The following is a 56,091-nucleotide window of genomic DNA, read 5'->3' on the forward strand; positions in this document are numbered from 1 at the left end:
CCGCCGTCAGTTCAGGGTTGAGCCCCATCGACGCCAGCTGGGCGCCGATCTCGGGCAGGTAGACCGGGTTCATCACGATCACGGTGTCGGGCGGCTCGGCGGCGAGGTCCTCGGGGGCAGATACCCGCAGCCCCGCACCGGGCAGGTACTTGCCCTGCTTGTAGGGGTTGATGTCCACCACGTGGCTCAGCATCGGGCCGAGCCCGTCGGTGGTGCAGAACGACACACCCTTCGAGCCGCCGCCCCAGATCGCAACCCGCTTTCCGGCGGCGTGGCGGGTCTCGACGAACTCCTTCCACTTCTTGCGGACAGTGTCGACGCGGACCGGGAAGTCGGCGGCGAGCTTGCGGAGACGTTCGAGATCGTCTTCCTCGGGCAGGGACGGGGCCTCGCCGGGACGGGCGTACTGGATGATGTACTGGTCGTCGTAGGCGAGATAGGTCCGCGTCACGCCGAGCCCGTTGCGGCGGAACAGCCGCGCGTGGCTGCCGAGCGTGAAATAGGAGCAATGCTCGTAGTAGATGTCCCAGAACGCGCCCTCGTCGAGCACGCGGGCGACGTCGGGGGTCTCGAAGAAGATGCCCACGTCGTCGCGCCCGTCGATCACCTTTGAGATGTCGCCGATGAAGGGGCCGACGTCGGGGATGTGCTCGAGCGTGTGGCGGCAGACCACGTAATCCGGGGTGTCGGCGATGGTCTGCGGGTCGAAATACTCGCGCTGGAAGCGGATCTCGGTGCCGTTGGCGCCGGGCAGGCGCTCGGGGATGAAGCCGGGATCCACCCCGAGCCCCAGCGCCCCGGTGCGCTGCACCAGTTCCTGCAGGAAATCGCCCTTGCCGCAGCCGATCTCGAGGACCTTGCGGCCCCCGAGCTCGTCGGTCTCGGCGATCTCTTCCACCAGCTCCTTGGCGAAGCGGTTGAAGGTCCCCGAGAAGTGCTGACTCTCCTCCGTGGTGGAGGCGTAGTCGACCATGGCGAGGTCGAAGAGCGCGTTGAACACCAGGCCGCAATCGTCGCAGAAATGCAGCTCGATGGGGCGTCGCGGAAAATCACGCGCCTCGGACGGGTCGTCGAGCAGGATGCAGGACTGCACCGGGATCGACTCGAGGCGGTAGATTTCCCCCGTCGCGTGAGACCCGCAGGCCGGACAGGAATATGCGGTCATGTCAGTTCTCGACGATCTCGAGGCTGGGGATCGGCACGACGAACTTGCCGCCACCGGCGAGGAAGTCCTTCTGCTGCCGGACGATCTCGTCGCGGAAGTTCCACGGCAGGATCATCACGTATTCCGGCTTGTCGGTCTTGAGCTTCTCGGGATCGTAGATCCTCACCCGCACGCCGGGCATGTACTTGCCCTGCTTGTGGACGTTCTTGTCGACCGCGTACTCGATGCTCTGGCTGTCGAGCGACAGGTAGTTGAGCATGATCGTGCCCTTGGCGGCGGCACCGTAGGCCACGATGCGCTTGCCGTCGGCACGGATCTCGGAGACCAGCTTGCGGGCTTCCTCGCGGAAGGCGCGGACGCGGGCACCGAAGTCGGCGTAGTAGTCGTAACGGTCGAGCCCGAGCGCTTCCTCTTCCGCCAGCAGGGCGGTCACCGCCTCGGACGGGTTCGGGGTTTTCTCGAAGTAGAGCCGCAGCGAGCCGCCGTGGATCGCCACGCGGCGGGCATCGTTGAGGTAGAGCCCGTGGCGTTCGAACAGCGTCTTGGCCGAGCCCACCGAGAAGTAGCAGAGGTGCTCGTGGTAGATCGTGTCGAACTCGATGAAGTCGATGAGATCGCGGACGTAGGGGAATTCCACCACCACGACACCGTTATCGGCCAGCAGATGCGACATGCCCGCGACGAGGTCGTTCTGGTCGGCCACGTGGGCCACCACGTTGTTGGCGATGATCACGTCGGCCTCGCCCCGGATCTCGCGCACCTGCTCGGCGACGCGGGTGCCGAAGAAGTCGATGATCGTGTTGATGCCTTTCTCGCGCGCCGCCGAGGCGGGCTGGCTTGCCGGATCGACACCGAGGACGCCGACGCCCTGCTCCTTGAAGTTCTTGAGCATGTAGCCGTCGTTCGAGGCGATCTCGACCACGAGGCTGCCCTTGTCGAGCCCGCGCATGTCGATCAGCTCGAGCGCGTTCTTGCGCGAGTGCGCCAGCAGGTCCTCGGAGAAGGACGAGAAGTAGACGTAGTCGTCGCCGAACATCTCTTCCGGCGGACGGGTCTCGAGCAGCTGCACCAGCGAGCAGCCGGGGCAGTAGCCGAGCCGCAGCGGCACAAGGCTTTCCTGGTTCTTGAGCGAGCCCTCTTCGAGCAGACCGTCCGAACGCGGCATCGGCCCGAGGTCGAGGATCGGCTCCAGCCCAACGCAGCCGCAGGAGATGCACGAGACCTTGGCGGCGTCCTTGCGGAAGGTGGGGTCGATGCCGTTGTCGCGGCTCTCGAGATGGTGCAGCGAGGTGTCGATGACACCGTCGGCGATGAGCTTCTTGATGTGGCCGATGCGCTGGTAGCGCGGGCCTTCGAACTCTTCGAGCGTCAGGTCCACGGCCTTGTAGGCCTCGTAGAGCGACTGGGCGCCCTTGCGCGCGTCCCACTGCGGCTTGAAGTGCGGCATCACGCGCCGGATCTTGTCGCAGTTGACCCGGTACGAGCGCTTGTCGGGCCCGGCGTCGTCGGCGAAGGTCACCTCGCAGCCCGGCACGATCTCGGCGACGATCTCGGCCAGTTCCCTGATCTGGTAGTTGTGCTCGGTGACGCCCACGTTGAACGCCTCGTTGCGGATCTTCTCGACCGGCGTCTCGAGCGTGGCGACGAAGGCGCGGCTGATGTCCTCGATATGGGTGATCGGGCGCCACGGCGTGCCGTCGGACTTCATGTGGATGTTGCCGGTGGTGACCGCCCAGGCGACGAGGTTGTTGAGCACCAGGTCGAAGCGGATGCGCGGGCTCACGCCATAGGCGGTGGCCGAGCGCAGGAAGGTCGGGCAGAAATTGTCGTCGGCCAGCTCGGCCAGCGCCAGTTCCGACTTCACCTTGCTGACGCCATAGGGCGTGACCGGGTTGAAGGCGCCGGTCTCGTCGATGAAGTCCGCGCCGCCCGCGCCGTAGTTCGAGCACGACGACGAGAACACGAAGCGCGACACGCCCGCGGCCTTGGCCGCGCGGGCCACCCGCATGGTGCCTTGAAAGTTGATGTCCTCGGTGACCTCGGGGCGGAAATCGCCCAGCGGGTCGTTCGAGAGTGCGGCGAGATGCAGGACGGCGTCGACGCCTTCGAAGTCCGAGGGCTCGACGTCGCGGATGTCCTTCAGCAGGGTCGGCACCTCGGGCATCTCGCCACCCGGTGCAAAGGTGCACCGGCTGTAGAGGTCGCTGTCGATGCCTGTCACCTCATGTCCGGCTGCCTGAAGCATCGGAGTGAGGATGACGCCAATATATCCGCGGTTTCCGGTTACAAGAACTTTCATCTTCACTTTTCCCAAAGAGCCCAGGGGCGATTGCCCGTTTCCCAAGTTTTCTGCAGATTGTGCTTGTCGCGCAGCGTATCCATCGCCGACCAGAAGCCTTCGTGGCGGTAGGCCATGAGCTGCCCGTCTTTCGCGAGGTTCTCGAGCGGTGCGTGTTCGAACATGACCATGTCGCCCTCGATGTAGTCGAAGACCTCGGGCTCGAGCACGAAGAAGGCGCCGTTGATCCAGCCCTCTGCAGTCTGCGGTTTCTCCTCGAATGCGGTGACCTGGTCGCCGTCGAACCGCATGTGGCCGTAGCGCGCAGGCGGGCGCACCGCGGTGATCGTCGCGAGCTTGCCGTGCGAGCGGTGGAAGGCGATCAGATCGTTGATGTTCACGTCGGCGACGCCATCCCCCCAGGTGAGCATGAAGGTCTCGTTGCCGATGTAAGGTTTGAGGCGCTTGACCCGACCGCCGGTCAGGGTCTCCTCGCCGGTTTCGATCAGGTCGACGCACCACGGTGCGTGTTCGATGTCATGGCGCTGAACCGGGGTGTCCTGGCCGATGCGGACGGTAAGATTGCCCGAGAGCGAGCCGTATTCAGCAAAGTAGCGTTTGATGTAGTCGCCCTTGTAACCCAGAGCGACAGCGAAATCGTTGAACCCAAAATGCGAGTAGATCATCATGATGTGCCAGAGGATCGGTTTGCCGCCGATCTCAACCATCGGCTTGGGTCTGACGCTTGTCTCTTCGGCAAGGCGCGTGCCTTTGCCCCCTGCGAGAATCGCGGTCTTCATAGATAAAACTCCGAAAAAACAACTTGGTATTACGACTGGTATGAACGTGAGGGGGGAGAAAAATGCCCCCGAAATAAGGCAATTCGTGAATCAGCTGAGACACGTATGCCAGAATTCTTGGCGCCGCGCATGCAAAAATCAACCCCAATTCGCTCCATTTCGGGCCTCTCCGGCAAGGGTGATTGAAATCTCTGCACGAGGTTGTGTCGTCAGAGTCACGCCCCGATGCATCTGGCAGCGCTTCTTACAGGTGGTTTCGGCCGGGCCGTCATGACTCCGGCGCTTGCCGCGACCTCTTGGATACAGAACAGCTTTCACGTACGGCGAATCGCCTTAAGCGCGAGTCTGGCCGTCAGGCGCCGACGAGAGGGGTCGCCAAAGCGCTTGCAGGGCGCGGGTGCTGCCCATGAATGCGGCGCCGCAGCGTGAAAGCTCTTGACCCGCCTTGCAAAACTTCTGCCGACACAAACTTTCAAGGCAGCGGTCGCAAACTGCTTGGCGATATGCGCCGCGCCGCGTAACATATGCCGTATCTTATAGACTGCATTTTTTGCATTTTCTTTCGGAGTTATTTTATGAGCTCTTCCGACGATTTTTCTTCGTCTGTCCTCGATTCCGTGTGGGTGATCGAGGGACCATCGGGGATCGATTACGCGCTCGACGGCGACGGCACCGAGGCGTGGTTGGAACTGGTCACGCCTGACGGCAACTACGATGTCTGGGGATCCAACAACGGTGCGCGCGCGATGCAGGCGGTCGCCGATGACGACATGGTCATCGAGACCCGCTTCCTGTCGACGCCCACCGGCCAGTACCAGCTTCAGGGCCTGCTGTTCGAGGAGGACGCGGACAACTGGATCCGCTTCGACACCTATTCCGACGGCAGCAAACTGTACGCCTTTGCCGCAGTCACCATCGACGGGGTTTCTGCCGCCCGCTTCCAGGTCAGGATCAACGGCGGCAGCGCGCCTTATCTGCGCGTCGCGCGGGATGGCGACGTCTGGACGATGGAGTACTCCACCAACGGCACCGCCTGGGTGACCGCTGGCAGCTTCACGCAGTCACTCGACGTGAGCTCCGCAGGCGTCGTCGCCGGCAACACCGGCAATGCCACGGGCTTCACCGCGCAGGTGGACTATTTCGAGATCGACAGCGATCCGCTCGTTGTCGAGGACCCGGTGGCGATCGAGGGGAACACCGCCCCCGCTCCGCAGGACGATGCGCTGTCGACGCTCCCCGACACGCAGCTGGTGATCAGCACCGAGGACCTGCTGGGCAACGACGGGGACGCCAACGGCGACACGCTGAGCATCGTCAGCGTCGGTCCCGCCACCAATGGCACGCTCACCGACAACGGTGACGGCACGTGGACCTACCAGCCCAACACAGGCTACACCGGTGCGGACAGCTTCAGCTACACGGTGTCGGACGGCACCGACACCTCGGACGCCACGGTGACGGTCACCGTCGCCGTCGAAGCCGAGGCCATTTCGGACGATTTCTCTGCCGCCACGCTCGACTCCGTCTGGCGCATCGAAGGGCCCGCGGGCATCAGCCACGCGCTCAGCGCCGACGGCACCGATGCCTGGCTCGAGCTGATCACGCCCGACGGAAACTACGACGTCTGGGGGACCAACAACGGCGCCCGGGCGATGCAGGACGTCGCCGATGACGACATGGTCGTCGAGACCCGCTTCCTGACGACCCCCACCGGCCAGTATCAGCTGCAGGGCCTGCTGTTCGAAGAAGACAGCGACACCTGGATCCGCTTCGATACCTATTCCGACGGCAGCAAGCTCTATGCGTTTGCAGCGGTCACCATCGACGGCACCACGAGCAGCCGCTTCCAGGTCCGGATCAATGGCGGCAGTGCGCCCTTTCTGCGGGTGTCCCGCGACGGCGACGTCTGGGCCATGGAATATTCCACCAATGGCTCCACCTGGGTCACGGCGGGCAGCTTTACCCAGGCGATCGAGCTGACGGCGGCGGGCGTTGTGGCGGGCAACACCGGCAATGCCACCGGCTTCACCGCGCAGGTGGACTATTTCGAGATCGACAGCGACCCGCTGCTGACCGAGGACGATGGCATCGTGCCGCTCGACCCGGGAGACGACGCCTTCGTCACGGCGGCGGATGCGGCGCTCGTGGTCAGCACCGACGACCTGCTCGCGAACGATGGCAGCGGCCAGACCCTGACCGTGACTTCGGTCGGCACGCCGGGGCACGGGACCCTGACCGACAACGGCGACGGCACCTGGACGTACCAGCCGACAACCGGCTACCAGGGCTATGACAGCTTCAGCTACACGGTCTCGAACGGCCAGTCCGAAGCCTCCGCGACGGTGACCGTCACCGTCGGAACGCCGCCGACACCGGCCTTCGTATCGGACGATTTCAACACCGAGACGCTGGGCGACTCCTGGACCGTTATCGCGCCCTCGGGTTCGTCGCAGGGGCTAGAAACCGACGGGGCCGAGGCCTACCTGACGCTCACCACCGGCACCGGCAGCCACGACATCTGGAACACCAACAACGCCGTTCGCGCGATGCAGGAGGTGGCCGACGAGAATTTCATGCTCGAGGCGCGTTTCCTGTCGACGCCCATGGCGCAGTACCAGATGCAGGGCTTCGTCATCGAGGAGAGCGAGAGCACCTGGCTGCGCTTCGATACCTACTCGGACGGCACCAAGCTCTGGGCCTTCGGGGCGGTGACCGTGAACGGCGTGTCGAGCCAGGCTTTCAAGGTGCAGGTCGTTTCCGGCAGCGCCCCCTACCTGCGGCTTGAGCGGGATGGAGACTCCTTCCGGCTCTACCACTCGCAGGACGGCAGCAACTGGATCGCGGCAGGCATGCTGACCCGTGCCATGACCGTCACCGAGGCGGGCGTCTTTGCCGGCAGCGCCGGCAGTGCCGGCAGCTTCACCGCCGAGGTCGACTACGTGAGCATCGACAGCGATCCCATTGTCTTCGAGGACGGGGTCAGCGCCGCGCCGGTGGCGGGGGACGATGCGTTCTCGACCGACGCCGATACCGCGCTCATCGTCTCGGCCGACGACCTGCTGGCCAATGACAGCGACCCGGACGGCGATACGCTTGCCCTGGTCTCGGTCGGCTCCCCCGAGCACGGCAACCTGACCGACAACGGCGACGGGACCTGGACCTACCAGCCCGACATTGGCTACGAGGGCTACGACGGCTTCACCTATGTCGTCACGGATGGCGGCACCGAAGTGACCGGGACTGTGACGCTGACCGTGGGCACGCCGCCGATCCCGCGTTTTGCTTCGGACGATTTCAACGTCGAAAGCCTGCCGCTCGGCTGGACGCTGGTCGAACCCGCGGGCACCGACGTGGAACTCACCGGCAACACCGAGCACGCTTTGCTCGAGCTCTCTACCTCGAACGGCAACTATGACCTCTGGGGCACCACCCGCAACGCCGTGCGTGTCATGCAGGAGATCAGCGATGAGGACCTCGCGCTCGAGGTCGGATTCCTGGGAGCGCCGAGCGTGGGTCACCAGATGCAGGGCTTCCTGCTCGAGGAGGACTCGTCGAACTGGCTGCGCTACGATCTCTACAGCGACGGCCAGAGGGTCTATGCCTTCGCCGCAGTCACAGTGAATGGCGTCTCCTCTCAGGTGATGAAGGTCGCGGTCACTTCGGACGTGCGCTTCCTCCGCATTGAGCGGGTCGGCAACACCTTCACCTTCCTCTACTCGAGCGACGAGGATGGCTGGGTCACGGCAGGCAGTGTCCAGCACGCGATGGAGCTTACCCAGGCCGGACTGTTCGCCGGCAGCGTCGGCAGCTCTTCGGCGATCTCGGTCCTTGTCGACTACGTGCAGGCGGACACCGACCTGATCGGCGACGAGGATCTGGGCTACCTGCCGCCCCCGGCGCCGCCGGTCGCCGTCGATGACTACCTCTCGACCGATCCGGGAACGGCCCTTGCCTTCACCGCGGACGACCTGCTGGCCAACGACACCGATATCAACGAGGACACGCTGACGATCACGAGCATCTCGACGCCCGGGTCCGGCATCATCACCGATCTCGGCGGCGGCAACTACCTCTACACGCCGAACACGGGGTTCGAGGGGTTCGACAGCTTCACATATGTGGTCAGCGACGGCACCTACACGGATGAAGGCACCGTCTCTGTCCTTGTCGATACTTTCGACGCGGTGTCGGACGATTTCTCCGGCGGCAGCCTTGATCCTGCGTGGGAGTTCAGCGGCATCGCGGGGACGGCCTACCTCGCCTATGACGACGACGACGCGATGCTCGCCATCGTTTCTCCTGCCGGGGTACAGGTCAGCGCCTCGGACGTCATGACCACGCCGCGCATGTTGCAAGACGTGCCGGACATGGATTTCCAGATTTCGGCGGGCTTCCTGAGCGAGCCCGCGCAGCGCTACCAGGAGCACGGTCTGCTGGTGGTGCAGGATGACGAGAACTGGATCCGCTTCGACCTTGCCTACACCGGCGGCACGCTGACCCTGATCGTCGGCATGATCGTGGGTGGGCAAACCACCTATCCGTTGTTCCAGTCCATCGGATCCGGCGTTGTCGACGACCTCAGGATCACCCGCGAGGGCGATGCCTGGTCCTTCGAATACCGGGGCGGCGGCTCGGGCTGGGTCGAGGCCTTCACATATGATCGCGAGATGACGGTCTCGCAGGTCGGGCTTTTTGCGGGCAGCACCTCGTTCACCGGCGCCGTCCCCGGTTACACGGCATACGTCGATTATTTCGAGAACTCGTTGCAGCCGATCACCGACGAGGATGGAAGCTACGTGCCCTCGAGCCATGCGCCCGTGGCGGTGGATGACATGATCGGCCTGACCGACAGCGTGACCTTCGACGCCTCGGACCTGCTGGCCAACGACTACGATCCCAACCTCGACGACACGCTGACCGTCGTGGCGCTGGGCTCGGTGTCGCACGGCACGCTCACCGACAATGGTGACGGGACCTGGACCTACGAGGCGCCCGTCGGATACGAGGGCACCGATGCGCTGAGCTACACGATCTCGGACGGTAGCCAGACCGCAAGCGCGACCGTGACCTTCGAGGTCCGCCAGCCCATCGACGTCTGGTATGGTGATGTGCAGAGCTTCGGCACGCCGGGCGACGCGCAGACCGCGATTAACATTCTCGGAAGCGTCGAGTCCGACGTGGTGTCGCTGTCCTACAGCCTCAACGGCGGCGAATTGCGCGAGCTCTCAATCGGTGCCGATACCCGCCGTTTGCAGAACGACGGCGATTTCAACATCGACCTCGACTACGCCGAACTGGACGGCAGCTCGACCGACGACGTCATCACGATCTACGCCACGCTGACGAACGGCACGGTCTTCACCACGGACGTCACTGTCGAATACGAAGCCGGCAACAGCTGGGATGCAAACTATTCCATCGACTGGTCGGCCGTCACCAACCTGCAGGACGTGGTCCAGGTGGTCGACGGCACCTGGAGCTGGGATGCGGACGGCGCGCGGCCGGTGGATCTCGGGTACGACCGGCTGCTGGTGCTGGGGGATGACAGCTGGGACAACTACGAGCTCAGCACGACCATCACCGGGCACGATTTCGAGAACGTGGACCCACGCGGACGCGACGGCGGCGCCTTTGCCATCGGCATGCTCTGGGGGGGGCATACCGACGAGCCGATCAGTGGCTGGCAGCCCCGTTCGGGCTATGAGCCCGGCGCCGCGTTCTTCTACACCGACGAGCTCACCAGCCACAGCTATCATAGCTTCAGCCAGAAGCTCGGATCGCAGGCCCTGACCCTGTCCGAAGAGGTCGAGTACAACCTCACCGTCCGGGTCGAGCAGACCGGGCTCTATGACCGGATCTACAGCTTCAAGATCTGGGAGGCCGGCACCGCCGAGCCCACCGGCTGGACGCTGCAGACGCTCGAGACCTTCTCGATCGACGAAGCGCCGGCCACCGGGGGCATCTACCTCAACGCCCACTACTACGACGTCACCTTCGGCGACATCACCGTCACCGAGATCACCGGCAGTGACATCATCCAGGGCGACGACACCGCCGAGGTGCTGGTTGCGGTCGACACCGGCGCGGCGCTGCCCGGCGCGGGTGAGATCGACGTCTTCGTGGGGGCGGGCGGGGCCGATGTCTTCGTCTTCGGCGATGCGACGCGGGCCTATTACGACGACGGCATCGCCGCCAGCGACGGCACCGGTGACTACGGCTATGTCTGGGACTTCGAGGTCGGCACCGACACCGTGCAGCTCTTCGGCAGCGCCTCAGACTACCTGCTGGCCGAGGGCCGCGAGGACCTGCCTGACGGCACCTCGATCTGGCTGCTGGGCGAGGGCACCGACGAGGACGAGCTCATCGCGGTGCTCGGCGGCGTCTCCGGGCTGAGCCTCGAGGGCGACAGCTTCACCTACGTGGGGGCCATCGCCTGACCGGCGGCTGACCGCGAATCCCCAGGGGGCGGTGGACGTGCCGCCCCTTCCCATACCGGCCATGGGCGCCGTAGCGCCCGATGGACCACTGCCAAGGCCTCTCCGCCCGCGTCCGCGGGTGCGGGAGGCCTGTGCGCGGGTGCAAACCATCCTCTGAAATGCAGGTTTTACACGTCATTCCGGCGGGTTGGCGCCTTTTCGGACGCGGCCCGAAATTTCCTCTGGACTGTCCCGGCAAGCGATCAATCCACAGGAAGAACGTGCGCTATGTGCGTCAAAAACCACAATCCTTTCGCCGTCTGGATGCACCATTAAAACGTAATCTCGACTATTTCGGGCTGTTCGATACGGTGCACAGAGTATTTCAGCTCAGAGATGTTGCCGGTGGCGTAGATGCAGGTTTCGAAGATTTCAGATTCCCGCGTTGCGTCCCGTGTGTTCCGGACGCTTCGTCGGGTGGCGCTCGGCCTGGCACTGCCGCTCCTCGCGGCAGCCTGCGAGCCCTATTCCGAAATCAACACGAAATTCTGGGACTCGCTCGACCGCGCGCCCTTCATCCAGTTGCCGCTCTCCGATGCCTGGATCAGCCATCCCGACGTCTCGCTCGTGCTCGAGCGGCACCACGGCTCGGTCACCGAGCAGCGGCTGCTGCTGCCCAACCGGACCTCGATCCGCGGGGACAACTTCATGCTGATGGTGGCGCGCGAAGGCCCGCTGTCGCGCATCGGGCGCTTCCGCCCGGCGGGGATGGTCGAACGCAACGGCGGCCCGCCCGAGCCCTTCCTCGACTTCGATGGCCAGCCCATGACCTCGCTCGAGGACGATTTCGGCTGGCTGCACTGGTCCCAGTGGACCAACGGGACCGACCTGACCTGCGTGCTCGCCTTCCGGCGGCTCGACGCCAACGACCGGATCATGCCCTTCAAGACCTCGTCCATCGACATGATGCTGCGCAACTGCATGCGCGGCACCGCCGAAGAGGCGCTGGCGCCGATCTCGGATCTCTACACCGGCTACGCCGCGATCGCCGACACGCCGTCGGGCCACCAGCGCATGCTGTCGCCGCTCGCGGGGCCGCTGCCATGAGGCGTGAACGCAAGCGGCTCGGGGCGGGCATGGTCCTGCTGATCCTGCTGTGGCTGGCACTGCTGGCGGTGATCGTCGTGCTGGCCGCGACCCCCATCGCCACGCCGGTCGAGGCGCTCTTCGCGCTGGTCGGCGTATCGAGCATCTGGCTTCTGAAACGCTTCGCCTCGACCAACCGGCAGGCACGGTTCATCGTGCTCGCCATCGCCAGCGTCTTCGTCATGCGCTACTGGATCTGGCGCCTGGCCGAGACCCTGCCGTCCCAGGACGACCCGCTCTCGTTCGCCGCGGCCGTCGTGCTGTTCGGCGCCGAGACCTTTACCGTCGCGCTCTTCTTCCTCACCGCGCTGGTCACCGCCGACCCCATCGACCGCGACCCGCCGAAGCCGATGCGCCCGTCGCAGGTGCCGAGCGTCGACATCCTCGTGCCGTCCTACAACGAGCCGCCCGAGCTGCTCGCGGTGACGCTGGCGGCGGCCAAGCAGGTGATCTACCCCGAGGGCCGCAAGACCGTCGTGCTCTGCGACGACGGCGGTACCGACCAGCGCTGCAACCACCCCGATCCCGACATCTCGCGCGGGGCGCAGGAGCGGCGCAAGCTGCTGCAGGAGCTCTGCCGCGACATGGGCATCGTCTACTCGACCCGCGCCCGGAACGAGCACGCCAAGGCGGGCAACCTGAACGCGGCGCTGCAGCGGCTGTCCGGCGATCTCGTGCTGATCCTCGACGCCGACCACGTGCCAAGCCGTGACATCCTCGCCCGCACCGCCGGCTACTTCGTCGAGAACCCGCGTCTCTTCCTCGTGCAGACGCCGCACTTCTTCACCAACCGCGACCCGATCGAGCGCAACATCGGACTGCCCGAGACCTGCCCCTCGGAAAACGAGATGTTCTACAGCACGATCCACCGCGGGCTCGACCGGCTGGGCGGCGCCTTCTTCTGCGGCTCGGCGGCGCTGCTGCGGCGCAAGGCGCTGGACGAGGTCGGCGGCATCTCGGGTGTGACCATCACCGAGGACGCCGAGACCGCGCTCGACATCCACTCACGCGGCTGGGAGAGCATGTACCTCAACCGCGCCATGATCGCCGGGCTGCAGCCCGAGACCTTCGCCTCGTTCATCCAGCAGCGCGGCCGCTGGGCGACCGGGATGATGCAGATCCTCATCCTCAAGAACCCGCTGTTCCGGTCCGGGCTCTCGCTGGCGCAACGCTTCTGCTACCTGAACTCGATGAGCTACTGGCTCTTCCCCGTGGTGCGGATGACCTTCTTGCTCAGCCCGCTGTTCTACCTGTTCTTCGGCCTGCAGGTCTTCGTGGTGCAGCCCGACGAGGTGATGGCCTATATCCTGCCCTACCTGCTGGTCGCTTTCCTGGTCCAGAACGGCCTCTTCGCGCGGGTGCGATGGCCGTTGATATCGGAAGTCTACGAGATCGCGCAGACGCCATACCTGCTGATGGCGGTGTTCAAGACCATGCTTCGGCCGCACGCCGCCAAGTTCAACGTGACGGCCAAGGATGAATCGCTCGACAACGACTTCATCTCGCCGGTCATGAAGCCGCTCTTCATCACCACGCTGCTCATGTTCGGCGGGCTCGTCGCGGCCGGGATCCGCTGGTACATGTATCCCGGCGACCGGCTCATCGTGCAGATCGTCGGCGGCTGGGCGTTGTTCAACTTCATCCTGACCGTGCTGTCGCTGCGCTCGGTGTTCGAGCGCCAGCGCCGCCTGCGCAAGCCGCGGACCGAGATCATGGTCCCCGCCGCGGTCTGGTCCGAGTCCAAGACCGACGGGGCAGGGGTCTCGGCGGTGCTGCGCATGAGCTCGGGCCGCACCATGCAGTTCACGCTCAACGACGATGACGAGGCCCGCGAGGGGCTGGGCATGATCCGCTCCGGCGACCGGCTGGTGCTGTGTCCCGTAATCCCCGCGGCGCCCGACCTTGAGCACCACCTGCGCCTGCATGTGACCCGGGTCTCGCACGACGAACAGGCCGGGCGCGGCACCGCCGTCACCGTCGAGGTCGAGGATGGCCAGCTGATCCCCGCGAGCGAGATCACCGCCTACCTCGTCTACGGCAACAGCGAGAAATGGGTGGCCGCCCGCGAGGCGCTGCCGCAGGCCCGCGGTCTGATCTCGGGCATCGTCTTCGTGCTGCGCCTCAGCGTCGGCTCGATTGTCCCCTCGGTGCTGGCGCTGGTGACGCACCGCGCGGCGCCGCAGCACAGTCGCAAGGACGAGGACCGCAACACCGTCGAGAAGACCGCGATCGAGCACTACCTCGCCGACCGCGGCGCGCTTCCGGCGCCGGCGACCGAGTTCCTCGTGCCCGAGGAAACCGGGGGCGCGACATGACGATGCGGCTGCGCACCCTTCCCGCCCTGCTGGCCTGCTGCGCCTTCATGGCGGCCGCTCCCGCCGGGGCCCAGATCATCCAGTTCGAAGAGCTGCCCGACGCCGATCCTGCCCAGACCGAGACGTTCGACGGCTACGATCCCGGCCTCGTCACCGAGCGTCAGCCGCAGTACGGCGCCGCCGAGCCGGCCGCGACCTCTCCGCAGGCGCCCGCCGAGGTGTTGCTGCCGCTGCGCGCCATGCATCCCGAGATCGGCGACCAGACCCGCTACACGCTCCGCGGCGTGGTGGACGAGGCGGATTTCGTGATGTTCCTGCCCGCGGCACCCGGGGCGACCACGCTGATGCTCTCGACGCTGAGCACCATCAACGTGCTGCCCGAGCGGTCGCGACTCGACGTGCTGGTGAACGGCAAGCTGGTGGGCACCGCCAGCCCCGAGAATTTCGACGCCTTCCGCCGTGCCGATATCCCGCTGCCCGAAGGGGCCCTGCACGCCGGACGCAACCTCGTGACCCTGCGTGCCGAGCACACCCACCGGGTGTTCTGCGGCCCCGACGCGGATTTCGGCCTCTGGACCAGCGTCGCGCTCGACCGCAGCGGCATCATGCTCGACGAGGGAGAGTTCGACACCGACGCGCTCGGGTTCCTGTCCGCCGTGGCCGCCGGTGCCGCGCGCGCGCAGCCGATCTCGGTCCACGGCAGCGGCGACAGCCAGCTGCTCGAGTTCGCCATGCCGATCATCGCGCGCATCGAGGATTCCTTCGGTGGCGTGCCGCCCGAGATCCGGTTCGATGGCTACTACTCCACCTCGACGGGCCTGCCCGAGCTTGCCCGCGTGACGACCCTGCCCGAAGGCATCTCGCTCGACGGCGGCTACCAGATCCGCCGCGGCGGCGACGGTGCGATCGTGCTGCTTGTCGAACATGACGGCTACGAGGCCGCGGGCGAGTCCCTGCTGGCCGCGATCCCCGAGGGCAGCATCGAGCAGGCGCCGCCCCACCTCACCCCCGGCAAGCAGGTGTCCTTCGAGTCCATGGGAGTCGAGAACATCCGCGGCGAGGGGCGCTACATCCGGCGCGGCGTGACCTTCCGGCTGCCCCCGGACTGGCTGCTGCTGGCCTCGCAGAAGGCACGGATGCGTCTGCTGTACCGCTACGACACCGGCCTGCCCGAAGGCTCGCTGATGCTGGTCAAGGTCAACGGCACCACGGTCCGCCTGCTGCCGCTCGACCTGCCGGAGGTGGCGGGGCAGGTGCTTCCCGTCCTGCCGGTCGACTTCGGCGCGGCGCTGCTGAACCCGGGCCTCAACCGCATCGACTTCGAGGCGCTCATCCCCGGCGATCCGCCGGACAGCGCCTGCGAGCCGCGCAGCAACCCGGCCTTCGAGATCTCGAACCGCACCACGGTCTACGTCCCGGACTCGCCCGCCATGAGCCTGCCCGGGATCGAGCGCGTGATGGCCAATCTCGAGCCGTCGGGCATCACCATGACCGACACCGCGCGCGCCCGCCTGCCCGAGGGGCTGCTGCCGCAGATCGCAGCGCTCTACGACCGCGAGGGCAGCGACGAGGACAACGACGCCGTGCGCCCGGGCTTCGGCCTGACCATCGCCACGCCGCGCGACATCTCGCTGCTCGAGGGCACGCTCGCCAACGACCAGCTGGCGGCGATGCGCATCGTGCTGACCGCCCCCGCCGCCACCGCGCCGGTGGAGGAGGAAGAGCCCGACGCCTGGGAGCAGGTCGAGGCCAACGGCTGGCTCAAGGCGGTGCTGAACCCCGACCGCCTGTTGCGGCTCCCGCGCGAGATCGGCACCGGGGTCGAGGCGCTCTGGCGGGGCGAGGCGCCGCCGCTCGAGGAATGGCTCGCCAAGCGCGAGGGCGAGGCGGTGCTGCTGCAGCCCGATCCCGACGCTCCCGCGCAGGCGTGGCTGATCCTCGGCGCGCAGGCCGACCCGCAGCGCATCGTCGAGACCCTGGCCAAGGCGCGCTGGTCGATCGACGGCCCGCGCGGGCAAGTGTCTCTCTATTCTCAGGAGCTTGGCTGGCAGAACTGGATTTCTCCGCAGCGTCGGCTAGTCTTGCATGAGAAGCTTTCATTGAAAAACCTGAGGGCGGTGGCAGGGAACTTCGCAAGCTCTCAACCGTGGTCTTTCATTGCGATCATTATGGCATTCACCCTGTGTTCAGCAATCGTCGGCATGATTATTGCCGTGCTGGCTCGACGGAGAAACTGATGAAACGAAGGGCCATATTGGCCGGGCTCGGCACCCTGGCCGGGCTTTCGATGGCCACAGCACCCGGCGCCTGGGCGCTCGGACAGGTAGATCCCGTGCAGCTCAAATCTGTCTGGACGGCATGGCGGGACGCCAATCTCGATGTCACCGGGCGCGTCGTCGACCAGCTTCAGCGCAATGCCAGCCACTCCGAGGGGCAGGGCTACGGCATGCTGCTCGCGGCGCTCGCGGGCGATGCCCGCGCCTTTGCCGAGATGGAGAACTGGAGCCGCATCAACCTCGCGATCCGGCCTGACAACCTGATGGCCTGGCGCTGGATGGCGGACCAGCCCGAGCGGGTGCCGGACACCAACAACGCCAGCGACGGCGACCTCTTCCGCGCCTGGGCGCTGCTCAAGGGGGCGGAACGCTTCGGCAATGCCGAGTACCGCACCCGCGCGGGCCAGATCACCCGCGATCTCGTCGCCAATTGCGTGACGGCGCACCCGGGCACCGGTCAACCCCTGCTGCTGCCGGCGGTGCACGGGTTCCAGACCCCGCAGGGCCTCATCTACAACCCGTCCTACGCGATGCCGCTGGCGATGACCGAACTGGCCGAGGCTTTCTCGGAACCCGATCTTTCCGCCGCCGCGTCGAGCGGGCTCGCGGTGGCCGAACAGCTCGCCTACGGCGGCGTGGTGCCCGACTGGGTCGAGATCACCGCCTCGGGCGTGCGCTCGGCGCAGGGCTTCTCGTTCGACGCGGGCTACGAGGCGATGCGGGTGCCGCTGTTCCTGGTCTGGTCGGGCCATGGCTCGCACCTCGCGGTGAGGCGCTATGCCGAGGCGCAGCGTGGCGCCCCGCGGGGCGAGGTCGCGACGATCATCAGCCGCGACGACGGCTCGATCCAGACCACCAGCCACAACGCCGGCTACGCGGCGGTCGCCGCGCTCGCCGACTGCGCGACGCAGGCCACCGTGGGCTCGGGCATCCCGCCCTACGTGCCGTCCGATCCCTATTACCCCGCCACGCTGCACCTCTTCTCCATGATCGCGCAGATGGAGGCCGAACCGCGATGCCTTCCGATATGACCTTCCGCACCCTTCTCCGCCCCGCAGCGCTCGTGATGGCGCTGGCGCTCTGTCCGCTGGTCGCCGCCGCGCAGGAGCCGGACGAGCGCGACCTGCAGGCCCTGCGCTTCTACATGAACGAGAACAACGAGCAGGCGATCCAGTCCGAGCTGCGGCGCCTGCAGATCCAGTTCCCGGCCTGGACGCCGCCCGCCGACCTCGATGCGCTCGACGAGACGGTGCCCTCCGAGGCGATCGAACGGATCTACAGCCTCATCGCCGACGAGGATTACGCCGGCGCCCGCGAGGCCATCGCCGACACCGGGCGAGAGTACCCCGACTGGTCGCCGTCCTCCGACCTGCTGACCGCCCTGTCGCTGGCCGAGTCGCAGTCCGAGTTCAATCAGGCGGTGCTGGCGGGCAACCGCCAGGCGGCGATCCGCATCGCCCGCTCGACCCCCGCGCTGCTGAGCTGCGAGCGGGTCAACAACGCCTGGCAGCTGGCCGAGCAATACGAGGCGCTTGGCGATGCAGCCTCGGCGCTGGTCGTCTACCGCGGCATCGCGGGCAGCTGCACCGATGTCGACGTGCTGATCGCGACGCTCGAGAAATCCGCGGCCTCGGCCAACGCCACGCAGCTGGCCGAGCTCGCCGATACCATGCGGGTGCGGGTTCCCGATGCCGAGGGGCGGCTCTCGGTGGTCGAGAACCGCCTGCGCGCGGGCCTCGGGGCCGATCCGCGCGAACTGCCCGGCGTGCCGCTGAGCAACGCGCCGCTCACCGCGCTCGAGGTGCCGCTGGCGCCGACGCCCGAGGTGCGCCCCTCGGCGCGGCCTGCGAACCTCGGCGTGGTTCCGGTGCGCCGCAGCGCCCCGGCCTCCACGGGCTCGAGCAGCGGTAGCGGCAGCGGGGGAGGCGGCGGCGCGGTCTCGCCCAGCGTCGCGCGTGCCGCGCAGGCCGGCGACTGGCAGACCTGCCTCGCGCTCACCGCCAATGCCCGTGCGGCCGAGGATATCTCGCAGCGCGGCTGGTGCGCCTTCAACGCCGGTCGCCCGATGCAGGCGCTCCGCGACTTCCGCAGCGCCACCGCCAACGCCCGCAACGCCACGCTGCGCCGCGACTCGGCCTATGGCATGGCGCTGACCATGATGCGCCTGCGCATGGTCAACGAGGCCGCCGCCGTCGCCGCCAGCACCGATTTCACCTATGACCAGCGGCTCGAGGTCGAATCCGAGATCCTCGATGCCCGCGGTGTCGCGGCCTACAACCGCGGCGAATACCGCCGCGCCATCGGCTATTTCAACGAGTACGAGCGTCTGACCGGCCGGGTCCGTCGCGACCTCGCCATGCTGCGTGGTTACGCCTACCTGAACTCCGGTCAGAAGGCCAAGGCCGCGGCGGAATTCCAGCGCCTGCACGACCAGCTCGCCACGCCAGAAACCCGCGCGGCGCTGTCGACCGCGCTGCGCTAAGGGACCTCAGGCGGGGCCGTCCCGAAAGGCGGCCCGCCACGGCGCAGATCCGTGCCGCTGGCCGCGCGCTGGTCTCTATTTTCAGGAAATCCACGACCTTGCGGCCGGATTGGTGCGGGTGGAGGGACTTGAACCCCCACGCCTTGCGGCGCCAGAACCTAAATCTGGTGCGTCTACCAATTTCGCCACACCCGCATGATGCCGCGCAGATCTAGCAAAGCGCCGGGGCCATGGCGAGTGGAAAATGTTTCGTGGAAGAACGTGGGACGTTTACGGAATCTCCTCCGGTGCCGGCACACAACAGGGTGGCAGAAGGGATCAGGATTGCGCCCATGTCCCCCACGCCCGGACGGAACGACGCAGCCCTCACGAAACTCCCCGCGTCGGCGCCCGGCGTCAATGAGCTGGTCGCGGGCGCCATCGTCCTGACCACCGGCGGGGCGCTGCCGGAGCAGCATTTGGCTCCCGGCGATAGGGGCATCACCGAGGACAGCGGCGCCGCGGCGCTGCGCGGTCTGCGCCACCACGCCACGCGGGCCGAGCGCATCGCGACCTGCGCGGGGCGCTTGGTCATGCCCGCCCCGAGGCCGACGACCTGCTGCCCGCGACGCAGAAGATTCTGCTGCGCGACTTGCGGGAGCGGGTCCTCGTCGGGGCCGAAAGGGCGCTGATGCCGATCTCGCAACTCGTGGATGGCGAGGTCATTCGCAGTGTCGGGACGCATCACGCAACCTTTGGCGAACGGCTCTTCGACGCGCCGCACATCCTGTATGCCGACCGGCTGGAGCTCGCCGGGGCCCGTCCCCGCCTGAGTGCTCAGCCTTGCGGCGTCATGTTGGGCCGTGCCCGGACCCGCTTCAGGCCGAGGTAGCGCTCGCGCAGGACGATGGCGACGCCCGAGGCGATCACCACCGACGAGCCGAGTATCATCTGGACCGTCGGCACCTCGGCGAAGAATGCGTAGCCGATGAGGATCGCGAAGAGGATCGAGGCGTAGTCGAAGGGCGCCAGAAGCGTGGCTTCGGCGTGGCGGTAAGCCGAGGTCAGGCAGATCTGCGCGATCCCGCCGAACACCCCGGCGCCGACGAGGATCGCCGCTTCGGCCGGCGTCGGCACCACCCAGCCAAAGGGCAGGGTGAAGAGCGCCAGCACCGTCGAGGTGAGCGAGAAGTAGAAGACGATGGCCGAAGTCTGCTCGGTCCGCACCATGCGGCGGATGTGGATCTGCACCAGCGCGGTCAGCGTCGCCGAGGTCAGGATGAAGGCGACACCGACAAGCGCCGTGTCGTCCACCCTCGAGACGGTCAGCAGCGGCCAGAGCACCAGCCCGACGCCCAGAAGCCCGGTGCCCACGGCCGAGAGCCGGAACAGGCGCACCCGCTCCTTGAGCAGAACCGCGGCGAAGACCACGGTGAGCAGCGGGGCGGCGTAGCTGAGCGCTGTGACCTCGGGCAGCGGCAGCATGGTGAGCGCCGCGAAGTTGCAGCCCATGGCACCCACGCCGACCACGCCGCGCAGCACGTGCAGCTCGGGCCGGTTCGCCCGCAGCCCCGCGACCAGATCGCCGCGCCAGAGCAGCCAGACGATGATGACCGGAAGCGCGAAGAACGAGCGGAAGAACACCACTTCGCCCGTGGGGATCGCCGAGGCGGCCTTGACCAGCGAGGCCATGACGACAAAGAGAATGACGGCGGTGAGTTTCAGGGCGATGCCGCGCAGCGGGGACATGGGCTCTCCGGTATACCAACCGGGCCTTTGTGACCGCTCACGCGGGTGTGTGCAACTGCCGCTGGCAGGCCTTTGTCAGAGATCCCGCAAGGGGGGCCGCGGGGGCTCAGCCGGTCTCGCGGCAGTGGTTGCGGAAGGCGCGCTTCAGCATGTCGAGCTCGGCTCGCAGCAACGACATCTCGGCGCGGATGTCGTCGCCGAGCGCCTCGCCCGCGATCAGGGTGAAGCTGTCGAGCGTCTCGCCGCAGGACGCGTCCTGGATCAGGAAGGTCTGCACCCCGTCGCCCACCGCCTCGATCGGGATGGGGATCTCGACGACCCAGCGCCCCGGCTCGCCCGCCTGCGCCACCGTGACCCCGCGCACCGGCGCGCCGTTGAGGCTCACGGTGATCTCGGGCGGCGGCGCGTCCTTGCGGGAGGCCGTCAGAAGGCCCTCCCAGACGCCTTCGCGGAACCGGGTCTTGGTCAGGGCATAGACGCTCATGGGGGACACCGTCAAAGCTCGGCCCTCGGGCGGCGGCTGAAGGTGAGATCGCGCAGGATCACCTCGTTCATACCGGGGTTGTCGAAGATCAGGTCGAGCCACATGCGGTCCACGCGCTTCTCGTTGAGCTTGGTGTAGGCGAGGTCGAACTCGACGCGGACCTTGTCCTCGTGCAGCGGCAGCTCGCGCACGATCTGCTCGGTATTGGGGCCGTGGCGGATGTTGAGGCGGGCGAAGATCTCGAGCGGTTTCTCCATCTCGACGATGGTGTCGACGCGGATCAGTTGCTTGCGCCTGAGGCCGTGAGTCGCGCTCTCGGGCAGGTCGATGGCAAGCGACAGGTAGCTGCCATCGAAGCGGAACACCTCGAGCCGCAGCCCGTAGGCGGCGAGGTTGGCTTCGCGCTTGTTGCGGAGCTGGCGCAGGGCGATCTCGGACCGGGGGCAGTCGTGGAAGAGCGTCACCTCGCAGCCAAGCTTTTCCTTGCTGGGCACCGAGGAGATGCCGGGCAGGGGCAGCGGGCCGCACCAGAGCTCGGGGCGCCAGGCCCAGTCGCTGTCCGGCGGGCGCGGAAAGGTCTGGTTGCCGAGCACCGGCAGCGCGAGCCGCCCGTCGGCCACGTGGATGAGCCGGTCGAGATGCTGGCGGAGCCTGCGCGCCGCGGACCGCTGGCGCCGCAGCCGCGGCAGGTCCTCGGTTTCGGCGTTGCGCGCCGCGGCACCCCACCGCCGCAGCACCGCCGCCGATAGCGCGCGGCCGATCCACCCTTCGCCGATGCCTGCCATTGCCCTCGCCCGTGGCCCCGTGTCAGCGGCCGCCTTGTCGCTGGCGGTCCTTGCCAGTGTTATGACAAATCCCTGTGATGGAATAAACGGGCAAAGATCCCGCCCTGCGTCACTGGGTCAGGCCCGAGGGACTCAGGCGGCCGATCTGCTCGTGCACGGCGCGGAGCATCGCGGCCCCGTCGGGCCCGGCAAGGACGCTTCCCTGCGGCGCGTAGAGCGCCAGCCCCACCATATGGCCGTTCTGCACGAAGGCGCCGCGCCAGTAGCGCGGGTCGCCGCCTTCGAGCAGGTCGCTGCCGCCGCCGGCGAGCTGCGCCACCACGAGCCCGTTGCGGGTGTCGCCGCGCACGAGCGTCTGACCGGCCTCCCGCGCCAGCATGGCGGGGGCGGGCAGGGTCGGCGTCGGGTCGAGCGTGCCCACGGTCACGGTGATCATCACCGGCGCCACGACGCGGCCGGTGGTCCCGCCCGAGAGGATGTTGCACGACGCGATGACGGCGAAGTCGCGGTCCTTGCGGCGCGAGAGGGTGACCGGGTCGATGCAGTAGCCCTCGGCCCCGGCGACCACCACGGCACCGTCGGCAAGCGCGGTCCGCGCCAGCGGGGGCGGGCCGCCGGTCCCGCTTCCGGGCGGCATGCAGCCGGCGAGGCAAAACAGAAGGATCAGCCCCGGCAGGCACCTCTTGCGGGTCATTGCGTGCGGTCTCCGATCCATCCCTGGTCCGGTACCGGATACCGAAGCCATTGCATGCGAACAAGAAAAGAATGGGCGGAGCTCGGCGCACCGTGGCGCCACCGGCGGTTTCCCCGCTTGCGGCACGGCAGCTTGCCGCCTAGACCGGAGGCGCGCGCCGGGCCCCCGGTGCCCCCTTGCGAGCCCGGGAGCGCGTGATGCCCTATCGTCCCTTTGCCCTGATGACCGCCGCTGCCGGGCGCACCGAGCTCTGGCGGCTGGTGCTTGGCATCGTGCTGGTGCTGGTGGTGACCTTCGGGCTTCAGCAGGCCTTCATGGCGCTTTCGGCGGCGCTGCTGCCCGAGGATGCCTACTGGTCGATGGTGGCCCAGATGCGGGCGGGTGACACGCCGCTGGGCATGCTGGTGCTGCTGCTCAACATGGGCGCCATGGGCGTGGCGGCGCTGTTCGCGGCGCAGCTTATGCACCGGCGCCGGGCGGTGAGCCTGCTCGGGCCGTGGACGCTGTTCGTGCCGCAGTTTCTGCGTTGCCTCGTCGCGGTGGGGGCGGTGACGCTGGCGGCGCTCGCGATGCCGCCCTGGCCGATGGCCGGCGAGATGACGCTGGCCATGCCCGCCGGGCGCTGGCTGGCGCTGCTGCCGGTCACCCTGCTGGCGCTGCTGGTGCAGACCGGCAGCGAGGAGCTGCTGTTCCGGGGCTACCTGCAATCGCAGCTCGGCGCGCGGATGGCGCACCCGGCGGCGTGGCTGGTGCTGCCCTCGGCGCTCTTCGCGCTCGGCCACTGGTCGCCCGACATGTACGGCGAGAACGCCCTGCTGGTGGCGCTCTGGGCGTTCGGCTTCGGCGTCGCCGCAGCCGATCTCACCGCCCGCACCGGCACGCTCGGCCCGGCGCTGGCGATGCACCTCGTGAACAACGTCGTGGCGATCGCCCTGATGTCGCCGCAGGGGGTGATGTCGGGGCTGGCGCTCTACCTGCTGCCCTTCGGCCCCGGCGACGAGGCGGCGATGCGCGCGCTGCTGCCGCTGGACCTTGCCGGGATCCTTCTGAGCTGGCTTGCGGCCCGGCTCGCGCTCCGGGTCTGAGCCCGCGATTGCAATCCCCGGCTCGGGGGCATACATCACCGCCCAACACGAGGCCGTTAAGAGCGCAAGCGATGAACTGGATCACCAACTACGTCCGCCCCCGGATCAACTCGATCTTCTCGCGCCGCGAGTTGCCCGAGAACCTCTGGACGAAATGCGACGGCTGCGGGACGATGCTGTTCCACCGCGAGGTGACGGACAACCTCGGTGTTTGCACCAATTGCCGGCACCACATGAACATCACGCCGCGCGCGCGCTTCACGGCGCTGTTCGACGGCGGCATCTTCTCCGAGATCGATGTTCCCGAGCCGCTGGCCGACCCGCTGCATTTCCGCGATCAGAAGAAATACCCCGACCGCCTGCGGGCGGCCCAGAAGAACACCGGCGAACGCGAGGCGATGCTGGTCGCCACCGGCGAGATCGGCCGTACCCCGGTGGTCTGCGCCGCGCAGGACTTCTCGTTCATGGCCGGCTCCATGGGCATGTACGTCGGCAACGCCATCATCAAGGCGGCCGAAGAGGCGAAGAAGCTCAAGCGCCCGCTGATCCTGTTCTCGGCCGCCGGCGGTGCCCGCATGCAGGAAGGCATCCTGTCGCTGATGCAGATGCCGCGCACCACCGTCGCCGTGCAGATGCTGCGCGAGGCGGGGCTGCCCTACATCGTGGTGCTCACCCATCCGACCACCGGCGGCGTGACCGCCTCCTACGCGATGCTGGGCGACGTGCAGATCGCCGAGCCCAACGCGCTGATCTGCTTCGCCGGCCCGCGCGTCATCGAGCAGACCATCCGCGAGAAGCTGCCCGAGGGCTTCCAGCGCGCCGAGTACCTGCTCGAGCACGGCATGCTCGACCGGGTGACCGACCGACGCGAGATGCGCGGCGAGCTGGTGACCATCCTGCGGATGCTGATGGGCCTGCCGCCCGCCGTGCATGGCGACCTGCCTGCCCCCGAGGCCGACGCGGCGAAATGACGACGGAAGGGTCGGACGTCATCCTCGCGCGGATGATGTCGCTTCATCCCAAGATCATCGACCTCACGCTGGACCGGGTCTGGCGCCTGCTCGAGGCGCTGGACCACCCCGAGCGCAAGCTGCCCCCGGTGATCCACGCCGCGGGCACCAACGGCAAGGGCTCGACGCTGGCGATGATCCGCGCCGGCTACGAGGGCGCGGGCAAGGTCGTGCATGCCTATACCTCGCCGCATCTCGCGCGCTTCCACGAGCGCATCCGCGTGGCGGGTGAGCTGATCCCCGAGGCCGAGCTGAGCGCCGTGCTCGACGAGTGCTGGACCGCCAACGGCGGCGAGAGCATCACCTATTTCGAGATCACCACCTGCGCGGCCTTCCTCGCCTTCGCGCGCACGCCCGCGGACGTGACGCTGATGGAGACGGGCCTTGGCGGGCGGCTCGATGCCACCAACGTCTTCGAGCGCCCGGCGCTGACGGTGATCACCCCGATCTCGCTGGATCACCAGCAGTTCCTCGGCGAGACGCTGGCCGCGATCGCCGGCGAGAAGGCGGGTATCCTCAAGCGCGGCGTGCCCTGCGTCGTCGGCCCCCAGCCGTCTGAGGTGATGGACGTGATCGAGGCCCGCGCCGAACGGCTCGGCGCGCCGCTGCTGGCACATGGCCAGCACTGGCAGGTCTGGGAAGAGCGCGGCCGGCTGGTGTTCCAGGACGAGCACGGCCTCATGGATCTCCCGCTGCCGAACCTGCCCGGCGCGCATCAGATCGAGAACGCCGGCGCCGCGCTGGCGGCGCTGCGCCATCTCGGGCTCGGCGACGCGGCCTGCGAGGCGGCTGTGACCCGCGCCGAGTGGCCCGCCCGGATGCAGCGCCTGCGCCGCGGTCCGCTGGTCGAGTCCGCCCCGGGCGTCGAGCTCTGGCTGGACGGCGGTCACAACCCGGCGGCGGGCGAGGCGCTGGCGAAACACCTCGCCACCCTGCCGGAGCGCCCGACGCACCTGATCTGCGGCATGCTCAACACCAAGGACATCGCGGGCTACCTCCGGCCTCTGGCGGGCCACGCCGCGAGCCTGACCGCCGTCTCGATCCCGGGTGAGGCCAACACGCTTCCGGCGGACGAGACCGCGCGGGTTGCGGCCTCGGTCGGGCTGCGTGCGGGCGAGGCCGGGTCGGTGACCGGCGCGCTGGCCGAGATCGTGGCGCAGGAGCCCGAAGCACGGGTGCTGATCTGCGGCTCGCTCTACCTTGCCGGGAGCATCCTGCGCGAGAACGGCTGAGCCCGTGTAAGCACGCCTTTCAAAGAGGCGATTCTGGCGGCCTATGTCTTGCGGTTGTGAAAAGTGCAAGGCATAGGGCTGGCATGCATCACTAGATGTTGACGCTTTGCCACAGTTTGGCCTATCGTCATTTGCAAGACGCGCGTCGGACACAGGCACAAACAATCAACAGCGACGCGGGCCTTGGGGGACAGATGATGGCGACGGATACCGATCCAGCGCGCAGGGGTTCTGCGGGCCGGACCGGGGCAGGGTTCGACCCGCGCTGCCGCACGCTTTCTCCCGGACAATGGAATATCAGGATGGGCCTCGCCTCGATCTCGGGCAGGCTGGCCGTCACTCGCTACGACCATTCAATAAGCAGGCAACTGTAAACTCGAGCAGCCTGGAGGGTCCCACGGGACCCTCTTTTTTTGCCCCGTCGCCGGGGGCCTTCAGCACCTTTGCCGGAGGCGCATGGCCCTCAGGCGGGCGGGTGGCCCCAGCTCGCGTCCTGCATCTCGCGCAGGCGGCTGGCGGTGCGCTCGAACTCGAAGGCGCCGGAGCCCTCGATGTAGAGGCTCTCGGGTTCGTCCATGGCGCTGACGATCAGTTTCACCCTGGCCTCGTAGAGCGCGTCGATCAGGATCACGAAGCGCTTGGCCTCGTTGAAGTTGTTGCGCCCCAGCCGGGGGATGTTCTCGAGCACCAGCAGGCGCAGCGCGTCGGCGATGGCGAGGTAGTCGCCCGGCCCGAGCATCTGTCCGCAGAGGTCGTAGAACGACGCCCGCGCCACCCCGTTGTGGTAGCGCGGCAGCTCGAGCTTGCGGCCCTTGACGTGCAGCACCAGCGGTTCTTCGACACCGTGGGTGAGCTCTTGCCAGACCCGGTTGATCTCGGCCCGGGCGGTGTTGTCGATGGGGGTGAAATAGACCTTGGCCCCCTTCAGCCGGTCCTGCCGGTGGTCGCGTTCCGATGCCAGTTCGCGCACCACCAGCTTGTCCTTGATCAGCGCGATGAAGGGCAGGAAGAGCTGCCGGTTGAGCCCGTCCTTGTAGAGATCGTTGGGCACCCGGTTCGAGGTGGTCACCACCACGGTGCCCGCCTGGAACAGCTGTTCGAACAGCCGCCCGACCAGCATCGCGTCGGCGATGTCGGTGATCTGCATTTCGTCGAAGGCCAGCACCTTGACCGCGTCGCTGACGGCCTTGGCCATCGGCTTGACCGGATCCTCGACGCCTTCGCCGCGCAGCCGGTGCAGTTCGGCCTGCATCTCTTGCATGAAGGCGTGGAAGTGCACCCGGCGGACCGGCACGTTGAGGCTCTCGACGAAGAGATCCATGAGCATGGACTTGCCGCGCCCGACCCCGCCCCAGAGGTAGAGACCCTTGGGCGGCTCCGGCGCTTTGGGCTTGCGGAACAGTCCGGTGCGCTTTGCGGGCGGCTCGTTGGCGAGCGCCTCGCGGATGCGTTCGAACTCGGGCAGCGCCTCTTCCTGCGCGGGGTCGCGCTGGATGCGCCCTTCGGCGACGCGTTCGTCGTAAAGGTCCATGAGCGTGGTCATGAAACGCGCATAGCCCGAGCCGCGCGGAATGTGTAGAGGGCTTCGCGTCCGAGGCGCGTTCCGCGAGACGCCGCGCTGTCGGTCCCCTCAAGCGCTTGCGGGGCCTCTCGAAAGCACCGCGACGGCGCCGGACGCGGGCGTCGAGCCATCAGCGGAAGTGATTGTATCGGTAACATTATTGCGATTGACCCCTGCGGATCGGCGGGTATGGGTTTTTGTAAAGGAGCTTTGCCCATGCAGTCCACGCCGCGTCTGTTCACGCCCGTTCTGATCGTCGGATGCCTCATCATCCTCGTGTCCTTCGCCGTCCGTGCGAGCTTCGGCGTGTTCCAGATCCCGATCGCCGAGGAGTTCGGCTGGCCGCGGGCGGAGTTCTCGCTCGCCATCGCCATCCAGAACCTTTTCTGGGGCATCGGGCAGCCGATCTTCGGCGCGGTGGCCGAGCGCATCGGCGACCGCAAGGCGATCATCGTCGGCGCGATCGTCTACGCGGTTGGGCTGGTGCTGTCGGCCGGCGCGAACTCGCCGCTGGCGATGCAGAGCTACGAGGTGCTGGTGGGCTTCGGCATTGCGGGCACCGGCTTCGGGGTGATCCTTGCCGTGGTGGGCCGCGCCTCGTCGGACGAGAACCGCTCGATGTCGCTTGCCATCACCACCGCCGCCGGCAGCGCCGGGCAGGTGGTCGGCGCGCCGCTGGCGGAATACATGCTGGGCCTCTACACTTGGCAGACGGTCTTCATGATCTTCGCCGCACTGGTGCTGGCGATCCTCGCGCTGCTGCCGATGATGCGTGCGCCCGTGGCGCCGAAGTCCGAGCTCGAGGAGAGCATGGGCGCGATCCTCAAGCGCGCGGGGAGCGACCCGTCCTTCGCGATGATCTTCATCGGCTTCTTCTCCTGCGGCTACCAGCTGGCCTTCATCACCGCCCACTTCCCGGCCTTCGTCGAAGAGCTCTGCGGCCCGATCCAGCCCGGCGGGATGCTGCATTCCATCGGCATCACCACGACCTCGGCGCTCGGCGCATGGGCCATCGCGGTGATCGGGGTGTGCAACATCGGGGGCACGCTGATCGCAGGCTGGGCGGGCAAGCGCTGGCAGCGCAAGTACCTGCTGGCGCTGATCTACACCGGCAGGACCATCGCCTCGGCGGCCTTCATCATGCTGCCGATTACGCCGCTTTCGGTGATCGTGTTCTCGGCGGTGATGGGCTCGCTCTGGCTCGCCACGGTGCCGCTGACCTCGGGGCTCGTCGCGCATCTCTACGGGCTCCGCTACATGGGTACGCTCTACGGCATCGTCTTCTTCTCGCACCAGCTCGGCGGCTTTCTGGGCGTCTGGCTCGGCGGGCGGATGTACGACGCCTACGGCGACTACACGCTGGTGTGGTGGATCGGCGTGGGTGTGGGCGCGCTGTCGGCGATCATCCATCTGCCGGTGAAGGAAAGCCGCGCACCGGTGCCCGTCACCGCCTGAGCCGCGAAACGCGCCCGGCCTTCAGGTCGGGCGGCGCGCCATGCGGGAGGTCAGCAGGTCAGAAGGGTGGGCTCAGCGCCCGGTCCAGCAGGCGTGGATGTAGCGGCTGGTCATCAGGTCGAGATGCGCACCGCCGCCGTTCTTGAAGAGCGTGATCTCGTCGTCGCTGCCGCGCGTCATCGTCTCGGGCATGTAATAGTCCGCCAGCACGTCCTTGCGCGCGATGGCACCGGTCTCAAGCGGGATCTTCAGTTCGCCGATATGGCCGAGCGTGGTGTCGTAGCTGTCGACGAAGACCCGCGCCCGCTGCAGCGCGGTGTCGTCGGCTTCGCGCATGTCGGGACGGTAGGCGCCGATCAGGTCGAGGTGCTGGCCCGGCTTCAACCACTCACCGCGGATCACCGGGCTGGTGGACATGGTGGCACAGGTCACGATGTCGGCCTTCGCCACCGCCTGCTCGAGATCCGCCGCGACCTCGATCCCCAGTTCCTCTGCCATGGCCTCGGCCTTGGCGATGGTGCGGTTCCAGACCGAGAACCGGGCACCGGGGAACCCGGCGCTGTAGGCCTCGTAAAGCGAATGGCCGACGTGGCCGGCGCCGACGATGAGGATCTCGCGGCTGTCGGGGCGCGCCAGCGTCAGCGCCCCCAGCAGGCTGTCGCCCGCAGTCTTCCACTTGGTGACGAGGTGGAAATCCACCACCGCCTCGAGCAGCCCGTGCGCGTCGTCGTAGAGCGACACGCCGCCGTTCACCATGCCGACGCCCTGCGCGGGGTTACCGGGAAAGATCGTCGCGGATTTCACCGCCAGCCCCAGCCCGTCGATCCACGCGGCGCGGTTCAGCAGCGTGTCGTCGCGCCGGTAGAGGAAGTTGTCCGCGATCTCGGCCTTGGGCAGCCTGTGGCCGTCCCGGAAGGCGCGGGTGAGCCCCAGCCAGTCCATCTTTGCCTCGGCCTCGAAGGGGATGAATGCGGGCGTGGTCATGCGAGATCGTCTTTCTTCAGCAGGCCGTGCGAGACGAGGCACTCTGCCCAGCCCTCGGGCCCTTCGAACAGGTGGGTCTGCCAGCCGCGCGCGGCGGCGGTGGCGATGTTGTCGGCGCGGTCGTCGGCAAAGAGCAGCGCCCCGGGGGCGAGGCCGCAATCGGCTTCGACCATGGCGTAGATCTCGGGGGAGGGCTTCACCGCCCTCATCGCGCCTGAGATATAGCGCCGGTCGAACTCGGCCAGGAACGGATAGCGCGCCTCGGCCAGCGCCAGGGTGCCCTCGCCGATGTTGCTCAGCGCAAAGACCTGCACACCGGCGGCGCGCAGAGCCCGCAGGGCGCGGACCGAGCCGGGGATCTCGGGTGAGGCCAGCTCGACCCAGCGGTCGTGCCAGTGGCGGATGGGCTCGGCCCAGTCCGGGTGGGCGTCGGCGGTGCCGTAGACCACCTCGCGGAAATCCTCGCCCGCGTCGATGCGCTCGTTCATGCCGTGCAGGTCGATGGCGTGGAACATCGCGCGGCGGCGGTCCTCGCCCAGAAGCGCGTCGTAGTAGATCTCGGGCTGCCACCGGATCAGCACGTTGCCGATGTCGAAGACCACCGCCTCGATGCCCATGACCTACCCCTTCACCTGCCGCATTTCCCGCTCGAGCGCGTCGAGGAAACGGGAGCGGTCGGCCTTTGTAAACCCCTTGCCGCTCCCGCCCTGGTTCAGCGGGTTGGCGGCGCGCAGGTCTGCCATGAGGTCGCGCATGGCAAGCTGCTGGCCGATGTTCTCGGGCGTGAAGCGCTCGCCGTTGTGGCGCAGCACGCGGGCGCCCGCCGCGACGCATTTCGCCGCGAGGGGAATGTCGCCGGTCACCACCACGTCGCCGGGTCCGGCGCGGTCGGCGATCCACATGTCGGCCACGTCCGGGCCCTCGGGCACGATCACCGTCTCGACCAGCGGATTGGCCGAGGGGCGCAGCCCGCCGTTTGACACCACGAACAACCTGACGCCGTGGCGGGTGGCGACCCGCTCGGCCTCGGCCTTCACCGGGCAGGCATCGGCATCGATGTAGAGCGCCGTCATGAGGTCACCATCGCAATTACAAGGCTGACTGTCACGATGCTCGCGGCGGTCGAGAGCAGGATCGCGGCCGAGACCCGCTGCGGCGCGATGCCGTAGTGCTGCGCCAGCATGAAGACGTTGCCCGCCACCGGCAGCGCCGCGGTCGAGACCGCGACCGTGGCCTGGAACGGCGTGGTCGGGAAGAACAGGTAGACGCCGGCGGCCACGAAGAGCGGGTGCAGCACCAGCTTGGCAAAGCTGAGCCAGCCCGAGACCGCCAGCCGCTCGGCGGATTTCGACGCCAGCGAGGCGCCGATGGCAAAGAGCGCGCAGGGCGTGGCGGCGTTGCCGAGGATGCTCAGGAACTCCTCCGCCGGGCCGGGCAGGGGCAGCTTCAGCGCCGAGACCAGCAGGCCCAGCGAGATCGAGACGATCATCGGGTTCTTCACCAGCCCGATGGCCACCTGCCGGAAAATCCGGAACGAGATCCGCCCCTCGCGCGCGGCGGTCACGAGGATCACCAGCAGCGAGGCGAAAACGATGAGATCGATGGTCAGCATCAGGATGATCGGCGCCACCGCGGCCTGCCCCAGCAGCAGGGTCAGCATGGGCACGCCGAGAAAGCCCGTGTTGCCGATGCAGGCGGTCTGCGCCTCGATGGCGGCGGTCTGCATGTCCTGCCGGCGCAGGAAGGCCACGCCGGTGACCAGCACGTAGACCGCCATGGTGCCCCAGAGATAGGCCGAGGCGAGGCGGGCGTCGAAGATCTGCGAGATGGACAGCGTCGCGGCGAAGCGGAAGAGCATCGCCGAGAGCGCGAAGTAGAAGACGAACTTGGTCAGCGCCGCCGTGGCCTCTTCCGAGAAGAACCGGGTCCGTCCGGCACCGTACCCCAGCCCGATGAGAGCAAAGAACGGAAGGGTCTTCAGGAAGATGGCGAGCATGTCACCCTGTCAGCTGGTTGCCCGGGCGAACGGCCCTGCGGAGCGATGGGCTCAGGCCTTGCCTTCGAAATCGCGGTGCACGAAGCGGGCGTCGCAATAGGGGCATTCCACGACACCGGTCTCCAGCGGGATCGAGAGCCAGACCCGCGGGTGGCCCAGCGCGCCTTCGCCGCCGTCGCAGGCGATGCGGTGGCTGTCGACGATCCTGGTCTCCGGGGCTTCCGTGGTCATGGCTGCGGTTTCCTTTTGGTGACACCTGCACTACCTGCGTTATGAGCGAAGAAAAAGACAGGAGCAAGGCTCGGCATGACTGGTGACGCGATCCGGATCGAGGGGCTGCGCAAGACCTATGCAGGCGGCAAGGAAGCCCTCAAGGGCATCGATCTGGCGATCCCCACGGGGTCGATCTTCGGCCTGCTCGGTCCCAACGGCGCTGGCAAGTCGACGCTGATCAACATCCTCGCCGGCCTGGTGCTGAAGACCTCGGGTCACGTCACCATCTGGGGCTGGGACCAGGACCGCAACCCGCGCCAGTCGCGCGCGTCCATCGGGGTGATGCCGCAGGAGCTGAACCTCGATCCGTTCTTCAGCCCGCGCGACGCGCTCGAGGTGCAGGCCGGACTCTACGGCGTGCCGAAGAACCGCCGCCGCAGCGACGAGATCCTCGAGATGGTGGGGCTGACCGACAAGGCCGATGCCTATGCCCGCACCCTGTCGGGGGGCATGCGCCGCCGCCTGCTGCTGGGCAAGGCGCTGGTGCACCACCCGCACATCCTCGTGCTCGACGAACCCACCGCCGGCGTCGACATCGAATTGCGGCAGATGCTCTGGTCCAACGTCCGCAAGCTCAACCGCGAGCGCGGCATGACCATCATCCTGACCACACACTACCTCGAGGAAGCCGAGGAGATGTGCGACGAGATCGCCATCATCAACCAAGGCGCCGTGGTGGCACGCGACAGCACCCGCAACCTGCTGGGCCAGCTCGATGCCAAGACCATGGTGATCGAGCCGGTCTCGGCACCGGAGACGCTCCCGCAGGGGCCCGGCATCACCATCGAGCGCCGCGACGGCGGGCTCATCGCGCTCAGCTACCACGCCTCGCAGACCACGGCCGAGGATGTGCTGGAACTGGTGCGCGGCGCCGGAATCCGGATCCGCGACGTTCGGACGGAACAGGCGGACCTCGAGGATGTCTTCCTCGAACTCACCCGAAGCCGTCCCGCCGCCTGAGACCTCGCAAGGGGGCGCTGCCCCCTCTGGGCCTGCGGCCCATTCACCCCCGGAGTTTAGCGGGCAAGATGAAGCAGCAGGGCCGCGCCCGGTCTTCATCTTGCCGGATAAACTCCCGCCGGAGGCAGGCCGTCCCTGCATCACCGGCGCGGATCCCGTTCAGTGCGTCACCAATCCAACGGGTTCCGAGCCGACGCCCCGGAGGGCGGCGGCGAGACGGGATGTGCGGCCGGAAGGCCGCACCGTCAGGTCAAGGCGCAGAGGTTCAGGCCGGGGTCAGCATCCGGCCGAGGTTGCGGCCGCCGAGGATGTGCACGTGCAGGTGCGGCACCTCCTGGACGCCGTTGTGCCCGGCGTTCGAGATCATCCGGAAGCCCTCGGCCTCGACGCCCTTCATCTCGCAGACCTTGGCGATGGCGCGGGTGTAGTCAAGGATCTCCTCGTCCGAGGCGTTGGCGGCGAAATCGTCGTAGTTGACGTATTTCCCGCGCGGGATCACCAGCACGTGGATCGGCGCCTGCGGGCGGATGTCGTTGAAGGCGAGGCTGTGCTCGGTCTCGAACACGGTGTCGTTGGGGATCTCTCCCCGCAGGATCTTCGCGAAGATGTTCTCGTCATCGTAGCTGTAGGCCATGGTCTTCCTCAATCGGCGAACAAGTTGTCGGTTCTGGCCAGCTCCAGCGCCGTGTCCTCGGTCACCCCGAGGAAGGCGGCGATGGGCCGGGCGTTCTGGGCCGGGTTGTCGATCTCGCGCATCAGCAGGTGGTTCTCGAACTGCGCGTCCCGGATCCGGTCGCTTTCGTGCACCATGTCGTTGCGGATCGCCGGCAGCAAGCAGTTCAGCGTCTCGCGCGGCGTGTGGTCGCCCGCCAGCCCCACCCGCATGGCATGGCCGGTGAGATATGCGTCCGAGTACCGGCACTCGATCTCGAGCAGCCGCGACACCGAGCGGTCGCGGCAGAAATCCTCGAGCAGGTCGAGGTTCGACGGGTCGAGACAGACGACCAGCCGCTCGCTTTCGTAGTAGTCGAAGAGCATCCGCATCAGCGCCCGGCGGTGACGGTGGCGCTTGGCGACCGTGGACTGGATGCCGCCGAGATCGGGCAGGGCGCAGCTCTCGTCGTTGAAGAGGTACTCGATGCAGGGGATGTCGGTCACCTGCCGCATCCGCTGCACCAGCCGCCGCGCCACCTGCCACTTCCTGCACACCACGATCAGCAGTTCGCGATCGCGGCCGAGCGAGCTTTCCGTCTCCCAGAAGCGCGGCGCGAAGCGGCGGCCGATGCGGCCCTTCTCGGTCAGGAAGCGGTAGAGCGAGCGGCCCTCGTCGGAGATCCGGAACCGCGCCCCGTCCGAGGCGTAGAGCACCCCCAGCCGGCGCTTCAGCTCGCGCGCCTCGGGGCTGATCTTGCGGGCGAAGAGGAAGTCCTGGCTCAGCAGCAGGTCGTAGTGGTCGTTGTGGAACACCACCGGCATGCCGTAGTCGGTGAACATCAGGAAGGTGAGGGTGCGGCTTTCGATCTCCTGCGCGGGGACGAGGTGGCGGACGAGGGTCTGGAAGAAGGTCTCGTCCGGGATCCACGTGCCGCGGAAGAAGCGCATCACGTCCCGGCGCTGGCGGCAGAAGTCGAGGATCCACGCGACGGTGCGCCGGCGCAGGCACCACCATTGCGAGCCGATCATCACCTCGATGTCGCGCGGGATCTCGCGGGTGAGCCCCAGCCGCTTCTGCAGCTCGAACATGGCGTAGAAGCGTTTCTTCTGGGTGCGCTCGTTGAACCAGTGGCGGTAGACCAGCCGTTCTTCCTTCCAGCCGGTCTTGATCCAGTCGGATTTGAAGTAGTCGAAGCTCTCGATGTAATCGACCTCGCGCCGGTCGAGCAGGCCATGGGCGTATCGCGCCGACTTGATCGCCATGCAGTCGCCCGAGAGCATGTAGAAATGCGTGGCGCGGGGGAAGGCGTCGGTGGCGGCCCCGAGCGCGTTCAGCGTCGCCTGAACGAGGCTCCACGCCCCCCAGCCGCATTTCACCCGGCGCTTCGGGAAGGTCACGTTGGGATTGTCGGCCAGCGCCGCGCGGATCCGGTCGTAGTCGGCTTTCGGCGCACGCGCGTCGAAATGGATCGACATGTAGTCGCCCACGGCGGTCAGGCTCTGCGCCTGCTTGATGATGGCGTCAGGGTCCTTATGACACAGCAGGATGAAGGCAATCTTCGCCATTCAGGAAACGGTCTGCCCCGATTTTGCCTGTTTGATTATGTTGATAGAGGTGAACGGGCGTTGAAGAAACCGGGTTGTTCTGCTTTTTTCAGGGGTCAGCGCCCGGGGCAGAGCCAGCGGGCGGACCGGAGGCAGAGGGCGTATGGGGTTTCCTGGGACCTGGATGACCGAGAGCGAAAGCATGGTGTATCGGGTCGTCCCGAAATGCGCCTGCTCGACCATCGGCCAGATCATGTACTACTCGGATCACGGGGTGTTCTTCGACGGCGATATCCACGACGCCGGAACCGGCCTGCACAAATGGGCGCGCGAGGACAGCCAGGGGCCGATCCGGGCCAACGTGAAGACCCGCAGCGCCTATGCCTTCACCTGCGTGCGCAACCCCTACACGAGGATCCTGTCCAGCTTCTTCGACAAGATATGCGGCATTCAGCGCAACGGGCAGCGCTACCGGGGCAACCTCGTGCCGCTGCTGATCCAGAAATACGGCATCGAGGTGGGGGGCGACGATGGCAAGGGCGATTTCGACCAGATCCGCAGCTTCCGCAGCTTCCTGCTCTTCGTGCGCGACACCATCCGCTGGCGTCGCCCGATGGAGCCCGACATCCACTGGTCGGCGATCTCGGGCCATGTCTCGACCTTCATCGTGAACGGCGGGCGCTACGACCGGATCTTCTGGACCGAGAGGTTCGAGGAAGGCATGCAGGGTGTGCTCGACCGGGTCGAGACGCGGCACAGCGTCGACCTCGCGTCGATCCCGCGCTTCAACGAGTCCGAGGGCCACGGGCCGAAGCGCGCGCATCCGGTCGAGGACTATTTCGACGACCTGTCGATGCATCTGGTCTACGAGATCTACAAGCGCGACTTCGAGCTCTTCCGCTACGATTTCGAGAACCCGGCGAACAAGATGCCCACGGGCGAGATCGACCTCGACGAGGTGCACGCCAAGCTCGGCGACTGATGCCCCGCGTCAGTCGCGGTGGGCGAGCCCGAGATAGCCGAGGATCGCCGGCAGCAGCCGGCGCTCGATCTGCGCGAGGTCGGTCTCGCCTGCGAACAGCGCCGCGTGCACCATGCCGCGGCTCATGGCGGTGAGATCGCGGGCCACGACCTCGGGCGCCGGCAGCGCGTGCTCGGCCAGCAGCCCGATCAGCCCCGCGTGGACCTTGTCGGTGATCGCCGCGACCTCGTCGTCGAGTGGCAAGTCCTCCTCGATGCGCTCGAGTTCCCGCGACAGTTCCGGCGCGCGGGCGTGGTGGCGGATTGAGGCAGAGAGGATGATCTGCGCCGCCTCGCGCAGGCTCCTGCCCCGTGCCGCGACCAGCGCCCCGGTCAGGTCGTCGAGAAGCTGCGCCTTGATCCGGCGCACCAGCTCGGCCGCGATCGCCTCCTTGCCGGGGAAATACTGGTAGAGCGTGCCGACGCTCACCCCCGCGCGCTCGGCCACCGCGTTGGTGTTGAGTCCGGCCATCCCCTCGCGTTCAAGAATCTGAGCCGCGGCCGTCAGCACCGCCTCGTAGGACGCGCGCGAGCGGCTCTGGCGCGGTGTTTTCCTTGGGGAAAGCGGGGCGGCGTGGGACATCGGCGGAATGCGAGTATGAAAGCTGAGCCTTTGCTCACATTCTTGACCGAAAGAGCCTGCGGGACAAGGAGATTGACGATGGATCGCTACTGGAACGGACGCAAGGTGCTGCTGACCGGCGCGACCCGCGGCATCGGGCGCGAGATGGCGCGGCAGCTGACCGCGATGGGGGCAGAGGTGCTGGCGGTGGCGCGCAACCCTGCCGCGCTCGACGAGCTGCTGCGGCGGGGCGATTGCGTGGACGTGCTCGAGGCCGACCTCGCCGACGCCGAGATCCCGCGCGGCGTGGTCAACTGGGTGCGCGATGCCCACCCTGATTGCTCGGTGGTGATCAACAACGCCGCAGTGATGCGCTACCCGGTGCTGACCGACGGGACGCAGCACGGCGAGGGCGTGGCCGAGGAGGTGCAGGTCAACCTCGTGGCGCCGACGCTGATCGCGGTGGGGCTGCTGCCGGTGCTGGGCGCGCAGGCGGGCGCCCGGGTCGTCAACGTGACCTCGGGGCTCGCGGTGGCGCCCCAGGCCGATGCGCCGGTCTATTGCGCCACCAAGGCCGCGATGCGCAGCTTCACCCGGTCGCTGCGCTACCAGGTTGAGGACGCGGGGCTTGGCGTCGGCCTGTCCGAGGCGCTGCTGCCGGTGGTGGACACCACGCTGTCGCGCGGTGCGCCGCAGCGCAAGATGTCGCCTGCGGATGCGGCGACCGCCATCCTCGAGGGCGTGGCGCGGGGCAGGCGCGAGATCTGGATCGGCAAGGCGCGGCTCCTGCGCCGCCTGATGTGGCTGTCGCCGGCACTTGGCCACGGCATCATGCGGCGCATGCAGGCCTGACGGTCAGTCCGCGTCGGGCAGCGCGTCGGATTCGATCACCGGGAAGAACTGCCCCGAGGACCAGACGCCGAACCAGCTTTGCCCGTCCTGCTGGTGGTGCTCGCCGAGGTCCACCAGCCGGTAGAAGCTCTTGCGGTCGATCAGCGCCTCGAGGTTGCGGCGGATCAGCACGTAGGGCGCGGGCTCGCCGGTTTCGGGGTCGCGGGTGACCCGGATCGGGTGGTCGGCGCCAGCCGCCGCCTCGTCGCCCACGTGGGTGCGGAAGGTCAGCACCTGCGCTTCGCCATCGCCCGTTACCTCGAAATCGGTGGCGAGGAAGGGCGCGTCGTCGACCTGGATGCCGACCTTCTCGACCGGCGTCACGAGGAAGTATTCGTCGCCGTCGCGCCGCAGGATCGACGAAAACAGCTTCACCAGTTCGAACCGCCCGATCGGCGAGCCGAGGTAGAACCACGTGCCGTCGCGGGCGATCCGCATGTCGATATCGCCGCAGAACGGCGGGTTCCACTTCTCCACCGGCGGCAATCCACGCGATTTTATGGCGCGCGCTGAGGCAGCGAGGCCGTCTGCAGAGGGTGTAACGGAATTTTGTGTGTTCATTGGTTTTGTCATTCGCGAGCCCCGAGATAGACTTGAATCGTAAACAAGTGATTGCAAGGAGTCAGCCCATGGCCGAAGACCTGGTTGCCGAGATCGAGGCCCTCGAAGAGCGGCTGGCCGAAGCGAAGCGCGCGATCAACAGCCGCTTCATCGGGCAGGAGCGGGTGGTCGAGCTGACTCTCTCCGCGCTGCTGTGCGGCGGCCACGCGCTGCTGATCGGCCTTCCCGGGCTGGGCAAGACCCGGCTGGTCGAGACCCTGTCGACGGTGATGGGGCTGAACGGCAACCGCATCCAGTTCACCCCCGACCTGATGCCCGCCGACATCCTCGGTTCCGAGGTGCTCGAGACCGGCACAGACGGCAGCCGGGCGTTCAAGTTCATCCATGGTCCCATCTTCTGCCAGCTCCTCATGGCCGACGAGATCAACCGCGCCTCGCCCCGGACCCAGTCGGCGCTGCTGCAGGCGATGCAGGAAAAGGCGGTGACGGTTGCCGGCGAAACGCGCCAGCTCGAGCTTCCGTTCCACGTGCTCGCCACCCAGAACCCCATCGAACAGGAGGGCACCTACCCGCTGCCCGAGGCCCAGCTCGACCGCTTCCTCGTCCAGATCGACGTGGCCTATCCCGACCGCAAGACCGAGAAGGACATCCTGATCGCCACCACCGGCACTGAAGAGGCCCAGGCCCATCAGGTCTTCGATCCCGCGACGCTGATGGCGGCCCAGACCCTGCTGCGGCGGATGCCGGTGGGCGACGCGGTGGTCGAGATGATTCTCGACCTCGTGCGCGCCTTCCGCCCCTCCGAGCCCACCGCGCCCGAACGCGTGCGCGAGACCGTGGCCTGGGGGCCCGGCCCGCGTGCCGCGCAGGCGCTGATGATGACGGTGCGCGCCCGTGCGCTGCTTGAGGGCCGGCTGGCGCCGTCGCCCGCGGACGTCATCAACATGGCCCGCCCGGTGCTGGTGCACCGCATGGCGCTGACCTTCTCGGCACGCGCGCGGGGCGAGGACCTCGGTGCGCTTATCGACGATGTCGCCGCCGGGCTGTCGTCCTCCGAGGCCGCCGCTTGAGCGACCGCATCACCCTTCTTCGCCGCGATGCGCAGGAGGAGGCGTCCCGCTTCCCCGCGCTGCTGGCCCGCGCCGAGCATCTCGCGGGCACGGTGCTTCTGGGCGACCACGGACGCCGCCGCTCGGGCGTGGGCGACGACTTCTGGCAGTATCGCCCGCTGCGCGCCGGTGACAGCGTGCGCAGCATCGACTGGCGGCGCTCGGCCCGCGGTGACGACCAGTACGTGCGCGAGCGCGAGTGGCAGATCGCGCAGAGCGTGCTGCTCTGGGTCGATACCGGCGCCTCGATGCGGTTTTCCTCGGGCAAGGACCTGCCGTCCAAGGGCGACCGTGCCCGGCTCGTCGCGCTTGCCGCGGCGGTGCTGCTGATCCGGGGCGGCGAGCGGGTGGGCTTCACCGGCTGGTCGCTGCCGCCGCGGGGCGGCGACGTCCAGATCCTGCGGCTGGCCGAGGCGCTCGCCACCGACGGGGCCGAGGATTACTCCGAGCCAGAGGCGCGCGGCATGATCCCGCACGCGCGGGCGGTGTTCGTCTCGGATTTCCTCGGCAATCTCGACCCGGTCGAGGCGGCACTGACCAAGGCCGCCGACCGTGGCGTGCGCGGCGTGCTGGTGCAGGTCCTGGACCCGACGGAAGAGACTTTCCCCTTCAAGGGGCGTACCATCTTCGAAAGCGTCGGCGGCAGCGTCAGCCACGAGACTCTCAAGGCGGGCGACCTGCGCACCCGCTACCTTGAGCGGCTGGCAGAGCGCAAGGCGCGGCTGGCCCATTTGTCCCGGTTAACGGGTTGGCAATATCTGTGTCACCACACCAGTGACAGCGCGCAGAACGCGCTGCTCTGGCTCTACCGCGCGATGGATGGAGGCCACGGATGACGATTCTCGGGCCGCTCGGCTTTACCGCGCCCTGGTTGCTGCTGGGGCTGCTGGCGCTTCCGATCCTCTGGGTGATCCTGCGCGCCGTGCCGCCGGCTCCGATCCGGCGCATGTTCCCCGGGGTGGTGCTGCTGCTCGGCCTCAAGGACGAGGAGCAGGTGACCGACCGCACGCCGTGGTGGCTGCTGCTGATGCGGATGCTCGCCGTTGCCGCGGTGATCATCGGCCTCGCCGGACCAGTGCTGAACCCGCAGGACGACAGTGGCGAGCAGGCCGGAGCGGGCCCGCTGCTGGTGGTGATGGATGCCAGCTGGTCGAGCGCGTCCGACTGGACCGCCCGGCTCGAGGCGCTGGACGCGCTGCTCACCCGGGCCGAGCGCGAGGCCCGGCCGGTGGCGCTGATGCGGCTCACCAATCCCGAGGCGCCGCAGTTCCAGGCGGCAGGCGTGCTGCGCAGCCGCCTGACCGGCATCCTGCCCGAGCCGTGGCAGCCCGACGATGCCCGCGTTACCCGCGCGCTCGAACTGCTGCCGGACCAGGATTTCGACACCTACTGGATGTCCGACGGGCTCGCCCGCGACAGCCGCAAGCCGCTGCTGGAGTCGCTCGAGGGGCACGGGCGGGTCACCGTCTTCGAAAGCCCGCGCGCCCATTACGCGCTGACCCCGCCGCGCTTCGAGGACGGCCACGTGCTGCTCACCCTGCGCCGCCTGCGCCCCGGCCCCGAGACCGAGGTCTCGCTCGCCGGGCACGGGCTCGACCCGGCAGGCAACCCCGCCGTGCTGCTGCGCAACCCGGTGATCTTCGAGCAATCCGCCACCGAGGCCGAGCTCGAGCTCAACCTGCCCGCCGAGCTGCGGGCGCGGATCACCCGCTTCGAGATCGAGGGCGCACGCAGCGCCGGCGCCGTGTCGCTGCCCGATGACAGCCTGCGCCGCCGCGAGGTCGCGCTGATCGCGGGTAACGAGAACCGCGAGGGGCTCGAGCTGCTGTCGCCGCTGCACTTCCTGAACAAGGCGCTGGTGCCCACCGCCGACCTGCTCGACGGCACGCTGGAAGAGGTGCTGCCCGCCAATCCCGACGTGATCGTGCTGGCCGACGTGGCGACCCTGTCGCCGGGCGAGCAGTCCGGGATCACCGAGTGGCTCGAGAACGGCGGCACGCTGCTGCGCTTCGCCGGGCCGCGCCTTGCCGCCAGTGACGTGAGCCGCAGCGAAGAGGACCCGCTGATGCCGGTGCGTCTGCGCGCCGGCGGGCGCTCGGTCGGCGGTGCCATGAGCTGGGGCGAGCCCAAGTCGCTTGCCGCCTTCGCCGAGGACAGCCCCTTCTACGGGCTCGAGATCCCCGAGGACGTGACGATCAGCAGCCAGGTCATGGCGCAGCCCGACCCGACGCTGGCGTCGCGGGTGATCGCGCAGCTGACCGACGGCACGCCGCTGGTGACCCGCAAGAGCGTTGGGCAGGGGCAGGTGGTGCTTTTCCACGTGACCGCCAACGCCGAATGGTCGTCGCTGCCGCTGTCGGGCCTCTTCGTGCGCATGCTCGAGCGGCTGGCGGTGTCCTCGATGCCGGCCTCGCCCGATGCCGCCGATCTCGTCGGCACGGTCTGGCAGCCGCTGCGCGTGCTCGACGCCTTCGGGCGCATCGCCGACGCGGGCAACCTTCCGGGCGTCGCGGGCGAGGCGCTGCTGGATGCCCCGCTCGGCCCCGAGCTGCAGCCCGGCCTCTATCAGGGTGAGGACCGGAGCCTCGCGCGCAACGTGGTGACGGCCGACACCGTCCTGCAACCGGCCGTCTGGCCCGAGCGGATCTCGGTCGAGGGGCTGTCACGGGCGCAGGAAACGCCGCTTGCCGGCTGGCTTCTGGCCACCGCCATCGCGCTTCTGCTGGCCGACGTCATCGCCTCGCTGGGGCTCTCGGGACGGCTGGGCGGCGGGCGTGCCGGATCGGCCGCCGCCGCCATCCTCGCCGCCGCGCTGATGCTGCCGGGCATGGCCCGCGCGCAGGACGACCCGCCCACGGGCGATGACGCAGCTGCGATCCTCGCCGCCTCCGAGGTGACGCTCGCGCATGTGCTGACCGGCGACCGGCAGCTCGACGACATGGCGCAGGCGGGCCTGCGCGGCCTGTCCGAAATCCTGTTCTTCCGCACCTCGGTGGAACCGGCCGAGCCCATGGGCGTCGACCTCGAGCGCGACGAGCTGGCCTTTTTCCCGATGCTCTACTGGCCGGTGACACCGAGCCAGCCGGCGCCCTCGGAAGCCGCCTACGTCAAGCTCAACGAGTACCTGCGCTCGGGCGGCATGATCCTCTTCGACACCCGCGACGCGGACGTGGCGGGCTTCGGCGCCGCCTCGCCCGAGGGCCGCAAGCTGCAACAGCTTGCCGCGCCGCTCGACATCCCGCCGCTGGAGCAGGTGCCGCAGGACCACGTGCTCACCCGCACCTTCTACCTGCTGCAGGATTTTCCCGGTCGCTACACCAGCCGAGACGTCTGGGTCGAGGCCGCGCCGCCGGATGCCGAACTGATCGAGGGCATGCCCTTCCGCAACCTCAATGACAACGTCACCCCGGTGGTGATCGGCGGCAACGACTGGGCAGCGGCCTGGGCCATGGATGAGCGCGGCAACCCGCTGGTGCGCATCGGCTCGGGCTTCTCGGGCGAGCGCCAGCGCGAGATCGCCTACCGCTTCGGGGTCAACCTCGTGATGCATGTGCTCACCGGCAACTACAAGTCGGACCAGGTGCACGTGCCCGCGCTACTCGACAGGCTTGGCCAATGACCGGACAGATCGTCTTCGACCCGCTGCTGCCCTGGCCTGCGATCTGGGCGCTGGGCGCCGTCGCGCTGGCGGGCGCCGCGCTGGCGCTCTGGCGCGGGCTGCGCGGCTGGCCGCTGCGCTTCTTCGCGGGCTTCGTGCTGGTGGCGGCGCTGACCCAGCCCTCATTCCAGGAAGAAGACCGCGCCTCGCTCACCGACATCGTGCTGATGGTGGTGGACAAGAGCGCCTCGCAGCGCCTCGCCGACCGGCTTCAGGTCACCGAGGATGCCGCCGACACGCTTCAGGCCCGCATCGAGGCCCGGCCCAACACCGAGATCCGCCGGATCGAGGTCGGCGACGGCGAGGGCGACACCGGCACCCAACTGATGACCGCGCTCTCGACCGCCATGGCCGAAGAGCCGCGCGGCCGCATCGCCGGGGTCTTCCTCGTGTCCGACGGACGCCTGCACGATCTGGAGCGCGCGCCGGGGCTGCCCGCGCCGATGCACCTGCTGATGACCGGCCGCGAAGAGGACTGGGACCGTCGCCTCATCGTGCGCAACGCCCCGGCCTTCGCCATCCTCGGAGAACCGGTGACGCTGACGCTGCGGGTGCAGGACGACGGCGCGGCACCGGGGGCGCTGCAGACGACGCTCGACATCGAGGTCGACGGCGGCGATCCCCAGACCTTCACCGTGCCGGTGGGAGAGGACGTGGAACTGCCGATCGAGCTGCCGCACGGCGGGCTCAACGTCATCCGCTTCTCGACCCCCGAGGGCGCGGGCGAGCTCACCGACCGCAACAATGCCGCGCTGGTGCAGATCAACGGCGTGCGCGACCGGCTGCGCGTGCTGCTGGTCTCGGGCGAGCCCCATGCCGGCGGGCGCACGTGGCGCAACCTGCTGAAATCCGACAGCTCTGTCGACCTCGTGCATTTCACCATCCTGCGCCCGCCCGAGAAGCAGGACGGCGTGCCGGTGACCGAGCTTTCGCTCATCGCCTTCCCGACGCGCGAGCTGTTCCTCGAGAAGATCGAGGATTTCGACCTCATCATCTTCGACCGCTACAAGCGCCGGGGCATCCTGCCGGCGATCTACCTCGACAATGTGCGCAACTACGTCGAGCAGGGCGGCGCGGTGCTGGTGGCCGCGGGGCCGGACTTCGCCAGCGCGGATTCGATCTACCGCTCTCCGCTGGCCGAGATCATGCCCGCCGAGCCCACCGCGCGGGTCATCGACGAGGGTTACCGCCCGCATGTCACCGAGCTGGGCCAGCGCCACCCGGTGACCGCCGGCATGACCAGCGAGGACAGCTGGGGCCGCTGGCTGCGCCAGATCGAGGTCGAGCCGATTTCGGGCGACGTGGTGATGTCCGGCGTCGACGACAAGCCGCTGCTGATCCTCGACCGGGTCGGCGAGGGGCGCGTGGCGCTGCTGGCCTCGGACCAGGCTTGGCTGTGGTCGCGCGGCTTCGAGGGCGGCGGCCCGCAGCTCGACCTGCTGCGGCGGCTGGCGCACTGGATGATGAAGGAGCCCGAGCTCGAGGAAGAGGCGCTCTGGGCCGAGGCCACCGGCCAGTCGATGCGCATCATCCGCCGCACGCTGGAAGAGGGCGTGGGCCCGGTGACGGTGACACGCCCCGACGGCGAGACCGAAGAGGTCACGCTGGAAGAGGTCTCGCCCGGGCGTTTCGAGGCGATCTACGAGGGCCCGGAAATCGGGCTCTACCGGCTGGCGGAAGGCGAGCAGGAGGCGGTGATCGGCCTCGGCCCCGCCGCCCCGCGCGAGTTCGAGCAGACCATCGCCAGCGGCGAGGCGCTCGAACCGGTGATCGACAGCATGCGCGGCGGTGTCCTGCGGCTCGAGGAGGGCGTGCCCAGCATCCGCTCGGTGAGCGCAGGACGTCCCGCCGCCGGGCGCGGCTGGATCGGCATCACCCCGCGCGAGGCGTTCGAGACCATGGACGTGCGCCAGATCCCGCTGCTTCCGGCCTGGCTGACGCTGCTCCTGGCGACCGGTCTGATCATCGGAGCGTGGCTGCGTGAAGGGCGTCGCTAACGGCGTTCGAGGGGCACCAGCCCGGTGCCCCAGCCATCGACGAGGCAGCGCGCCCGCACGAAGAGTGGCACGCCCTCGGGCAGCGCGACCCCGGAGAGCGCGCGGGTAAAGGGCTGCTCCTGCTCGTGTGGGTGGACCAGCACGCGGGTGCCGAGCACGGTACCGTCGCCGGTCTCGATCCGCCAACCGTCCGCGTAGTGCTCCCACCCGGTGTCGGGGTGGCGCAGCGTGACCGAAACCCGCCAGCCGTCGCCCTGACGATCCGCAACGGCCGAGAGGATCTCGGGCGGGTCGGCCTGTGCGGCACCGGCGAGCGCCGTCGCCAGCAGGAGGGCAAGGGGGCGTGTCATGGGCGGAGTCTACACGGGCGGCGCCGGCCTGCGAAGCACCGGACGGGCGGCGGGCCTCAGCGGCGCGCGTGCCGGGTGACGGGGCCGCCGTCCTGCGCCTCGATCCGGGCGATGGCCTCGGTCAGGCCCTCGTAGGCGACCGCCATGTGATGCGCGTTGGCGTGCAGGATCGTCGCGGGGTCCGCCACCAGCGCCACGTGCCCCTTCCAGAACAGCAGGTCGCCGCGCTCCGGCGCGTTGTCCGGCGCCAGCGTTTCCCCGAAGCGTGCCTCTTGCAGGTCGCTGTCGCCGGGGCAGGGGATGCCGCAGGCGAGGAACCCGGCCTGCGCCAGCCCGGAACAGTCGATGCCCATGGCCGAGTTGCCGCCCCAGACATAGGGCGTCCCGATGAGCCGCGCCGCGACCTCGACCGGATCGGCTTCGGGCGTCCCAAGCGGGCGCAGATGCGTCGCGGGCAGGAACAGGCGCTGCCCGCCCGGCGCCGCGATCTCGAGCCAGCGCTCGGCGCCGGCGGTGACGCGGACGCGTGCGCCGAGCGACAGGGCCAGCGTCTCGCCCTCGCGCTTGAAGTCGGGCTGGGTGAGCGCCTGGCTCAGCCGTACCGCGACCACGTGCGTCGCGTCTCCGTCAGGGGCGCCCAGAGCGTCGCTCGCCACGTAGCCGACGTAGCCGTCGCGCGCGGCATAGCCGAAGGCGGTGCCGTCCACGTCCTCGAGCACGTGGAAAACCTCGCCGAACAGCATCTGCCGGTCGCGGGCGCCACCGGGGGCGCGGCGGATGTCGGCGGTCTCCCGCGTCACCACGCGGGCTGTGCCCTCGGCGAACCGCTCCGCCTCGACCGCGCCGCTGAGCGAGCTGTGGGCGACCCGCCCGTTGCTGCGGAGCAGCCTGCGGTCGGTCTCGGTCACAGCTCGAACACCTGAGACAGCGCGCCGAGGATCGCCCGCGGGCCCTGTCCGACGCCGCCTTTCGGGCGGGCGGGCGCAGGGGCGGGGTTCCAGGCGTAGATGTCGAAATGCACGTAGCGCGGGCTTTCGGTCACGAAGCGGCGCAGGAACAGCGCCGCGGTGATCGAGCCCGCCATGCCGCCCGCGGGAGCGTTGTCGAGATCGGCGATGCCGGGCTCGATCTTGGCCTCGTAGGGCTCCCAGAAGGGCATGCGCCAGAGCGGGTCGGCGGCGTCGGTGCCGGCCAGCGACAGCGCCGCAGCCAGCGGTTCGTCATCGGTGTAGAACGGCGCGAGGTCGGGGCCGACGGCGACCCGCGCGGCGCCGGTGAGCGTGGCCATCGAGACGATCAGCTCGGGCGTCTCCTCGTCGGCGAGCGCCAGCGCATCGGCCAGCACCAGCCGGCCCTCGGCGTCGGTGTTGTTGATCTCGACCGTCAGGCCCTTGCGCGAGGTCAGGATGTCCTGCGGGCGGAAGGCGTCGCCCGAGACGGCGTTCTCGACCGCCGGGATCAGCACGCGGAGCCGCATCTTCAGCCCCAGCGCCATGATCGCGCGGGCGAGGCCCAGCACGTTGGCCGCGCCGCCCATGTCCTTCTTCATCAGGCCCATCGAGCTGCCGGGCTTGATGTTGAGCCCCCCGGTGTCGAAGCAGACGCCCTTGCCGACCAGCGTGATCGCGGGCCCCTCGCTGCCCCAGCGCAGGTCGATGAGACGCGGCGCACGGGGGCTGGCGCGGCCGACCGCGTGGATCATCGGGAAGTTCTCTTTCAGAGCGGCGCCAGAGGTGACCTCTATGGCGGCGCCGAACTCGGTTGCAAGCGCACGGGCGGCCTCTTCGAGCTCTTGCGGGCCCATGTCGGAGGCGGGGGTGTTGACGAGGTCGCGGGTGAGCGCCTCGGCTTCGGCGAGGATCTCGATGCGCGCGGCGTCGACGCCCTCGGGCGCGATCAGCGCCGGCGCGGCTGCCTCGGACCCGGCGTAGCGGGTGAAGCGGTAGGTGGCGAGCAGCCAGCCGAGCGCCTCTTCCGCGGCGGCCTCGGGGGGCAGGCCCGAGGCGATGCGGTAGGTGCGCGCGCCGAGGCGGGGCGCAGCGGCGGCCAGCGCGAAGCGCGAGCGGCGGCGGGCCTTAAAGGTGCCGTAGCCCGCGAGCGCGGCGGAGGGCTTGCCGGCCTCGCCCGGCAGGATCAGCGCCTCGCCGATGGCGCCGGTGAAGCCGTTGGCCTCGACCCAGGCGCTGACGGTCTCGGGCTGCGTGGCGAGCCAGTCGGCCAGCGTGGCGCTGTCGACAAGATGCAGCGGCAGGGCATCGGCTTGGGGATCGGCGAAACGGAACGGCATGAAAGGGGCCTCTTGCTGCTGGACGGTCGGCTGGTCGGTCTGCCGGACCCTACCGCAGCCCGCGCTGCCTGCAAGTCCCGTCAGACCGGGATGTCCTGCAGGTCCCAGATCGCGTAGAGCGAGCGTTCCCCTACCCGCGCCATGCGCGCCAGCGTCGCTGCCAGCGCGACGGCGTCGCCGTCGTCGATGCAGGTCACCACGTCACCGGCGATGCGGCAGAGCCCGATCATGCCGATCTGTTCGGCGATCGCCGCCAGCGCCCGGGCGCAGGCGCGCATCTCGGCGAACTCGGATCTCTCGTAGAGCCTGTCCGCCTGTCCGAGCCGGTAGGCCAGCTCTTCCATGGCGCGGCAGACCGCGTTTTCCCCTTCGCGGGGGCCCAGACGGGCATACAGCCCCTCGAGGCGTTCCGGATCGAGCCCCACATCCTCGCGCGGGGCAAGCATTGCCACCTGTTCCACAGCTCTGTCGCAACCTCGCACACATCCCCACGGCACGGCTGAATAGACCTCCCAAGTTCCCAAAAGGTTAGACCGGGCGAGATTCTTTTCTCGAATTCCAGTCGAATCCCGCTTATCTGCTCTTGCGATATGACCTGAACAGGAGGACGCGATGCAGCACGCCAGACCGCTCCCGAATTATCTCGTACAGCGTTTCCAGGGCTGGAAGGCAACGAGCTATGCCGAGAACCACGCCTGGTTCCGCCGACTGGCGAGCGAGGGGCAGCATCCCCGCGCGATGATTATCTCGTGCTGCGACAGCCGCGTCCACGTCACCTCGATCTTCGGGGCCGACACCGGCGAGTTCTTCATCCACCGCAACATCGCCAACCTCGTGCCGCCCTACCAGCCGGACGGGCAGCAGCACGGCACCTCGGCCGCGTTGGAATACGCGGTGACGGCGCTCAAGGTCGCGCATGTGATCGTGATGGGCCACTCAAGCTGCGGCGGCGTGCAGGGCTGCCTCGACATGTGCTCGGGCAAGGCACCGGCGCTCGAGGAGAAGTCGAGCTTCGTGGGCCGCTGGATGGACATCCTGCGGCCGGGCTACGAGAAGGTGAAGGATCTCCCCGAGGAGGAGATCTCGAAGGCGCTCGAGCAGCAGGCCGTCCTGACCTCGCTCGAGAACCTGATGTCCTTCCCCTTCGTGCGCGCTGCGGTCGAAGCCGAGGACCTGACCCTGCACGGCCTCTGGCACGAGATCGGCAAGGGCGGGCTCGAGTGCTTCGACCCGAAGCTCGGCGGCTTCGTCGGGATCTGAGACTGCGCCTGAGCCCAGGGCTCAGGCGTCAAGCTCGGCCGTGCAGCCATCGCGATTGAGGCGGATGGCCGGCCGGCCGAGGCGCGCGGTGAGCGATGCCAGCGGCGCCCCCAGCATGTGCCCGGTGCCCAGCGCGGCGCCGGTCTCGGCGTCCACGATGACCATGCGGCCAAGCCTGAAGGTGATCTCGTAGCCCTTGCGGGCCAGCTCGCCCGCGAGGCTGCGCCAGTCGGGGGCGTTTTCCAGCACCGGCAGCAAGATCTGGCGCAGCAGCGCCGCGGTCTCGCAATCGGGCATTTCGGGAAGTGTGACGGGGCCGACCCAGCCGACCGCCGAGATAGGTGCGATTCGCATCGTTCTTCTCCTTGCCTGTACTGCCAGCATCCGCCTTCAGTTGGGCGCAATTTTGGCAACCAAAACGTTAAGCCCGCGAGTGCTGCATGCGTGCAACAGGCAACGCGCGGTGGGATCCGGGGGGGGGCTCCGGTGCCCCCTGCGGCACGCGCGGACGGTTCGCAACGTGCAGGCGCGGCTGCAGGGGGGCGGAGTGTGCGCCGGTGGTGCGGCGTCGCGGGCCAGGGAGAGAGCGAGAGAGAGAGGGCCGGGCGACGCGGCGGTGCAAGCGCCGGCGCCGTGCCGCCGTTCCGTGAGTGAATGGGCGGCCGGATGGAGGTGGTGTCAGAGGCCGAGGAAGCGCAGCACGCGGTCCAGGGTGCCGATCTCGGGACGCACGTGACGGTCGCAGAGCAGCAGATTGCGGGCGGTGAGCGCCTCGATGCGGCGGCCGCGGGCAAGGGCGAGGAAATCGGTCGAGGTGGTCATGGTGGCAGTGGTCATGGCGGGCTCCTGTATCTGTCCGGTGCCGTTCTGGCCATTGTGCGCTGGCTTCTGCCTGCGCCGTCGAGATCAATGTATCCCGTGGTGTGCCGTGGTGCCAGTTTTCCGAAGGGTAGCGCCCCTGTGGCAAAGGATGTGTCGCCGCCTATCCGGCCGAGTAGGTAGAATTTGCCGAAAATGAAAACGGGGCCCGTGGGCCCCGCTCGATTTGCGTCGAATTTGCAAGGCTGCGCGGTGTCAGCCTTTCTTCAGCGCCTTCTGGCCAAGCACCTCGGCGATCTGCACGGCGTTGAGCGCCGCGCCCTTGCGCAGGTTGTCCGAGACGCACCAGAAGTTCAGGCCGTTCTCGATGGTCGAGTCCTGACGGATGCGGCTGATGAAGGTGGCGAAATCGCCGACGCATTCCACCGGGGTCGCGTAGCCGCCGGGCTCGCGCTTGTCGATCACCATGATGCCGGGCGCCTCGCGCAGGATGTCGCGGGCCTCGTCCTCGTCGAGGAAGTCCTCGGTCTCGATGTTGATCGCCTCGGCGTGGCCGACGAAGACCGGCACGCGCACGCAGGTCGCGGTGACCTTGATGCTCGGATCCACGATCTTCTTGGTCTCGGCGACCATCTTCCACTCTTCCTTGGTCGAGCCGTCGTCCATGAAGACGTCGATTTGGGGAATGACGTTGAAGGCGATCTGCTTCTGGAACTTCTTCGGCGGCACTTCGGTCACCGGGTTGTAGACCGCCTTGGTCTGATCCCAGAGCTCGTCCATGCCTTCCTTGCCCGCGCCCGACACCGACTGGTAGGTCGACACGACGACGCGCTTGATCTTCGCACGGTCATGCAGCGGCTTCAGCGCAACGACCATCTGCGCGGTCGAGCAGTTCGGGTTCGCGATGATGTTCTTCTTGGTGTAGCCCATGACCGCGTCGGCGTTCACTTCCGGCACCACCAGCGGCACATCGGGGTCGTAGCGGTAGAGCGACGAGTTGTCGATCACCACGCAGCCCGCTGCCGCGGCCTTGGGGGCATATTTCTTGGTGGCATCCGAGCCCACGGCAAAGAGCGCGATGTCCCAGCCGGTGAAGTCGAACGTGTCGAGGTCCTGGGTCTTGAGTGTCTTGTCGCCAAAGCTCACTTCGGTGCCGAGCGACCGGCGCGACGCAAGCGCGGCGAGCTCGTCCACCGGAAACTCGCGCTCGGCGAGGATGTTCAGCATTTCCCGGCCCACGTTCCCCGTGGCGCCAGCGACAACGACCTTATAGCCCATCTGGCTCTCCTTCGGTTTTTCCGCCCGCGCGCACGCTTGTCTGCGGCGCGTAGGGCTGGCGCGCCTCATACCGTATGGCATGGCACAACGAAAGGGTCTTTACAGAGAAAGCGCGATGGGAGCGAATCACCGACGCAGCCCAGCGATGGCATGGCACCGATGCCATGTGACGTAAAGTTGAGCAAACGGTCGTTTTGTGCGCATATGGTGTGGATGCCCCTGTTCCGTCGGAAGAAACCCGCCAATTCTCGCAGGTGCAGAAATTCCAGACTTGTCTACGGATTGGGCATTCGCGTAGATGGAACCAACTTTTGATCACTGGTTGGGCAGATGAGTGACGTCATGCGCCGCGTAATCGTGGGCCGTTTCGCCGAAGGGTGCCGGACAATTTTCAGGAACTCGTTGAACGGACCGCGTTCGTGGAGGTCGAACTAAAATGCTCTACAGGCTCGTCACGTCTCTGACGCGGACGCAGAAGCAGTGGCTCTTCATGCTCATGGACGCAGGCGTCATCGCGATCGCGATGATCTCGGCCATGGCGCTGAACGCCGCCGTCAATCCCGACCTTCCGGGCACCGACCAGCTGATCCCGATGATCCTCGGACTGGTGGTCACGGGCAGCGCGCTGTCGTGGTGGTTCGGCCTGCCGCGCTTCACGCTCAACGCCTATGATACGCGCGGCATCGTCCGCACCGCCGGCTTCGCGCTGGTTTGCGGCGGCTTCGGCGGGCTCTTCAACGGCATGATCGTGCCGCCGCTGTCGCTTGCGGTCTACTTCAACTTCTCGCTGTTGCTGCTGGTGCTCGCCGCCTCGTGGCGGATCCTGCTGCGCTACGCCACCATCGAGGTCTACCGCCGCGGGATGAACCGCATGCGCGTGCTGATCTACGGTGCCGGCCAGACCGGCCAGCAGCTCGCCGCGGCGCTGCGCCACGACCACGCCATCGAGCCGGTGGCCTTCGTCGACGACAATCCGACCCTGCAGAGCCAGGTGATCGCGGGGCTGCGGGTGCACGCGCCCTCGGCCATCAAGGAACTGATCGCCCGCAAGGGCATCGAGCGCGTCGTGCTGGCGATGCCGTCGATCAGCCAGCCGCAGCTTGCCCGCATCGCCCACCGCCTGCGCCTGATCGGCTGCGAGGTCCACGCCCTGCCGTCTTTCGCCGAGCTGGTCGGCGAACGCGAGCTGAAGAAGCGGGTCTCGCCGGTGTCGCTCGACGACCTGCTGGGCCGCAACCGGCTCGAGGCCGAGCTGCCGGGCGTCAGCCACGCCTACAGCGGTCGTCGCATCCTCGTGACCGGGGCCGGTGGTTCGATCGGCTCCGAGCTCTGCCGCCAGCTCATCGCCTGCAAGCCCGACTGCGTGGTGCTCGTCGATCATTCGGAACTCGGGCTCTACAACATCGACAAGGAACTGCGCGACATCGCGCATGGCATGACCATCGTGCCGATCCTCGGCTCGGTGCTCAACGAGCAGCTGATGGCCGAGATCATGCAGGAGCACCGCATCGAGGTGGTCCTGCACGCTGCGGCCTACAAGCATCTGCCGCTGGTCGAATGCAACGTGCTCTCGGGGCTCAACAACAACGTCATCGGCACCAAGGTGCTGGCGGACATCGCCCGCGAGGCCGGGGTCGAGCGCTTCATCCTCGTCTCCTCGGACAAGGCGGTGCGGCCGACCAACGTCATGGGGGCCTCCAAGCGCCTCGCCGAGCTTGTGGTGCAGGATCTCGCAACCCGCAGTGCCGGCACCCGGTTCTCGATGGTGCGCTTCGGCAACGTGCTGGGCTCGTCGGGCTCGGTGATCCCGCTGTTCGAGGAACAGATCGCCCGCGGCGGCCCGGTCACCCTGACCGACCCCAAGGTGACGCGCTATTTCATGACCGTCTCGGAAGCGGCGCGGCTGGTGCTGCTGGCCGGCTCCTTCGCGCGCGGCGGCGACGTCTTCGTGCTCGACATGGGCGACCCGGTGCCGATCAAGAAGCTGGCGCGCCAGATGATCGAGGGCGCGGGCTACACCGTGCGCGATGCCAAGCACCCGGACGGCGATATCGAGATAGAGATCACCGGCCTGCGCCGGGGCGAGAAGCTGCACGAAGAGCTGCTGATCTCGCCGGACATGCTGACCACGCCGCACCACAAGATCCTGCGGGCGCAGGAAAGCTACCTCTCGGAGTTCGAGATCGCGACCGCGCTCAAGGACCTGCGCAGCGCCATCGCCGGGCTCGACGAGGACATGGCCCGCAGCGTGATCGCCCGCTGGGTCGAGCGTTGCAAGGATGCCGAGCAGACCGCCCAGGCCGACGAGAAGGCCCGCGTCTGAACGCATGAGCCCTTGCGGGGTGCCTGAGGCAGGCCGCGGGCAGGGGCACGGATTTCCGGAAAGTCAGAGACAGGCAGGAGGCGGCGTCGCCCCCTGCCTTTGTCATCTCGGGACTCAGCGCCCGGGAATGTCGTCGCGGGCGGGGGCGGGGCCCCATTCCTCGATCACGGCCGCGGCCTCTTCGGCGCTCTCCACGAAGCGGAACAGGTCGAGATCCTCGGGGCTGATGGTGCCCGCGTCCTCGAGTGCTTCCCAGTTGATGATCTTCTCCCAGAAGGCGCGGCCGAAAAGCAGGAACGGCACCCGCTCCATGCGGCCGGTCTGGATCAGCGTCAGCGCCTCGAACATCTCGTCGAGCGTACCGAAACCGCCGGGGAAGACGCAGATCGCCCGCGCGCGCATCAGGAAGTGCATCTTGCGGATCGCGAAGTAGTGGAAGTTGAAGCAGAGCTCCGGCGTCACGTAGGTGTTCGGCGCCTGCTCGTGCGGCAGCACGATGTTGAGCCCGATCGAGACGCCGCCCGCCTCTTCCGCGCCGCGGTTGCCCGCCTCCATCACGCCGGGGCCGCCGCCGGTGGTGATCACGAACTCGCGGTTGCCGCTGGCGATGGACTTCTCGGTCATGCGCCGGGCAAAGAGCCGCGCCTCCTCGTAGAAATGGGTCAGCTCGGCGAGGGTCTTGGTGCGGGCGGTGTGGCGCTCCTCGGGCGAGGGGATGCGCGCGCCGCCAAACAGCACCACGGTGGAGTCGATGTTGCGTTCGTCGAGGATCAGCTGGGGCTTCAGCAGCTCGAGCTGCAGCCGCACCGGGCGCAGTTCGTCGCGGCAGAGAAAGCCTTCGTCGGCGAAGGCGAGCCGGTAGGAGGGGGCGCGGGTCTGCGGGGTGTCGGGGATCTGCTCCGCGGTCTCGCGGTCCCGGCCGGCATCGCGGAAGACGGAGTGGCGTTCGTCGTTCATTCCTGGGGGTATCCTTGTCCTGCCCGTCTTCAGACTATAGCGTCCGCCCTCGTCGCGTCATCAGGGGAACGTCAGAATGGACTGGAAACACGCAATCAACGAGGCCGCAGCCCGGATCGAAGGCCACGCTCAGGTAACCCCGGTGATGACTAGCGACGCGCTCTGGGATCGCCCGGTGGAGCTGAAGCTCGAGCAGCTGCAGCATACCGGCAGTTTCAAGGCGCGCGGCGCGTTCAACACGCTGCTGGCCGGGCCGGTGCCCGAGGCGGGCGTGGTCGCGGCCTCAGGCGGCAACCACGGCGCGGCGGTGGCCCATGCGGCAACACGGCTGGGGTTCGGGGCGCAGATCTTCGTGCCCGAGATGGCGGGCCCTGCGAAGATCGCGCTGATCGAGCGCACCGGCGCTGCGCTGACCGTGGTGCCCGGGGAATACGCCAACGCGCTCGAGGCCGCGCGCGCCTACGAGGCCAGCACCGGCGCGATGCAGGTCCACGCCTATGACGCGCCCGCGACCGTGGCCGGGCAGGGCACCCTGACCCGCGAGTGGGAGCGGCAGGGGCTCGAGGCCGACACGCTGCTGATTGCCGTTGGCGGCGGCGGGCTGATTGCCGGTGCGCTGGCGTGGCTGCAGGGGGCGCGCAAGGTGGTGGCGGTGGAGCCCGAGACCTCCTGTGCGCTGTCGGCGGCGCTCGAGGCCGGCGAGGCGGTCGACGTCGAGGTCTCGGGCGTGGCGGCGAATGCGCTCGGCGCGCGCCGCATCGGCGGGATCTGCTTCGAGCTGGCGCAGGCCCATCTGGGCGAGAGCGTGCGGGTGACGGACGCGTCGATCAACGAGGCGCAGCGGGCGCTGTGGCAGACCCACCGACTGCTGGTCGAGCCCGCGGGAGCGACGGCGCTGGCGGCGCTGCGCTCGGGGGCCTACGTGCCGGCGCCGGGCGAGCGGGTCGCGGTGCTGCTCTGCGGCGGCAACATCGCGCCGGACCCGCTGGGCTGAGGCGTCAGAGCGCGGCGCTCAGCACCAGCCAGCCGGCGGTTTCGGCGCAGAGCTGTGTCGCGCCCAGCACGTCTCCGGTCTGGCCGCCGAGCGCAGCCCGCGCCTTGCGCGCCACGAGGGCGGCGGTGCCGAGCATCGCCGCCACTGCCAGCACCCCGGCCACGCCGGTGATCAGGCAGAGCAGCAGTGCGACGGAGAGCCCGGGCAGCCAGGCGCTGCGGTCGGGCCGCCCGGGTGTCGCCATGCGGCCCAACCCGTCGGCCCGTGCCGGCGGCAGCCCGTCGAGCACCAGCAGCATGGCAAACCGGCTGCCCACCCCCGCCAGCAACAGCGCGGCGGCGCTGCAGGGTGCCTCGGCCAGCGCGCCGAGCGACGCGGCGCCAAGCCCGACGGCAAGAATCAGCGCCAGCGCGCCGTAGCTGCCGACGCGGCTGTCGCGCATGATCTCAAGCCTCCGCGCCCTGTCGCGGCCGCCCAGCCCGTCAATGAAATCCGCCAGCCCGTCATGATGCAGCCCGCCGGTGGCCAGCGCCATCGCGATGAGCGCCAGGATGCCGGCGGCCAGCGATGCGAGCCCAAGCGCGCTGCCCCCCGCGAGCACCGCCCAGCCGATCAGCCCGAGCGGCAGCCCGGTGAGCGGAAAGGCCCAGCGGGCGGCGGTCATCGGCGGCGGCGGCATGGGGAAGCTGCCCGCCGGCAGG

General features: G+C 68.2%; 47 protein-coding genes and 1 tRNA gene (2 of these 48 only partly in view). 21 read left to right on the forward strand and 27 right to left on the reverse strand.

Annotated elements, in window-relative coordinates:
• The 3 genes in view from BLQ77_RS08525 to rfbF are tightly spaced (at most 2 nt apart) and all read right to left on the reverse strand, a layout consistent with a single transcriptional unit that may run on beyond the window.
• A protein-coding gene (locus tag BLQ77_RS08525; RefSeq protein WP_089957901.1) for a class I SAM-dependent methyltransferase crosses the window boundary here: on the reverse strand, nucleotides 1-1,165 show its 5' portion. The gene continues 5 nt to the left of window position 1, outside the view; the window shows 1,165 of its 1,170 coding nt (coding positions 1-1,165); its start codon is at nucleotides 1,163-1,165; its stop codon lies off the left edge, out of view.
• Between the two features lies 1 nt (nucleotide 1,166).
• Nucleotides 1,167-3,464, reverse strand: a complete 2,298-nt coding sequence (locus tag BLQ77_RS29030) for an NAD-dependent epimerase/dehydratase family protein (protein ID WP_207545827.1) — start codon at nucleotides 3,462-3,464, stop codon at nucleotides 1,167-1,169.
• Nucleotides 3,465-3,466: 2 nt separating this feature from the next.
• On the reverse strand, nucleotides 3,467-4,243 hold the full coding sequence (rfbF, locus tag BLQ77_RS08540; RefSeq protein WP_008887161.1) for a glucose-1-phosphate cytidylyltransferase: 777 nt from the start codon (nucleotides 4,241-4,243) through the stop codon (nucleotides 3,467-3,469).
• Between the two features lie 575 nt (nucleotides 4,244-4,818).
• Here rfbF and BLQ77_RS08545 point away from each other — a divergent pair.
• The 6 genes from BLQ77_RS08545 to BLQ77_RS08570 all read left to right on the forward strand — a co-directional run bounded on the left by BLQ77_RS08545 (nucleotide 4,819) and on the right by BLQ77_RS08570 (nucleotide 18,878).
• The gene (locus BLQ77_RS08545) at nucleotides 4,819-10,680 is read left to right on the forward strand and encodes a cadherin-like domain-containing protein (protein ID WP_165617060.1); all 5,862 of its coding nucleotides are present in this window, start codon (nucleotides 4,819-4,821) and stop codon (nucleotides 10,678-10,680) included.
• Nucleotides 10,681-11,136: 456 nt separating this feature from the next.
• Complete coding sequence (locus BLQ77_RS08550; RefSeq protein ID WP_089957906.1) at nucleotides 11,137-11,766, forward strand: hypothetical protein; 630 nt, start codon at nucleotides 11,137-11,139, stop codon at nucleotides 11,764-11,766.
• A complete protein-coding gene (gene bcsA, locus BLQ77_RS08555; RefSeq protein WP_242661664.1) occupies nucleotides 11,763-14,120 on the forward strand; it encodes a UDP-forming cellulose synthase catalytic subunit in 2,358 nt (785 codons plus the stop codon). The genes BLQ77_RS08550 and bcsA overlap by 4 nt, the downstream gene beginning before the upstream one ends.
• The gene (locus tag BLQ77_RS08560) at nucleotides 14,117-16,357 is read left to right on the forward strand and encodes a cellulose biosynthesis cyclic di-GMP-binding regulatory protein BcsB (RefSeq protein ID WP_089957912.1); all 2,241 of its coding nucleotides are present in this window, start codon (nucleotides 14,117-14,119) and stop codon (nucleotides 16,355-16,357) included. The genes bcsA and BLQ77_RS08560 overlap by 4 nt, the downstream gene beginning before the upstream one ends.
• Entirely contained in the window at nucleotides 16,357-17,427 is a 1,071-nt protein-coding gene (locus BLQ77_RS08565) for a family 8 glycosyl hydrolase (RefSeq protein ID WP_040384612.1), read from the forward strand. Before BLQ77_RS08560 ends, BLQ77_RS08565 begins: the two co-directional genes overlap by 1 nt.
• Entirely contained in the window at nucleotides 17,412-18,878 is a 1,467-nt protein-coding gene (locus BLQ77_RS08570) for a tetratricopeptide repeat protein (RefSeq protein WP_008886569.1), read from the forward strand. The genes BLQ77_RS08565 and BLQ77_RS08570 overlap by 16 nt, the downstream gene beginning before the upstream one ends.
• A gap of 110 nt (nucleotides 18,879-18,988) precedes the next feature.
• On the opposite strand, the gene BLQ77_RS08575 is transcribed toward BLQ77_RS08570, so the two are convergent.
• Nucleotides 18,989-19,073, reverse strand: a tRNA-Leu gene (locus BLQ77_RS08575).
• Between the two features lie 358 nt (nucleotides 19,074-19,431).
• Here BLQ77_RS08575 and BLQ77_RS29830 point away from each other — a divergent pair.
• On the forward strand, nucleotides 19,432-19,749 hold the full coding sequence (locus BLQ77_RS29830; protein WP_375360201.1) for a Hint domain-containing protein: 318 nt from the start codon (nucleotides 19,432-19,434) through the stop codon (nucleotides 19,747-19,749).
• Here BLQ77_RS29830 and BLQ77_RS08585 read toward each other — a convergent pair.
• From BLQ77_RS08585 to BLQ77_RS08600, 4 genes are all read right to left on the reverse strand, one after another.
• Entirely contained in the window at nucleotides 19,695-20,606 is a 912-nt protein-coding gene (locus tag BLQ77_RS08585; RefSeq protein WP_008887272.1) for a DMT family transporter, read from the reverse strand. The two genes, BLQ77_RS29830 and BLQ77_RS08585, sit on opposite strands and share 55 nt — an antisense overlap.
• A gap of 106 nt (nucleotides 20,607-20,712) precedes the next feature.
• Nucleotides 20,713-21,090 (reverse strand): hypothetical protein, encoded by a 378-nt coding sequence (locus BLQ77_RS08590; protein WP_089957920.1) that lies wholly within the window; start codon nucleotides 21,088-21,090, stop codon nucleotides 20,713-20,715.
• 11 nt (nucleotides 21,091-21,101) lie between these two features.
• Nucleotides 21,102-21,875 carry a DUF6478 family protein gene (locus tag BLQ77_RS08595; RefSeq protein ID WP_089957922.1) on the reverse strand — a complete coding sequence of 258 codons (774 nt, stop codon included), beginning with the start codon at nucleotides 21,873-21,875 and terminating at the stop codon, nucleotides 21,102-21,104.
• A 109-nt stretch (nucleotides 21,876-21,984) separates the two neighbouring features.
• Entirely contained in the window at nucleotides 21,985-22,569 is a 585-nt protein-coding gene (locus BLQ77_RS08600) for a hypothetical protein (RefSeq protein ID WP_008887076.1), read from the reverse strand.
• A 197-nt stretch (nucleotides 22,570-22,766) separates the two neighbouring features.
• Between BLQ77_RS08600 and BLQ77_RS08605 the strand changes: the two genes are divergently transcribed.
• The 3 genes from BLQ77_RS08605 to BLQ77_RS08615 all read left to right on the forward strand — a co-directional run bounded on the left by BLQ77_RS08605 (nucleotide 22,767) and on the right by BLQ77_RS08615 (nucleotide 25,896).
• Nucleotides 22,767-23,654 (forward strand): CPBP family intramembrane glutamic endopeptidase, encoded by an 888-nt coding sequence (locus tag BLQ77_RS08605; protein WP_089957925.1) that lies wholly within the window; start codon nucleotides 22,767-22,769, stop codon nucleotides 23,652-23,654.
• Between the two features lie 71 nt (nucleotides 23,655-23,725).
• A complete protein-coding gene (gene accD, locus BLQ77_RS08610; protein WP_008886643.1) occupies nucleotides 23,726-24,625 on the forward strand; it encodes an acetyl-CoA carboxylase, carboxyltransferase subunit beta in 900 nt (299 codons plus the stop codon).
• A complete protein-coding gene (locus BLQ77_RS08615; RefSeq protein WP_089957928.1) occupies nucleotides 24,622-25,896 on the forward strand; it encodes a bifunctional folylpolyglutamate synthase/dihydrofolate synthase in 1,275 nt (424 codons plus the stop codon). Before accD ends, BLQ77_RS08615 begins: the two co-directional genes overlap by 4 nt.
• A 463-nt stretch (nucleotides 25,897-26,359) precedes the next feature.
• Here the strand turns inward: BLQ77_RS08615 and zapE are convergent, their stop codons facing one another.
• Complete coding sequence (zapE, locus tag BLQ77_RS08620) at nucleotides 26,360-27,439, reverse strand: cell division protein ZapE (RefSeq protein ID WP_089957931.1); 1,080 nt, start codon at nucleotides 27,437-27,439, stop codon at nucleotides 26,360-26,362.
• A gap of 234 nt (nucleotides 27,440-27,673) precedes the next feature.
• Between zapE and BLQ77_RS08625 the strand changes: the two genes are divergently transcribed.
• Nucleotides 27,674-28,912, forward strand: coding sequence for an MFS transporter (locus BLQ77_RS08625; protein ID WP_089957934.1), 1,239 nt, complete (start codon nucleotides 27,674-27,676; stop codon nucleotides 28,910-28,912).
• A gap of 72 nt (nucleotides 28,913-28,984) precedes the next feature.
• Here the strand turns inward: BLQ77_RS08625 and BLQ77_RS08630 are convergent, their stop codons facing one another.
• The 5 genes from BLQ77_RS08630 to BLQ77_RS08650 are packed head-to-tail and all read right to left on the reverse strand — an operon-like array spanning nucleotide 28,985 to nucleotide 32,123.
• On the reverse strand, nucleotides 28,985-29,896 hold the full coding sequence (locus BLQ77_RS08630) for an ornithine cyclodeaminase family protein (RefSeq protein WP_089957936.1): 912 nt from the start codon (nucleotides 29,894-29,896) through the stop codon (nucleotides 28,985-28,987).
• On the reverse strand, nucleotides 29,893-30,513 hold the full coding sequence (locus tag BLQ77_RS08635; protein WP_089957939.1) for an HAD family hydrolase: 621 nt from the start codon (nucleotides 30,511-30,513) through the stop codon (nucleotides 29,893-29,895). Before BLQ77_RS08635 ends, BLQ77_RS08630 begins: the two co-directional genes overlap by 4 nt.
• 3 nt (nucleotides 30,514-30,516) lie before the next feature.
• Nucleotides 30,517-30,969, reverse strand: coding sequence for a YaiI/YqxD family protein (locus BLQ77_RS08640; RefSeq protein WP_089957940.1), 453 nt, complete (start codon nucleotides 30,967-30,969; stop codon nucleotides 30,517-30,519).
• Nucleotides 30,966-31,892, reverse strand: a complete 927-nt coding sequence (locus BLQ77_RS08645; RefSeq protein ID WP_008886810.1) for an AEC family transporter — start codon at nucleotides 31,890-31,892, stop codon at nucleotides 30,966-30,968. The genes BLQ77_RS08640 and BLQ77_RS08645 overlap by 4 nt, the downstream gene beginning before the upstream one ends.
• Nucleotides 31,893-31,943: 51 nt before the next feature.
• Complete coding sequence (locus BLQ77_RS08650) at nucleotides 31,944-32,123, reverse strand: zinc-finger domain-containing protein (protein WP_008886695.1); 180 nt, start codon at nucleotides 32,121-32,123, stop codon at nucleotides 31,944-31,946.
• Between the two features lie 75 nt (nucleotides 32,124-32,198).
• On the opposite strand from BLQ77_RS08650, the gene BLQ77_RS08655 reads away from it, so the two are divergent.
• Entirely contained in the window at nucleotides 32,199-33,125 is a 927-nt protein-coding gene (locus tag BLQ77_RS08655; RefSeq protein WP_089957943.1) for an ABC transporter ATP-binding protein, read from the forward strand.
• Between the two features lie 265 nt (nucleotides 33,126-33,390).
• On the opposite strand, the gene BLQ77_RS08660 is transcribed toward BLQ77_RS08655, so the two are convergent.
• Both BLQ77_RS08660 and BLQ77_RS08665 read right to left on the reverse strand, forming a co-directional pair.
• Nucleotides 33,391-33,759 (reverse strand): histidine triad nucleotide-binding protein, encoded by a 369-nt coding sequence (locus tag BLQ77_RS08660; protein ID WP_089957946.1) that lies wholly within the window; start codon nucleotides 33,757-33,759, stop codon nucleotides 33,391-33,393.
• An 8-nt stretch (nucleotides 33,760-33,767) separates the two neighbouring features.
• Nucleotides 33,768-35,345 (reverse strand): DUF5928 domain-containing protein, encoded by a 1,578-nt coding sequence (locus BLQ77_RS08665; protein ID WP_089957949.1) that lies wholly within the window; start codon nucleotides 35,343-35,345, stop codon nucleotides 33,768-33,770.
• Nucleotides 35,346-35,487: 142 nt separating this feature from the next.
• Here BLQ77_RS08665 and BLQ77_RS08670 point away from each other — a divergent pair, with 142 nt between their 5' ends.
• Nucleotides 35,488-36,306 (forward strand): sulfotransferase family protein, encoded by an 819-nt coding sequence (locus BLQ77_RS08670; protein ID WP_089957954.1) that lies wholly within the window; start codon nucleotides 35,488-35,490, stop codon nucleotides 36,304-36,306.
• Nucleotides 36,307-36,315: 9 nt separating this feature from the next.
• On the opposite strand, the gene BLQ77_RS08675 is transcribed toward BLQ77_RS08670, so the two are convergent.
• On the reverse strand, nucleotides 36,316-36,927 hold the full coding sequence (locus BLQ77_RS08675; RefSeq protein WP_089957956.1) for a TetR/AcrR family transcriptional regulator: 612 nt from the start codon (nucleotides 36,925-36,927) through the stop codon (nucleotides 36,316-36,318).
• A 78-nt stretch (nucleotides 36,928-37,005) separates the two neighbouring features.
• On the opposite strand from BLQ77_RS08675, the gene BLQ77_RS08680 reads away from it, so the two are divergent.
• A complete protein-coding gene (locus BLQ77_RS08680) occupies nucleotides 37,006-37,758 on the forward strand; it encodes an SDR family oxidoreductase (RefSeq protein ID WP_165617061.1) in 753 nt (250 codons plus the stop codon).
• A 3-nt stretch (nucleotides 37,759-37,761) separates the two neighbouring features.
• Here BLQ77_RS08680 and BLQ77_RS08685 read toward each other — a convergent pair whose 3' ends face one another.
• Nucleotides 37,762-38,358, reverse strand: coding sequence for a DUF1285 domain-containing protein (locus tag BLQ77_RS08685; protein ID WP_089957962.1), 597 nt, complete (start codon nucleotides 38,356-38,358; stop codon nucleotides 37,762-37,764).
• Nucleotides 38,359-38,426: 68 nt separating this feature from the next.
• On the opposite strand from BLQ77_RS08685, the gene BLQ77_RS08690 reads away from it, so the two are divergent.
• Genes BLQ77_RS08690 through BLQ77_RS08705 form a run of 4 tightly spaced genes read left to right on the forward strand, consistent with a single transcriptional unit; the run spans nucleotide 38,427 to nucleotide 45,122 of the window.
• Nucleotides 38,427-39,428, forward strand: a complete 1,002-nt coding sequence (locus BLQ77_RS08690; RefSeq protein ID WP_008887035.1) for an AAA family ATPase — start codon at nucleotides 38,427-38,429, stop codon at nucleotides 39,426-39,428.
• Nucleotides 39,425-40,303, forward strand: coding sequence for a DUF58 domain-containing protein (locus tag BLQ77_RS08695; RefSeq protein WP_008887226.1), 879 nt, complete (start codon nucleotides 39,425-39,427; stop codon nucleotides 40,301-40,303). The genes BLQ77_RS08690 and BLQ77_RS08695 overlap by 4 nt, the downstream gene beginning before the upstream one ends.
• Nucleotides 40,300-43,086, forward strand: a complete 2,787-nt coding sequence (locus BLQ77_RS08700) for a DUF4159 domain-containing protein (RefSeq protein WP_089957965.1) — start codon at nucleotides 40,300-40,302, stop codon at nucleotides 43,084-43,086. Before BLQ77_RS08695 ends, BLQ77_RS08700 begins: the two co-directional genes overlap by 4 nt.
• A complete protein-coding gene (locus BLQ77_RS08705) occupies nucleotides 43,083-45,122 on the forward strand; it encodes a glutamine amidotransferase (RefSeq protein ID WP_089957968.1) in 2,040 nt (679 codons plus the stop codon). The genes BLQ77_RS08700 and BLQ77_RS08705 overlap by 4 nt, the downstream gene beginning before the upstream one ends.
• Here BLQ77_RS08705 and BLQ77_RS08710 read toward each other — a convergent pair.
• The 4 genes from BLQ77_RS08710 to BLQ77_RS08725 form a co-directional block, all read right to left on the reverse strand.
• Complete coding sequence (locus BLQ77_RS08710; protein ID WP_089957971.1) at nucleotides 45,119-45,472, reverse strand: hypothetical protein; 354 nt, start codon at nucleotides 45,470-45,472, stop codon at nucleotides 45,119-45,121. The genes BLQ77_RS08705 and BLQ77_RS08710 overlap by 4 nt on opposite strands.
• Before the next feature lie 56 nt (nucleotides 45,473-45,528).
• Entirely contained in the window at nucleotides 45,529-46,380 is an 852-nt protein-coding gene (locus tag BLQ77_RS08715) for a C40 family peptidase (protein WP_089957973.1), read from the reverse strand.
• Complete coding sequence (locus BLQ77_RS08720) at nucleotides 46,377-47,759, reverse strand: leucyl aminopeptidase family protein (protein ID WP_089957976.1); 1,383 nt, start codon at nucleotides 47,757-47,759, stop codon at nucleotides 46,377-46,379. Before BLQ77_RS08720 ends, BLQ77_RS08715 begins: the two co-directional genes overlap by 4 nt.
• A gap of 80 nt (nucleotides 47,760-47,839) precedes the next feature.
• The gene (locus BLQ77_RS08725) at nucleotides 47,840-48,205 is read right to left on the reverse strand and encodes a hypothetical protein (RefSeq protein ID WP_089957979.1); all 366 of its coding nucleotides are present in this window, start codon (nucleotides 48,203-48,205) and stop codon (nucleotides 47,840-47,842) included.
• A gap of 166 nt (nucleotides 48,206-48,371) precedes the next feature.
• Between BLQ77_RS08725 and BLQ77_RS08730 the strand changes: the two genes are divergently transcribed.
• Nucleotides 48,372-49,019: a carbonic anhydrase gene (locus tag BLQ77_RS08730; protein WP_089957981.1), complete on the forward strand. Its 648-nt coding sequence runs from the start codon at nucleotides 48,372-48,374 to the stop codon at nucleotides 49,017-49,019.
• A 21-nt stretch (nucleotides 49,020-49,040) separates the two neighbouring features.
• Here BLQ77_RS08730 and BLQ77_RS08735 read toward each other — a convergent pair whose 3' ends face one another.
• From BLQ77_RS08735 to BLQ77_RS08740, 3 genes are all read right to left on the reverse strand, one after another.
• Entirely contained in the window at nucleotides 49,041-49,373 is a 333-nt protein-coding gene (locus BLQ77_RS08735) for a hypothetical protein (protein ID WP_089957984.1), read from the reverse strand.
• Nucleotides 49,374-49,697: 324 nt separating this feature from the next.
• A complete protein-coding gene (locus BLQ77_RS28715; RefSeq protein ID WP_008886977.1) occupies nucleotides 49,698-49,856 on the reverse strand; it encodes a hypothetical protein in 159 nt (52 codons plus the stop codon).
• 237 nt (nucleotides 49,857-50,093) lie between these two features.
• The gene (locus BLQ77_RS08740) at nucleotides 50,094-51,116 is read right to left on the reverse strand and encodes an aspartate-semialdehyde dehydrogenase (protein WP_008886759.1); all 1,023 of its coding nucleotides are present in this window, start codon (nucleotides 51,114-51,116) and stop codon (nucleotides 50,094-50,096) included.
• A 436-nt stretch (nucleotides 51,117-51,552) separates the two neighbouring features.
• Between BLQ77_RS08740 and BLQ77_RS08745 the strand changes: the two genes are divergently transcribed.
• On the forward strand, nucleotides 51,553-53,439 hold the full coding sequence (locus BLQ77_RS08745; RefSeq protein WP_089957987.1) for a polysaccharide biosynthesis protein: 1,887 nt from the start codon (nucleotides 51,553-51,555) through the stop codon (nucleotides 53,437-53,439).
• A 114-nt stretch (nucleotides 53,440-53,553) separates the two neighbouring features.
• On the opposite strand, the gene BLQ77_RS08750 is transcribed toward BLQ77_RS08745, so the two are convergent.
• Complete coding sequence (locus tag BLQ77_RS08750) at nucleotides 53,554-54,396, reverse strand: LOG family protein (RefSeq protein WP_008886567.1); 843 nt, start codon at nucleotides 54,394-54,396, stop codon at nucleotides 53,554-53,556.
• 76 nt (nucleotides 54,397-54,472) lie between these two features.
• Here BLQ77_RS08750 and BLQ77_RS08755 point away from each other — a divergent pair, with 76 nt between their 5' ends.
• Nucleotides 54,473-55,390, forward strand: coding sequence for a threonine/serine dehydratase (locus BLQ77_RS08755; protein WP_089957990.1), 918 nt, complete (start codon nucleotides 54,473-54,475; stop codon nucleotides 55,388-55,390).
• Between the two features lie 4 nt (nucleotides 55,391-55,394).
• Here the strand turns inward: BLQ77_RS08755 and BLQ77_RS08760 are convergent, their stop codons facing one another.
• A protein-coding gene (locus tag BLQ77_RS08760; RefSeq protein WP_089957993.1) for an adenosylcobinamide-GDP ribazoletransferase crosses the window boundary here: on the reverse strand, nucleotides 55,395-56,091 show its 3' portion. The gene runs 74 nt beyond the window's last position; only the last 697 of its 771 coding nucleotides appear in the window; its start codon lies beyond the right edge, outside the window; its stop codon occupies nucleotides 55,395-55,397.

It is taken from the genome of Salipiger thiooxidans (assembly GCF_900102075.1).
GTDB lineage: Bacteria > Pseudomonadota > Alphaproteobacteria > Rhodobacterales > Rhodobacteraceae > Salipiger > Salipiger thiooxidans.

What these genes read in the sequence shown, in the direction of transcription:
- BLQ77_RS08720 (WP_089957976.1), bottom strand. Translation starts at nt 47,759, where the DNA reads ATGCCGTTCCGTTTCGCCGATCCCCAAGCCGATGCCCTGCCGCTGCAT.
- BLQ77_RS08755 (WP_089957990.1), top strand. Translation starts at nt 54,473, where the DNA reads ATGGACTGGAAACACGCAATCAACGAGGCCGCAGCCCGGATCGAAGGC.
- BLQ77_RS08675 (WP_089957956.1), bottom strand. Translation starts at nt 36,927, where the DNA reads ATGTCCCACGCCGCCCCGCTTTCCCCAAGGAAAACACCGCGCCAGAGC.
- BLQ77_RS08700 (WP_089957965.1), top strand. Translation starts at nt 40,300, where the DNA reads ATGACGATTCTCGGGCCGCTCGGCTTTACCGCGCCCTGGTTGCTGCTG.
- BLQ77_RS08600 (WP_008887076.1), bottom strand. Translation starts at nt 22,569, where the DNA reads ATGACCCGCAAGAGGTGCCTGCCGGGGCTGATCCTTCTGTTTTGCCTC.
- BLQ77_RS08690 (WP_008887035.1), top strand. Translation starts at nt 38,427, where the DNA reads ATGGCCGAAGACCTGGTTGCCGAGATCGAGGCCCTCGAAGAGCGGCTG.
- BLQ77_RS08560 (WP_089957912.1), top strand. Translation starts at nt 14,117, where the DNA reads ATGACGATGCGGCTGCGCACCCTTCCCGCCCTGCTGGCCTGCTGCGCC.
- BLQ77_RS08625 (WP_089957934.1), top strand. Translation starts at nt 27,674, where the DNA reads ATGCAGTCCACGCCGCGTCTGTTCACGCCCGTTCTGATCGTCGGATGC.
- BLQ77_RS08635 (WP_089957939.1), bottom strand. Translation starts at nt 30,513, where the DNA reads ATGGGCATCGAGGCGGTGGTCTTCGACATCGGCAACGTGCTGATCCGG.
- rfbF (WP_008887161.1), bottom strand. Translation starts at nt 4,243, where the DNA reads ATGAAGACCGCGATTCTCGCAGGGGGCAAAGGCACGCGCCTTGCCGAA.
- BLQ77_RS08650 (WP_008886695.1), bottom strand. Translation starts at nt 32,123, where the DNA reads ATGACCACGGAAGCCCCGGAGACCAGGATCGTCGACAGCCACCGCATC.
- BLQ77_RS08670 (WP_089957954.1), top strand. Translation starts at nt 35,488, where the DNA reads ATGGGGTTTCCTGGGACCTGGATGACCGAGAGCGAAAGCATGGTGTAT.
- BLQ77_RS29030 (WP_207545827.1), bottom strand. Translation starts at nt 3,464, where the DNA reads ATGAAAGTTCTTGTAACCGGAAACCGCGGATATATTGGCGTCATCCTC.
- BLQ77_RS08725 (WP_089957979.1), bottom strand. Translation starts at nt 48,205, where the DNA reads ATGCTTGCCCCGCGCGAGGATGTGGGGCTCGATCCGGAACGCCTCGAG.
- BLQ77_RS08630 (WP_089957936.1), bottom strand. Translation starts at nt 29,896, where the DNA reads ATGACCACGCCCGCATTCATCCCCTTCGAGGCCGAGGCAAAGATGGAC.
- BLQ77_RS08665 (WP_089957949.1), bottom strand. Translation starts at nt 35,345, where the DNA reads ATGGCGAAGATTGCCTTCATCCTGCTGTGTCATAAGGACCCTGACGCC.
- BLQ77_RS08590 (WP_089957920.1), bottom strand. Translation starts at nt 21,090, where the DNA reads ATGAGCGTCTATGCCCTGACCAAGACCCGGTTCCGCGAAGGCGTCTGG.
- bcsA (WP_242661664.1), top strand. Translation starts at nt 11,763, where the DNA reads ATGAGGCGTGAACGCAAGCGGCTCGGGGCGGGCATGGTCCTGCTGATC.
- accD (WP_008886643.1), top strand. Translation starts at nt 23,726, where the DNA reads ATGAACTGGATCACCAACTACGTCCGCCCCCGGATCAACTCGATCTTC.
- BLQ77_RS08595 (WP_089957922.1), bottom strand. Translation starts at nt 21,875, where the DNA reads ATGGCAGGCATCGGCGAAGGGTGGATCGGCCGCGCGCTATCGGCGGCG.
- BLQ77_RS08685 (WP_089957962.1), bottom strand. Translation starts at nt 38,358, where the DNA reads ATGAACACACAAAATTCCGTTACACCCTCTGCAGACGGCCTCGCTGCC.
- zapE (WP_089957931.1), bottom strand. Translation starts at nt 27,439, where the DNA reads ATGACCACGCTCATGGACCTTTACGACGAACGCGTCGCCGAAGGGCGC.
- BLQ77_RS08735 (WP_089957984.1), bottom strand. Translation starts at nt 49,373, where the DNA reads ATGCGAATCGCACCTATCTCGGCGGTCGGCTGGGTCGGCCCCGTCACA.
- BLQ77_RS08660 (WP_089957946.1), bottom strand. Translation starts at nt 33,759, where the DNA reads ATGGCCTACAGCTACGATGACGAGAACATCTTCGCGAAGATCCTGCGG.
- BLQ77_RS08740 (WP_008886759.1), bottom strand. Translation starts at nt 51,116, where the DNA reads ATGGGCTATAAGGTCGTTGTCGCTGGCGCCACGGGGAACGTGGGCCGG.
- BLQ77_RS08750 (WP_008886567.1), bottom strand. Translation starts at nt 54,396, where the DNA reads ATGAACGACGAACGCCACTCCGTCTTCCGCGATGCCGGCCGGGACCGC.
- BLQ77_RS08570 (WP_008886569.1), top strand. Translation starts at nt 17,412, where the DNA reads ATGCCTTCCGATATGACCTTCCGCACCCTTCTCCGCCCCGCAGCGCTC.
- BLQ77_RS08640 (WP_089957940.1), bottom strand. Translation starts at nt 30,969, where the DNA reads ATGACGGCGCTCTACATCGATGCCGATGCCTGCCCGGTGAAGGCCGAG.
- BLQ77_RS08680 (WP_165617061.1), top strand. Translation starts at nt 37,006, where the DNA reads ATGGATCGCTACTGGAACGGACGCAAGGTGCTGCTGACCGGCGCGACC.
- BLQ77_RS08705 (WP_089957968.1), top strand. Translation starts at nt 43,083, where the DNA reads ATGACCGGACAGATCGTCTTCGACCCGCTGCTGCCCTGGCCTGCGATC.
- BLQ77_RS28715 (WP_008886977.1), bottom strand. Translation starts at nt 49,856, where the DNA reads ATGACCACTGCCACCATGACCACCTCGACCGATTTCCTCGCCCTTGCC.
- BLQ77_RS08710 (WP_089957971.1), bottom strand. Translation starts at nt 45,472, where the DNA reads ATGACACGCCCCCTTGCCCTCCTGCTGGCGACGGCGCTCGCCGGTGCC.
- BLQ77_RS08655 (WP_089957943.1), top strand. Translation starts at nt 32,199, where the DNA reads ATGACTGGTGACGCGATCCGGATCGAGGGGCTGCGCAAGACCTATGCA.
- BLQ77_RS08645 (WP_008886810.1), bottom strand. Translation starts at nt 31,892, where the DNA reads ATGCTCGCCATCTTCCTGAAGACCCTTCCGTTCTTTGCTCTCATCGGG.
- BLQ77_RS08545 (WP_165617060.1), top strand. Translation starts at nt 4,819, where the DNA reads ATGAGCTCTTCCGACGATTTTTCTTCGTCTGTCCTCGATTCCGTGTGG.
- BLQ77_RS08730 (WP_089957981.1), top strand. Translation starts at nt 48,372, where the DNA reads ATGCAGCACGCCAGACCGCTCCCGAATTATCTCGTACAGCGTTTCCAG.
- BLQ77_RS08745 (WP_089957987.1), top strand. Translation starts at nt 51,553, where the DNA reads ATGCTCTACAGGCTCGTCACGTCTCTGACGCGGACGCAGAAGCAGTGG.
- BLQ77_RS08615 (WP_089957928.1), top strand. Translation starts at nt 24,622, where the DNA reads ATGACGACGGAAGGGTCGGACGTCATCCTCGCGCGGATGATGTCGCTT.
- BLQ77_RS08605 (WP_089957925.1), top strand. Translation starts at nt 22,767, where the DNA reads ATGCCCTATCGTCCCTTTGCCCTGATGACCGCCGCTGCCGGGCGCACC.
- BLQ77_RS08565 (WP_040384612.1), top strand. Translation starts at nt 16,357, where the DNA reads ATGAAACGAAGGGCCATATTGGCCGGGCTCGGCACCCTGGCCGGGCTT.
- BLQ77_RS08585 (WP_008887272.1), bottom strand. Translation starts at nt 20,606, where the DNA reads ATGTCCCCGCTGCGCGGCATCGCCCTGAAACTCACCGCCGTCATTCTC.